This is a genomic window from Streptomyces sp. CB02980 (assembly GCF_014451325.2).
In the GTDB taxonomy this organism is placed as follows: Bacteria; Actinomycetota; Actinomycetes; order Streptomycetales; family Streptomycetaceae; genus Streptomyces.
Window position 1 is genome coordinate 1 of record NZ_JACSCH020000012.1, and the last position, 57,671, is coordinate 57,671.

General features: G+C 71.6%; 41 protein-coding genes. 14 read left to right on the plus strand and 27 right to left on the minus strand.

The window, feature by feature from the left end:
- The coding region (locus E0F75_RS24030; protein ID WP_187624643.1) for a DUF475 domain-containing protein at nucleotides 1-717 on the plus strand (717 nt) is incomplete at its 5' end.
- 58 nt (nucleotides 718-775) lie between these two features.
- Here the strand turns inward: E0F75_RS24030 and E0F75_RS24035 are convergent.
- Both E0F75_RS24035 and E0F75_RS24040 read right to left on the minus strand, forming a co-directional pair.
- Nucleotides 776-1,648 carry an aldo/keto reductase gene (locus tag E0F75_RS24035; protein WP_187624644.1) on the minus strand — a complete coding sequence of 291 codons (873 nt, stop codon included), beginning with the start codon at nucleotides 1,646-1,648 and terminating at the stop codon, nucleotides 776-778.
- A gap of 188 nt (nucleotides 1,649-1,836) precedes the next feature.
- Entirely contained in the window at nucleotides 1,837-3,072 is a 1,236-nt protein-coding gene (locus tag E0F75_RS24040) for a DUF2254 family protein (RefSeq protein ID WP_187624645.1), read from the minus strand.
- A 331-nt stretch (nucleotides 3,073-3,403) separates the two neighbouring features.
- On the opposite strand from E0F75_RS24040, the gene E0F75_RS24045 reads away from it, so the two are divergent.
- Nucleotides 3,404-3,832 carry a DUF5958 family protein gene (locus E0F75_RS24045; protein WP_229312810.1) on the plus strand — a complete coding sequence of 143 codons (429 nt, stop codon included), beginning with the start codon at nucleotides 3,404-3,406 and terminating at the stop codon, nucleotides 3,830-3,832.
- Between the two features lie 175 nt (nucleotides 3,833-4,007).
- On the opposite strand, the gene E0F75_RS24050 is transcribed toward E0F75_RS24045, so the two are convergent.
- The 6 genes from E0F75_RS24050 to E0F75_RS24075 form a co-directional block, all read right to left on the minus strand.
- Nucleotides 4,008-5,516: a DUF4246 domain-containing protein gene (locus E0F75_RS24050; protein ID WP_187624646.1), complete on the minus strand. Its 1,509-nt coding sequence runs from the start codon at nucleotides 5,514-5,516 to the stop codon at nucleotides 4,008-4,010.
- A gap of 117 nt (nucleotides 5,517-5,633) precedes the next feature.
- Entirely contained in the window at nucleotides 5,634-8,693 is a 3,060-nt protein-coding gene (locus E0F75_RS24055; protein WP_229312811.1) for a class I adenylate-forming enzyme family protein, read from the minus strand.
- Between the two features lie 211 nt (nucleotides 8,694-8,904).
- Nucleotides 8,905-12,210: a non-ribosomal peptide synthetase gene (locus tag E0F75_RS24060; RefSeq protein ID WP_187624647.1), complete on the minus strand. Its 3,306-nt coding sequence runs from the start codon at nucleotides 12,208-12,210 to the stop codon at nucleotides 8,905-8,907.
- Nucleotides 12,207-17,870 carry a non-ribosomal peptide synthetase/MFS transporter gene (locus tag E0F75_RS24065; protein ID WP_187624648.1) on the minus strand — a complete coding sequence of 1,888 codons (5,664 nt, stop codon included), beginning with the start codon at nucleotides 17,868-17,870 and terminating at the stop codon, nucleotides 12,207-12,209. The genes E0F75_RS24060 and E0F75_RS24065 overlap by 4 nt, the downstream gene beginning before the upstream one ends.
- A 101-nt stretch (nucleotides 17,871-17,971) precedes the next feature.
- Nucleotides 17,972-21,094: a non-ribosomal peptide synthetase gene (locus tag E0F75_RS24070; RefSeq protein ID WP_187624649.1), complete on the minus strand. Its 3,123-nt coding sequence runs from the start codon at nucleotides 21,092-21,094 to the stop codon at nucleotides 17,972-17,974.
- 558 nt (nucleotides 21,095-21,652) lie between these two features.
- Nucleotides 21,653-23,200, minus strand: a complete 1,548-nt coding sequence (locus tag E0F75_RS24075) for an MFS transporter (protein WP_187624650.1) — start codon at nucleotides 23,198-23,200, stop codon at nucleotides 21,653-21,655.
- A 187-nt stretch (nucleotides 23,201-23,387) separates the two neighbouring features.
- Between E0F75_RS24075 and E0F75_RS24080 the strand changes: the two genes are divergently transcribed.
- Both E0F75_RS24080 and E0F75_RS24085 read left to right on the plus strand, forming a co-directional pair.
- The gene (locus tag E0F75_RS24080; protein ID WP_187624651.1) at nucleotides 23,388-24,452 is read left to right on the plus strand and encodes a nitrous oxide reductase family maturation protein NosD; all 1,065 of its coding nucleotides are present in this window, start codon (nucleotides 23,388-23,390) and stop codon (nucleotides 24,450-24,452) included.
- Nucleotides 24,453-24,504: 52 nt separating this feature from the next.
- Complete coding sequence (locus E0F75_RS24085; RefSeq protein ID WP_187624652.1) at nucleotides 24,505-25,554, plus strand: methyltransferase; 1,050 nt, start codon at nucleotides 24,505-24,507, stop codon at nucleotides 25,552-25,554.
- Nucleotides 25,555-25,652: 98 nt separating this feature from the next.
- Here E0F75_RS24085 and E0F75_RS24090 read toward each other — a convergent pair whose 3' ends face one another.
- From E0F75_RS24090 to E0F75_RS24120, 7 genes are all read right to left on the minus strand, one after another.
- Nucleotides 25,653-25,985, minus strand: a complete 333-nt coding sequence (locus E0F75_RS24090) for a TcmI family type II polyketide cyclase (protein WP_187624653.1) — start codon at nucleotides 25,983-25,985, stop codon at nucleotides 25,653-25,655.
- Between the two features lie 52 nt (nucleotides 25,986-26,037).
- The gene (locus tag E0F75_RS24095) at nucleotides 26,038-26,517 is read right to left on the minus strand and encodes an SRPBCC family protein (RefSeq protein WP_187624654.1); all 480 of its coding nucleotides are present in this window, start codon (nucleotides 26,515-26,517) and stop codon (nucleotides 26,038-26,040) included.
- Nucleotides 26,518-26,519: 2 nt separating this feature from the next.
- Nucleotides 26,520-26,780, minus strand: coding sequence for an acyl carrier protein (locus tag E0F75_RS24100; RefSeq protein ID WP_187624655.1), 261 nt, complete (start codon nucleotides 26,778-26,780; stop codon nucleotides 26,520-26,522).
- A gap of 24 nt (nucleotides 26,781-26,804) precedes the next feature.
- A complete protein-coding gene (locus E0F75_RS24105) occupies nucleotides 26,805-28,052 on the minus strand; it encodes a ketosynthase chain-length factor (RefSeq protein ID WP_187624656.1) in 1,248 nt (415 codons plus the stop codon).
- Nucleotides 28,049-29,317, minus strand: coding sequence for a beta-ketoacyl synthase (locus tag E0F75_RS24110; RefSeq protein ID WP_187624657.1), 1,269 nt, complete (start codon nucleotides 29,315-29,317; stop codon nucleotides 28,049-28,051). Before E0F75_RS24110 ends, E0F75_RS24105 begins: the two co-directional genes overlap by 4 nt.
- The gene (locus E0F75_RS24115) at nucleotides 29,314-29,784 is read right to left on the minus strand and encodes a cupin domain-containing protein (protein WP_187624658.1); all 471 of its coding nucleotides are present in this window, start codon (nucleotides 29,782-29,784) and stop codon (nucleotides 29,314-29,316) included. The genes E0F75_RS24110 and E0F75_RS24115 overlap by 4 nt, the downstream gene beginning before the upstream one ends.
- A gap of 65 nt (nucleotides 29,785-29,849) precedes the next feature.
- Nucleotides 29,850-30,971, minus strand: coding sequence for a SchA/CurD-like domain-containing protein (locus E0F75_RS24120; RefSeq protein ID WP_187624659.1), 1,122 nt, complete (start codon nucleotides 30,969-30,971; stop codon nucleotides 29,850-29,852).
- 232 nt (nucleotides 30,972-31,203) lie between these two features.
- Between E0F75_RS24120 and E0F75_RS24125 the strand changes: the two genes are divergently transcribed.
- The 3 genes from E0F75_RS24125 to E0F75_RS24135 all read left to right on the plus strand — a co-directional run bounded on the left by E0F75_RS24125 (nucleotide 31,204) and on the right by E0F75_RS24135 (nucleotide 34,583).
- On the plus strand, nucleotides 31,204-32,865 hold the full coding sequence (locus tag E0F75_RS24125) for an FAD-dependent monooxygenase (RefSeq protein WP_187624660.1): 1,662 nt from the start codon (nucleotides 31,204-31,206) through the stop codon (nucleotides 32,863-32,865).
- Nucleotides 32,866-33,309: 444 nt separating this feature from the next.
- On the plus strand, nucleotides 33,310-33,816 hold the full coding sequence (locus E0F75_RS24130; RefSeq protein WP_187624661.1) for a sortase: 507 nt from the start codon (nucleotides 33,310-33,312) through the stop codon (nucleotides 33,814-33,816).
- 92 nt (nucleotides 33,817-33,908) lie between these two features.
- A complete protein-coding gene (locus E0F75_RS24135) occupies nucleotides 33,909-34,583 on the plus strand; it encodes a class F sortase (RefSeq protein ID WP_187624662.1) in 675 nt (224 codons plus the stop codon).
- Nucleotides 34,584-34,718: 135 nt separating this feature from the next.
- On the opposite strand, the gene E0F75_RS24140 is transcribed toward E0F75_RS24135, so the two are convergent.
- The 7 genes from E0F75_RS24140 to E0F75_RS24170 all read right to left on the minus strand — a co-directional run bounded on the left by E0F75_RS24140 (nucleotide 34,719) and on the right by E0F75_RS24170 (nucleotide 40,982).
- Nucleotides 34,719-35,834 (minus strand): AI-2E family transporter, encoded by a 1,116-nt coding sequence (locus tag E0F75_RS24140; protein WP_187624663.1) that lies wholly within the window; start codon nucleotides 35,832-35,834, stop codon nucleotides 34,719-34,721.
- A gap of 270 nt (nucleotides 35,835-36,104) precedes the next feature.
- On the minus strand, nucleotides 36,105-36,419 hold the full coding sequence (locus E0F75_RS24145; RefSeq protein ID WP_187624664.1) for a DUF3040 domain-containing protein: 315 nt from the start codon (nucleotides 36,417-36,419) through the stop codon (nucleotides 36,105-36,107).
- 184 nt (nucleotides 36,420-36,603) lie between these two features.
- Nucleotides 36,604-38,109: a SulP family inorganic anion transporter gene (locus E0F75_RS24150; RefSeq protein ID WP_187624665.1), complete on the minus strand. Its 1,506-nt coding sequence runs from the start codon at nucleotides 38,107-38,109 to the stop codon at nucleotides 36,604-36,606.
- 14 nt (nucleotides 38,110-38,123) lie between these two features.
- Nucleotides 38,124-38,360 (minus strand): hypothetical protein, encoded by a 237-nt coding sequence (locus E0F75_RS24155; protein WP_187624666.1) that lies wholly within the window; start codon nucleotides 38,358-38,360, stop codon nucleotides 38,124-38,126.
- A gap of 69 nt (nucleotides 38,361-38,429) precedes the next feature.
- A complete protein-coding gene (locus tag E0F75_RS24160) occupies nucleotides 38,430-38,810 on the minus strand; it encodes a hypothetical protein (RefSeq protein ID WP_187624667.1) in 381 nt (126 codons plus the stop codon).
- 231 nt (nucleotides 38,811-39,041) lie between these two features.
- The gene (locus E0F75_RS24165; RefSeq protein ID WP_187624668.1) at nucleotides 39,042-40,229 is read right to left on the minus strand and encodes a serine hydrolase; all 1,188 of its coding nucleotides are present in this window, start codon (nucleotides 40,227-40,229) and stop codon (nucleotides 39,042-39,044) included.
- A gap of 126 nt (nucleotides 40,230-40,355) precedes the next feature.
- The gene (locus tag E0F75_RS24170; protein ID WP_187624669.1) at nucleotides 40,356-40,982 is read right to left on the minus strand and encodes a TetR/AcrR family transcriptional regulator; all 627 of its coding nucleotides are present in this window, start codon (nucleotides 40,980-40,982) and stop codon (nucleotides 40,356-40,358) included.
- 113 nt (nucleotides 40,983-41,095) lie between these two features.
- Here E0F75_RS24170 and E0F75_RS24180 point away from each other — a divergent pair, with 113 nt between their 5' ends.
- The 3 genes from E0F75_RS24180 to E0F75_RS24190 all read left to right on the plus strand — a co-directional run bounded on the left by E0F75_RS24180 (nucleotide 41,096) and on the right by E0F75_RS24190 (nucleotide 45,265).
- A complete protein-coding gene (locus E0F75_RS24180) occupies nucleotides 41,096-42,652 on the plus strand; it encodes a long-chain fatty acid--CoA ligase (RefSeq protein WP_187624670.1) in 1,557 nt (518 codons plus the stop codon).
- A gap of 14 nt (nucleotides 42,653-42,666) precedes the next feature.
- The gene (locus E0F75_RS24185) at nucleotides 42,667-43,836 is read left to right on the plus strand and encodes an acyl-CoA dehydrogenase family protein (RefSeq protein ID WP_187624671.1); all 1,170 of its coding nucleotides are present in this window, start codon (nucleotides 42,667-42,669) and stop codon (nucleotides 43,834-43,836) included.
- A 124-nt stretch (nucleotides 43,837-43,960) separates the two neighbouring features.
- The gene (locus tag E0F75_RS24190; RefSeq protein ID WP_187624672.1) at nucleotides 43,961-45,265 is read left to right on the plus strand and encodes an MFS transporter; all 1,305 of its coding nucleotides are present in this window, start codon (nucleotides 43,961-43,963) and stop codon (nucleotides 45,263-45,265) included.
- 58 nt (nucleotides 45,266-45,323) lie between these two features.
- Here the strand turns inward: E0F75_RS24190 and E0F75_RS24195 are convergent, their stop codons facing one another.
- Nucleotides 45,324-46,775: a hypothetical protein gene (locus tag E0F75_RS24195; RefSeq protein WP_187624673.1), complete on the minus strand. Its 1,452-nt coding sequence runs from the start codon at nucleotides 46,773-46,775 to the stop codon at nucleotides 45,324-45,326.
- 385 nt (nucleotides 46,776-47,160) lie between these two features.
- Here E0F75_RS24195 and E0F75_RS24200 point away from each other — a divergent pair, with 385 nt between their 5' ends.
- Genes E0F75_RS24200 through mmsB form a run of 4 tightly spaced genes read left to right on the plus strand, consistent with a single transcriptional unit; the run spans nucleotide 47,161 to nucleotide 52,048 of the window.
- On the plus strand, nucleotides 47,161-48,144 hold the full coding sequence (locus E0F75_RS24200; RefSeq protein WP_187624674.1) for a hypothetical protein: 984 nt from the start codon (nucleotides 47,161-47,163) through the stop codon (nucleotides 48,142-48,144).
- Between the two features lie 5 nt (nucleotides 48,145-48,149).
- Nucleotides 48,150-49,259 (plus strand): multiple monosaccharide ABC transporter substrate-binding protein, encoded by a 1,110-nt coding sequence (gene chvE / locus E0F75_RS24205; protein WP_194481626.1) that lies wholly within the window; start codon nucleotides 48,150-48,152, stop codon nucleotides 49,257-49,259.
- Between the two features lie 16 nt (nucleotides 49,260-49,275).
- The gene (gene mmsA, locus E0F75_RS24210) at nucleotides 49,276-50,838 is read left to right on the plus strand and encodes a multiple monosaccharide ABC transporter ATP-binding protein (protein ID WP_187624676.1); all 1,563 of its coding nucleotides are present in this window, start codon (nucleotides 49,276-49,278) and stop codon (nucleotides 50,836-50,838) included.
- Nucleotides 50,828-52,048 carry a multiple monosaccharide ABC transporter permease gene (mmsB, locus tag E0F75_RS24215; protein ID WP_187624677.1) on the plus strand — a complete coding sequence of 407 codons (1,221 nt, stop codon included), beginning with the start codon at nucleotides 50,828-50,830 and terminating at the stop codon, nucleotides 52,046-52,048. The genes mmsA and mmsB overlap by 11 nt, the downstream gene beginning before the upstream one ends.
- A gap of 102 nt (nucleotides 52,049-52,150) precedes the next feature.
- Here the strand turns inward: mmsB and E0F75_RS24220 are convergent, their stop codons facing one another.
- The 4 genes from E0F75_RS24220 to E0F75_RS24235 form a co-directional block, all read right to left on the minus strand.
- The gene (locus E0F75_RS24220) at nucleotides 52,151-54,442 is read right to left on the minus strand and encodes a beta-glucosidase (RefSeq protein ID WP_187624857.1); all 2,292 of its coding nucleotides are present in this window, start codon (nucleotides 54,440-54,442) and stop codon (nucleotides 52,151-52,153) included.
- 95 nt (nucleotides 54,443-54,537) lie between these two features.
- On the minus strand, nucleotides 54,538-55,356 hold the full coding sequence (locus E0F75_RS24225) for a carbohydrate ABC transporter permease (protein WP_187624678.1): 819 nt from the start codon (nucleotides 55,354-55,356) through the stop codon (nucleotides 54,538-54,540).
- Nucleotides 55,356-56,303 (minus strand): carbohydrate ABC transporter permease, encoded by a 948-nt coding sequence (locus tag E0F75_RS24230; protein ID WP_187624679.1) that lies wholly within the window; start codon nucleotides 56,301-56,303, stop codon nucleotides 55,356-55,358. Before E0F75_RS24230 ends, E0F75_RS24225 begins: the two co-directional genes overlap by 1 nt.
- A gap of 17 nt (nucleotides 56,304-56,320) precedes the next feature.
- Complete coding sequence (locus E0F75_RS24235) at nucleotides 56,321-57,628, minus strand: ABC transporter substrate-binding protein (protein WP_187624680.1); 1,308 nt, start codon at nucleotides 57,626-57,628, stop codon at nucleotides 56,321-56,323.
- Nucleotides 57,629-57,671 lie beyond the last annotated feature (43 nt).

Below are 57,671 nucleotides of genomic sequence, written 5' to 3' on the forward strand. Positions count from 1 at the left end.
GGCTGGCTCGAGCGCCCGCTGGCCAAGCTCGGCAAGGTCGACATGCTGTCGGTCTGCATCGCCCTGGTCGTCCTGGCGATCAGTGCCATGACCTTCGCGACCCAGGCCCACCAGCACGGCGGCATGCACGTCGACAAGGCGGCGACCGTCCTGCTCTCGGGCGTCTTCGGCCTCATCACGTACCTCGTCGTCGGCGGTCTCTCCGGCTACTTCGAGAACAAGCTCGAGGAAGAGGAGGAGCGCGAGCACGAGGCCGAGGAAGAGGCCAGGAAGAGCGGCAAGAAGGTCCCGGCGGTCGTGATGGCCGGCAAGGCCGCGTTCTTCATGTTCCTCTACCTGGAGGTCCTGGACGCGTCCTTCTCCTTCGACGGTGTCATCGCCGCCTTCGCGATCACCAACGACATCGTCCTGATGTCGCTCGGCCTCGGCATCGGCGCGATGTACGTGCGTTCGCTGACGGTCTACCTGGTCCGCCAGGGCACCCTCGACGACTACGTCTACCTGGAGCACGGCGCGCACTACGCGATCGGCGCGCTGGCCGTGATCCTCATGGTCTCCATCCGCTACCAGATCCCCGAGGTGGTCACCGGTCTCATCGGTGTCATCCTGATCGCCTGGTCCTTCTGGTCCTCCGTCCGGCGCAACCGCAGGCTGGCGGCGGACGAAGGAGAGCAAGCGGGGCTCACCGAGAAGGCCGAGGTCCCCTCCGGCGTCTGAGCCGGACCGCCGGCGCGCGCCACGGGCGCGCGCCGGCCAGGACCACGCGGTGCGGCTGTCAGCCGGCGGCGGTGAGGGTCTCGAACTCCTCGTCGTCGAGTCGCACCAGCGCGGCGTTGACGTTCTCCTCCAGATGGGCGGTGCTCGACGTGCCCGGTATCGGGAGCATCACCGGGGAGCGGCGCAACAGCCAGGCGAGGGCGAGCTGCGCGGGGCTCGCGTCGTGCACCCGGGACGCGGCGTCCAGCGGGCCGCCGGGGCGGGCGAGTTCGCCCGTGGCGATCGGGAACCAGGGGATGAAGGCGATGTTCTCGGCCTCGGCGTAGTCGAGTACGTCCTCGGCCGACCGGTTCGCGAGGTTGTAGAGGTTCTGCACGGAGACGATGTCGACGTGCGTGCGGGCCTCCTTGAGCTGCTCGACCGTCACCTCGGACAGTCCGAGGTGACGGATCTTGCCCTCCTGCTGCAGCTGGGCCAGCGCGCCGAGCTGCTCGGCGAGCGGGACCTCGGGGTCGATCCGGTGCAGCTGGTACAGGTCGACGCGTTCGAGCCCGAGGTGCCGCAGGCTCAGCTCCAGCCGCTCACGCAGGAACTCGGGCCGGCCGTCGGGCCGCCAGTCGTCCGGACCCGGACGCGTCACCCCGCCCTTGGTGGCGATGACCAGGTCGTCGGCGTAGGGGTGCAGCGCCTTGCGTATCAGCTGCTCGTTGACGCTCGGGCCGTAGGCGTCCGCCGTGTCGATGAACGTGACGCCCAGCTCGACCGCGCGGCGTAAGACCCGGACGGCCTCGTCCGGATCGCGGGGTTCGCCCCAGACACCTGGACCGGTCAGTTGCATGGCGCCGTAACCGAGACGGTTCACGGGAAGGTCGCCGCCCAGGGCGAAGGTGCCGGAGGCGTCGGCCGGACGGGTGGTGGACTGCGTACGCACAATCAATCCTTGAAGGTCACATACCGAAAGGGACACTGGTCACAGGGGCCTCACTGGCACGCAGGTGCCCCAGCAACCTCACCGAGCATGCCCCATCACCCAGGCATCGGAAAGAGGGCGAATTCCGGTCCCGCACAAGCCCGTTGCTGGACAGACGTGTCCCCCTCTGGCCGCCCACCGGCATGGACCTACCCGGCCTCGTGCCGCATGAAGGGGGGTCGGGTCGTGAGGTGTTGCTCCGTCCACGCCAGTCGCTCCTCCAGCGGCGGGCGGAGATGGCCGGGGGCGACGGAGAGCACACCGGTCAGAAGCTTCCGGCAGCGTGCGAGCACCATCGGCATACCGGGGGCGATGACGAGGATGTCGTCCAGACCGACCCGGAGGAGTTCGTCCCACCCGGGCACGGGCAGGATCACCCGCACGGTGCCGGATGCGTCGGCGATCGCACGGGTCGTCTGCCCGATCGGTCCCGCGGCGGCATGGCGGAGCAGGTCCTCGACGGCGTCAAGGGCCTGTACGGCGGTGGCGGGGTCGTTGATCGCCGAGGACAGCGCGCGCAGACCGATGTCGGAAAGCAGCCGGAAGGCGAGGAGGGGGTCCTGGTGGAAGGTGCGCTCGGGACCGGCGACGACCGCCTTCAGAACCTCGGCATCCGGGACCGTGCCGTGGTAGATGTCCGCCACCGCGTCACCGTCGTAGAGGACGTCTCCCACCTTCACCCGCAGGACGACGGTCGCGCCCCCTCGTCGTGCCGCGGCCACCAGCGGAACCAGGTTGAACTGCTCGACGAGTACGGACGTACCCCGCCAGGGGACCGACGCGGTGGGGGACCCGGGCAGCGGAACCGCCCCCGAGGGGGAGTCCCGGGCGCCTTCCGCATCACCCGGTGGACAGTAGACGTCGAGTACGTGGAGGCCACGGTCGCGCAGCTCGTCGAGGACGTGGGAGAGCTGGATCGAGCGCAGCGCGACGAGCTGGAGGCGACGGACGAGCACGAACGCGACGGCGGCCATGAGCAGGGCGGCGACCGGTACGGCCACGGACACCGTGGCACGTGAGCCGATGGCCAGGACCGCGGTGACGGAATAGACCAGCACGCCGATGACGAAGGCGAACACTCGCCACACCAGCGGGTCGGAGCGGAACAGGGCGAGGCGATGGCTGAAGTTGCCCGCGGCCCACTGCACGACGAGGAACATCAACGAGAAGATCAGGGCGGTGACGCTGAGGACGCCCACACCGAGCACGTTGAGCACGGCCACGACGCGGTCCCCGGCGACCCGGGAGCCGCCGTCGATCGCCGGGAGCAGGATGCCGAGCGCCACCGCCACGCCGACGGCCACCGCATGCGTGATGCCGGCACGCAGGGCCCGCCGCGGACGGACGACACGTTCGGCCGAGTGCCCCGCGCCCACTGTGGTCATCGGCGGCTCAGACACGACGGGGCCCGATCACGTGGTCCCGCGAGCAGCAGCGGATCGTATGAGTCGGCATCGCCACCTCCCCGTCTCGGCGTCGTGACCCACTCTGCGCGGCTTCCCCCGGGCGTGCCCGTGCTGTCGTACGAACGGATGACCCGACGAGGACCGAGACGAAGGCGCGCCAGGAGCCGACCTGAAGCACCGAGAACCGATCCACAGACCGACGGCGGCCGCCCCACGGCAGGAGACGGCCGCCCACCGCTCGCCGTGGCGCCGGCGTCGACCCTTACGTCGACCCCGACCTCTGTCGGAGGCGATGTGGAATGATCGAGAGATGTCGGGGACCAACAGTGGGGACGGGCGAGTCATTCGGCGTGAAGCCGAGCGGGTCGTGAACGAGGTCGCACAAGGACTGCGTACGTTGGACGACGGGACCACCTGGTTCTCCGCCCTCTCCCCGGCAGGGCGGCGTGAGGTACTGCGGGAAGTCGCCGGTTACGCGATGCAAGCGCACATCACGTCGGCGGACGGCCACGCCGGCGTGGCCCGGTCCGGAGTGAAGCCCACGGCCAATCCTTCAGTGATGATCTGCATGGACCCACCTCGCTACGGATTCGCAGCCCTCCCAGCCGACGAGCACGTCAAAGCGTTCCGTGTCCTTGTGTCGGTGTTCTCCGTCGCCGACACCCGCCGCAGGAAGACCTACTGCAAAGGCACCTGCGGCCATGACTGGCACAACTTGCCCTCAGTTGAGGGGCCGTAGCGCAGGCGGCCACAGCGTTCCAAACGGCGGCCCGCGGTCCCCGCCAGGCGCGACCCGGCCCGGGGCCGACGCGGCGGTCGGCGGCGCGCACCGCCACCGCGTCCATCAGCAGCAGGAAGCAGAGCAGGAGTGGCAGCGCGCGCACCACCCGGCCGGCTGAGCGCCTTCCGTCAGGTCAGTGTTCGCAGAGTGAGAACTCTCGTTCGTAGAGCTGCTCGTTGTGTTCGTCGACGAAGAACTTGCGTTCCCGCATGAGCTGTTCGCGGAAGTCCTTGGCCTGGTCGAGCGTCATGGTCGAGGTGTCGGACCACGGTTGCTGCGGCGGTACGTCGGATGTCGAGACGATCTTCTCCGACGGGTCGACCAGGAAGAACGCGAGGATCTTGCGATGTCCCGCCCGAGTGGGATCCGTGAGGCGGAACGAGCCGACGCGGTGCTGCAGGATGTTCGGGAACGCCAGGCAGCGGCCCGCCGGGGTCGAGGCCGATCCGAGCATCTGGTTCAGCGCGTCCTCGTCCTCAAGGCCGTACACGTCACGCATGCCGTTGTCGTCGTTCTGCTCGTACTCCGGGTCGTCGAGCGCCGCCCTGAAACTCAGCCGGCTCTCGGTGATGTTCTCGCTGTCCCAGTAGTAGATGCCGGTCGAGACGATCCGCTCGTTCAGCATCCCTTCGACATGCCACGAACCGCCGGAGTACTCGGGCTTCTCCGGGGTGAGATGAATGGTGGCGAGCTTCACGATGACCTGGAGACCACGGCCGCGCAGGTCGACTCGGGCGGATGCGTCGGGCACCTCGGGCGCGGTGAAGGCCGGGGCGTCCGGGACGACCGGGCGGCGGTTCTCCCACCAGTCGTCCTGCGCCTTGTCGTATGCGGTGACGGCTTCCGCGTAGGCCGCGTCATCGCTGTAGGAGGCCTTGTCCGGATGCTGCGGCTCCGAGTCGTACCATCCCCACGGGTCGGTCGTGATCCGCGGGGGCCGGGGATGGCGCAGATCGGTGAGCACGTTCTCCAGCAGCGGACGCATGCGCGCGAAGAGGTCCGGCAGGACGGAGGCCAGTTCGCGATGGGCCTCCGGGTGCACGTTGTTGACGTACGAACGGAAGGTGACATCGCCGTCGTCATCGACGTCGACGTCCGTGGGCAGCCACTGGAACTTCTCCGAGAACTCGTACTTCGAGTAGTGGTTCGTCGGGTTCTGCCAGGCCCGCTCGGGCGCCCCGCTCACGTCCTTCACGAGGCAGAACAGCGAGGGATGGACCAGATCCAGTACCTGGCCGTCGGATCCGGGATGCCAGTCCCGATCCGCTTCGGGGACCTGCTCCAGAACCCGAACCGCCTCACGCAGCCGGGCCTCGAGCTTGTCGTCGACCAGTGTGTCCGACTGCCAGACCCCGTCGACGGTGGACACCTCGACACCGGTTCGCGGGTCCCGCAGCGCGGCGTAGTGCGCGAGTTCGGCAAGCACGTAGCGAACCTGCGCTTCGGTGAGCCCCTGGTCGATCGCCTCCCGCGTCCACCGGGCGACGATGTCGGCGTCGTGCATCTTGTCGAACCACTCCGGCTTCGCCCGGATGCTGGAGCTGCACCGCATCATCTCAAGTTCCCGCAGCGTTCGCGGTGTCGCGAACGGAAGGGAACGGGACGTGTGAAAGGGCAGCGGGAAAGCAGACGAGCCGGTCAATTCTCTGGGTCCTCCGAGTCGGTGTGCGGTGGCGGGAAGCCTACTTCAGCGGGCTGACAGCGCCGTCCTGGTCCCTCCCGGGTGGCGCCCAGGCGGTGTGCCGGAGCCGCCGCCGGGTCACCCGCAGGCGGTGGCCAGAGCGGCGGTGAACTCCTCGGCCAGTTCGGTGATCACGGGGAGGTCGAAGGCCAGCGCGTTGTACTGCAGCCAGCACCGCAGGCCGCCGTCCGGCTGCTCGACCACGGTCAGCTCGGGCACGCCCCGGTCGCCGCCCGGCAGCGGCCAGGGCACGGTGCTGCCGCGCGGCAGCTCCCAGGGCTCGCAGGCCAGGCCGGGCAGCTGCGCGGGCGCGGCCCACGCCTCGTAGCGGAGCCAGGCCGCGAACGGCACGGACGGACTGAACTCGGCGAACGGGTACAGCTGGTGGTCGAGCGCCTCGCTGTAGACCACCCGCAGCCGGTCCACCAGCTCGGCGAAACCGGGCTGCCCGCTCGCGTCCACCCGCAGGAGCAGCGACTGGACGAAGCAGCCCACCGTCCGCTCGGCGTCCGGGCGGGGGCGTCCGGGCACCGGGGTCATCACGACCAGATCGGGGTGGCCGCTGCGGCTCGCCAGCAATCCGGTCCAGACCGCGGCGACGACCAGGAAGGGCGTGGCGCCCAGTGCCGCCGCCCGGGCCCGCAGGGCATCGGCCAGCGACGCCGGCACCTCGAACTCGTGCGCCTTGATGAGCACTTCGTCCACCACCCGGCGGCCGTCGAACCGCTCGACGGCCTCCGGCGCCCCGGCCAGCGCGGTCCCGAAGTGGGCCCGGGAGACCGGCCAGTGCGCGTTCGCCCAGTCCACCAGCTCCTGGTAGCCCGGTCCGGAGCGGACAGGCGGTGCCGACCGGCCCCGCCGCAGCGCGGAGTAGCAGACGCCGAGGTCGGCGAGCACCACGCCGACCGACCAGCCGTCGGACACCATGTGGTGCGTCCCGACCAGCACCACGTGGTCGGTCTCCGACCTGCTGACCACCAGGAGGCGCGTCATCGGATCGCGGGCCAGGTCGGTGAGACGGTCTCGTTCGGCAAGGAGCAGGGCGTCCACCTCGGCGTCCGAGGCCCCCGGGGCCTCGGTCAGCGTGATCCGCACCCGTGGCTCCTCGTCGAGCACCGCCCGTACGACCCCGCCCGCCACCGTCTCGAACCGGGTCCGCAGCGCCGGGTGGCGCCGGACCACCTCGGTGAGTGCCCGGCCCAGGGTCTCCGGTTCGAGCCGGTCGGTCACCCGGAACAGCGCCGACACCGCGCCCGCGTCCCGCCCGGGGGCCTCGGCCATCCAACGGAAGAAGTTCTCCTGCTGCGAGGTGAGCGCGACGGCATGCGGCTGCGCGCGGAGCGCGGCCAGGTAGGGCGTCACGGTCTCGGTCCCGGCCGAAGCGCCGGCAGCGGCGTCCGACCGCCGGTCGGGGTCGTCCACCCACGCCGCCTGGGCCCGCAGCGAGGGCCGCTCGAAGACCACGGCGGTGCCCGCCCGTATCCCGAACTCGCCGCTGATGCCTGCGGCGAGCTGGACCGCCCGGAACGAGTCGCCGCCGAGCGCGAAGAACTCGGCGGCCACGTCGGTGACCGGTCGGCCGAGCAGGCGCCGCCACAGTGCGGCCAACCGCAGTTCCGTCGGAGTGGCGGGAGCGACCGCGGGACCGGTGGACTCCGCGGGCACGTCGAACAGCGGGCGGAGCCGGTGCTTGACCACCTTGCCGCTCGGGTTCCTGGGCAGGTCGTCCGCGAGCAGGATCCGGACCGGCAGCTCGGGCCTGCTCAGCCGGGCGCTCAGGAACAGCCGCAGCTCGTCCAGGTCGAGACCGCAGGGCCCGGCCACCACGACCGCCACCGGGACGGCGCCCATCACGGCGTGCGGCAGGCCGAGCGCGGCGGCGTCGGCGACCGCGGGGTGTTCGTGCAGCGCCTCCTCGATCCGTAGCGTGGAGACCTTCAGCGCACCGCTCTTGATGACGTCGCTCTCCCGGTCGACCAGGTACAGGTAGCCGTCCGGGTCGAGGCGTCCGACATCGCCCATCCGTACCCAGCCGTCCCGGAACACCTGGGCGCTCTGCCCGGCTGCGCCCAGGTAGCCGCGTGGCGGTCCGGGCTGGCGCAGCCAGACCTCGCCGACCTGCCCGGCGGGCAGGGGCAGACCGTCCGCGTCGAGGATCCGGAGGTCACGGGGGTCCGCCGGACGGCCCAGCGAACCGGGGCGGAGCGCATCGACCACGGTGGAGATCTGCGCGGGCGAGGCCTCGGCGGAGGTGTACGTGTTGACCAGCGTCGCGCCCGGCAGCGCCGCGGCCAGGGCGGCCGCCACCGGCACGGGAAGCGCGGCGGCGGAGGAGTTGACCAGGCGCAGACTGCCCAGGTCGTACCGCCCGGCGGTGCCCGCGTTGACCAGCTCGATCACCATGGAGGGCACCAGGAAGGCGGTGCCGACCCCGAACTTCTCGACCGCGATGCCGAACTGCTCCGCGTCGAAGCGCGGCAGGCTGAGGATGGTGGGCGCGGCGGTCAGCGCGGTGAGCAGCATCACCTGACCCGCGTTGGTCCCGATCGGGAAGGCGTGCAGGGCGTGCCGTGAGTGTGCGTAGGCGCGGCGGCGGGGGTACGCGGCCAGGCCGGCGGTCAGGTTTCCGTGCGCGGCGACGACGCCCTTGGGCGCGCCGGTGGTGCCGGAGGTGCCGATCACCTGGGCCGGGTCGGCCGGACCGACCCGGTGCGGGGGCTCGGTCGGCGGCTCGGGGTGTGCGGCCAGCAGGGCGTCCAGACGCAGCTCCACGAGGCCCGGTACGCCAGGCAGCCCGCCGTCCGACAGGACCGTGGCGGCTTCGGCCAGCGCGGCCAGTGCGGCGGCATCGGTCTCGGACAGGTCCTCACGGACCGGGACGGGCACCCCGCCCGCGTACTGGACGGCGAGGAACCCGACGGCGTACCGGTCCCAGCGCGTGTTGGAGAACCGCAGCACCACCCTGTCGTGAGGCTCGACCCCGGCGGCAGCCAGCCCGACGGCAGCGCGCAGCGCCTCCTCGCGCCAACGGCGGTAGCTGAGTTCCCCGCCGCCGACGACCTGCAGCGCCGTGTGGTCCGGGTGTTCGGTGGCCCGCGCGTCGAGGAGCTCAGGGACGGTCGTCGCGGCGGGCGGCACGGTGGTGGTGATGGCGTTCTCCGATGCGATGCGATGCGGTGCGGTGCGGTGCGTTGCGATGCGGTGCGATGCGGTGCAGTGCAGTGCGGTGCGGTGCGGTGCGATGCGGTGCGATGCAGTGCAGTGCGGTGCGGTGCGGTGCGGTGGGGGTCGCACCGCCGGGCGGGCCCTGCCGCCCGGCGGTGCTGCTGATCGTCCGTCGGAGCGACGGTCAGTCCAGCCGGTCGGCGGCCTCCTCCTCACTGAGGGCGTCGATCTCGGCGATCAGCAGTGCCTCGACCCGGGCCGCCAGGGCTGCCGGGGTGGGGCTCTCGAAGACGTCGCGGATCGACATGTCGAGGCCGACGTCCGCCCGGATGCGGGCGGCGACCCGGGTGACCAGGAGCGAGTCCCCGCCGAGCGCGAGGAAGTCGTCCAGTACGCCGACCTTCGGCACCCCGAGCACCTCCTGCCAGAGGTCGACCACCAGAGCCTCGGCCTCGGTGCGGGGCGCCAGGTACCCGTCGCCCGCGCCCGCCGGCTCGGGCTCGGGCAGGGCTGCGGTGTCGAGCTTGCCGTTGGCGGTGAGCGGGAGGGTGTCGAGCAGCACCACGGCGTCCGGCACCATGAAGGCCGGCAGCCGCAGCGCCAGGTGCTCGCGCAGTTCCCCCGCCTCCGGAACGGCCGCAGCCCCCTCCGCGGCGGCCGGCCGCAGGACGGCATAGGCGATCAGCCTGCGGCCGTCGCGGACCAGCACGGCCGCACGGCCGACAGCCGGGTGTGCGGTGAGGGCGGCCTCGATCTCGGCGGGCTCGATCCGGTACCCCCGGATCTTCACCTGGTCGTCGGCGCGGCCGAGGAACTCCAGCTGCCCGTCGGCGCGCCACCGCACGCGGTCGCCGGTGCGGTACATCCGGCCGTCCGGGGCAGCGGCGAACGGATCCGGCAGGAACGCCGCCGCCGTCAGCTCGGGCCGGGCCAGGTAGCCACGTGCGAGGCCGTGGCCGCCGATGTACAGCTCGCCCTCGGATCCGGCGGGCAGCAGGCTGCCGCGCTCGTCCAGGACGTAGAGCCGCACCCCCGGCAGCGGACGGCCGAGCGGCGGGCGCCGCTCGTCGGCGGGCCCGCCGACGGGGCGGCCGCCGAGCTCGCCCGCGGTGACGATGACGGTGGCCTCGGTCGGACCGTAGGTGTTGACCAGCCTGACGGTGTCGCCGTGCCGCTCCCGCCACTGGGCGAGGGTGACGGCGCGCGCCTCGGAACCGCCGAGGATCACCAGGCGCAGCGCCGGCGGCCACGGGGCCCGGTCTCCGAGCGAGACCAGTTCCTGCCAGTACGCGGTGGGCAGGTCGAGTACGGTGACCGACCGCCCGGCCTCACTGCGCAGCAGGTCGGGCAGGGTTCGGCCGCCGCCGGGCAGCAGGACGGCGCAGGCGCCCGCGGTCAGGGCGGGCCAGATCTCCTCGGCGTGGGTGTCGAAGCCGATGGAGGCGAACTGGACGATCCGGTCGCCCGGCCGGAGCCGGTAGCCCTCCGGTCCGGCCATCCACCGGACGCGCTCGGCCAGAGCCGCGTGCTCGACGGCGACGCCCTTGGGGAGACCGGTGGAGCCCGAGGTGTAGAGGACGTACGCGAGCCCGTCGGGTTCGGTCCCGGGAAGCGTCGCGGCCTCCGCGGGCTCCGTGCTCGCGGACTCGACGCCCGCGTCTCCCGCCCGCCCGGCTCCGGTGTCCGGATCGCCGAGCGCCGGCACCGGGACGCCCGACTCCGTGACAGCAAGCTCGGGGACACCCGGCTCCGAGAGCCCCGGCTCCGGACGCCCGCCCCCGGTGAGCAGGAGGGCGGCGTCCGCCTCGCCGAGCATCAGCCGCCGGCGCTCGGCCGGGTGTGCGGGGTCGAGCGGCAGATACCCGGCGCCGGCCTTCCAGACCGCGAGGAGGGCGATGACCAGTTCGAAGGAGGGGGCGATCCGGACGCCTACCGTACGGCCGGCCACCGCCGGACCCAGCCGCCGGGCCAACGCGTCCGAAGCGCGGTCGAGTTCCGCGTACGTGAGGACCCGTCCCGCGCATTCGAGAGCGGGAGCGTCGGGGCGGGCGGCGACTTGATCGGCGAACCCGCGCAGGATCGGCCGGGCGTCCCCGGTGACGGCGGATCCGGCGCCGAGGGCGAGCAGCGCGGCGCGCTCCTCCCCGGGCAGCAGCCAGTCACCGTGCAGCGGGACGTCCACGTCCACGACGGCTCGGGCGAGCAGGTCGCGGACCCGGCGCGCCAGACCCTCGACCGTGGCGCGCTCGAACAGCTCCCGGTCGAAGCAGAACGAGAGGGTCATCCCGCCGTCCGGGGTGCGCCAGCTGTCCAACAGCAGATCGGTCTTGGCCCGATCGAAACCGGAGTCCATGCTCGCCGTCCGGACGCCCGCGGGCAGTCCGGTCCGCTCGTCGGCACCGGCCAGGTCGTACTGGCTCTGGTGGACGAACACCGCCTGGTAGAGCGGGCCGACGCCGGGCAGCACGGGCAGCCCCAACTCGGCGGCCACCCGCTCGACCGGGACGTCCTGATGGGACAGCGCGGCCATCGTGGCGGAGCGCACCCGGCGCAGCACGGTGCGGAAGTCGGGCTCACCGGTCAGATCCGCTCGGATCACCCCGGTGCGCGAGAAGTAGCCGAGCAGGGCTTCGTGGGCGGTCTCGTTGCGACCGGCCAGCGGGGTGCCGACGGCGAAGTCGTAGGTGCCGCTCCAGCGGGCCAGTACGCACTGGTAGGCGGCGAGCAGCACCATGAACGGGGTGCAGCGCTGCTCACGGGCCAGGGCGTCGAGTCCGGCGACGAGTTCGGGCCCGAGGGCGAGCTCGGCGAAGCCGGCCGGATGGGCCGGATCGGCGGGTCTGGAGTGGTCCAGCGGCATCCGCAGGGCGCCGACGCCGGCCAGTCGTCCGCTCCAGTACCGGAACGCCTCCTCGGCCGCACCGCCGTCCAGCCTGGTCCGTTCGGCGAGCGCGAAGTCGCCGAACTGGAATTTGAGATGCGGCAGTTCGGCCGGCCCCTCGCCGAGCTCCTCGCGGTACAGCGCGAGCAGCTCACGCCACAGCACGGTGAACGACCAGCCGTCGGAGACGATGTGGTGGACCACCACGCTCAGGGCGTGCTCGTGCTCGCCGGCGCTGACAAGGACGGCCCGCAGCGGCGGACGCTCCCCCAGGTCGAAGGGCGTGTTGACGAACGGGGCGCAGGCCGCGGTGAAGGACTCCTCCGCGGAGTCCGGTATCGGGATCCGCGTGAGTTCGACGTCCCGTACGGGCTCAACGAGTTGGACGGGCTGCTCGCCGTCCATGGCGAACCGGGTGCGCAGCGCCCGGTGCCGAGCGGTGAGGCGGGTGAGCGCCGAGCTCAGCGCCCGCGGGTCGATCGGGCCGCTCCAGCGCCGGTTCAGGTACATGTTGAACCCGGCGTCCTGCGGGTTCAGTTGCTGGAGGAACCAGAGGCGACGCTGCTCATCGGTCAGCGGATGGCGGGTGATCGGGGTCGGGGAGGTCATGCGTTCGTCTCGCTTTTCGCGCGGGCCTGCAGGGTCTCCGGGCCGGCGCTCCGAGCGCGGGCCTGCAAGGTCTCCAGGCCGATCAGGTCGTCGGACTCGGCGTCCGGGACTTCGTGGTCGAAGCGGGCCAGGACGGGAATGCAGAAGCTGATGAGGACCAGTGCGGCCATGGCGAGGCCGAACACCAGGTAGAGCAGGCCGATGCCGCGCCCCTCGCCCGTGCCGATCAGGGCACCCACGCTGGAGGCCAGCGCGCCGCCCTCGTCCATCAGGGGCTGGAGCAGTTCGGGGCCCGCCGGGGCGACCAGGGCGAAGCCGATCGGCAGGGTGGACCAGGCGACCATGGTGTTCACCGCGATCACCCGGCCGTGGAAGCGCATCGGCACCTTGGTCTGGACGACCGTCGCGTAGATCCCGTTGAGCAGCGCGAGCCCGTAGGTCATGCCGAACGCGCCGACGGCGACCACGGTCACCGAGGGCCGCAGGCCGGTCACGACGCAGGCGGCGGCGAGGCCGAGGGCGGCGAACAGGACGCCGCGCAGGCGCATCCGGCGCGGGCCTCCCCAGACCAGCAGGGTGAGGCCGCCGAGGACGGCGCCCAGACCGGCCGCGGTGGAGACCCAGCCCGCAGCGGCGGTCGTGGAGAAGGAGAGCACCAGCGGGGTGACGAGCAGGAAGAGCGGGGAGAGGAAGATGTTCAGCACCGCGAACCAGAACAGCATGGCCCTGAAGGAGCGGCTCCCGAGAGCCCGTCGGAAGCCCGCTCGGATCTCGGCGCCGACGCTCTCGCGGCGGGTGGCGGCCATCGCGTCGGGGAAGCGCACCGCCAGGGTGACACCGGTCGCGAGCAGATAGCTGACGACGTCGAAGATCAGGATGCCGCCGAGACCGATCACGTGCAGGATGCCGACCGCGATCAGCGGAACGAGGAACTGGGCCAGGCCGAGGGCCATCTGGACCACACCGTTGGCACGGCCGAGGAAGCGCTTCGGCACCAGCTGCGGCACCGCCGAGCCCCAGGCGACGCGCTGGAAGGCGAGCGCGGCGGAGAGCAGGGAGATCGTCACGTAGGCGTGCCAGATCTCCAGCGCGTCGCTGAGGTAGAGAACCAGCAGGGCCGCCTGGGTCAGGCCGGCCGCGACGTCGCCCCAGAGCATCACCCGGCGGCGGTCTCCGCGGTCGACGATGGCGCCGGCCAGCGGGGCCACCACGATGCCCGGCACCAGGCCGAAGGCGGCGAGCAGACCGAGGTGGAACAACGAGCCGGACTGCAGATAGATCCAGATCGGCAGGGCGAACTCGGTGAGGGCCGAGCCGATCATCGAGAGCTGCTGGCCGGTGGCGATGGTCAGGAAACGGCCCATGGTCGGGCGGACGGGACGGCGCCGGCGGGCCTTCCCCGGGCGCCCGGGTTCCTGCTCGGGCGTCGGTACCTGCTCAGGGGTCGGTGCCGTCTCGGCGCTGTCGCGGGACAGACCGGCCAGCCACCAGGTGGCGCCGTCGGTGCGTTCGTGGCGCGCCTCCTCGCCGGCGGATATCGAGCGGTGCACCCCCGTCAGGATGTCGGCCAGCTCAGCGGCGCGGTACTTGAGGTAGAAGTGCCCGGCTTCGTCCAGGACCACCACGGCGGCGGTTCCGGTGATCCGGTGCCACTCGCGGAACCGCTCCTGGTAGAACTCGGTCGCCGGATCGCGGTCGCCGCAGACGGCGATCACCGGCGCCGTGAGGGTGCCGCCCTCGCTCTCGTACAGCTCGCCGAAGTAGCGCTCGGCGCCCTTGGTGCCGACCCGGCGGTTTCGCACGATCAGCCGCAGCTGCTCCTCGTCCACCTCGTCCACGTCCAGACCCGCCGCGGCGAGGGCGTTGATCATGCCCTGGTCGCTGCGCAGGCGGGCGGACAGCTCGGCGAAGCGCTCGGCCAGCGCGGCGCCGCGGCCCTTCGGGCGGGCGAACGGGAAGATGCCTCCGAGGTGGACGGCGTCGATCTCCCGGCCGGCCGCCTCCACCCGGCGGGCGATCTCCACGGTCAGCCGCACGCCGACCCCGCAGTGCCCGTAGAGCACCAGCGGTCCCGCGACGTTCGCGACGATCTCCTCGGCGCAGAGCCGGGCGACCTCGTCGATGTCCATCGCCTCCTCGCCCAGCTCGTGGCCGGGGACGGCGATGGAGTGCAGGGCCCAGTCCGCGGGCATGGCGTCGGCGAGCGGTTTGTAGATCAGCGCGCTGCCGCCGCCGTAGGGGGCGCAGACCACACTGGCGGCCACCTCGCGGCGCTCGGGGGTGAGCAGGTGCAGCAGCCGGCGCGGGGCGCGTTCGCCCTCGGGGGTGGCCACCAGTTCGGCCAGCCGACGGACCGTCGGGTACTTGAAGAGGTCCATCACACCGACGGGGGTGGCCAGGCCGGGGAAGGCCCGCCGCATCCGGGCGACCACCTGGGTGGCGAGCAGGGAGTGGCCCCCGAGTTCGAAGAAGTCGTCCAGCGCGCCGACCCGGGGGAGATCGAGGAGATCCGCCCACATGGCGGCGATCACCTGCTCGGTCTCGCCCTCGGGGTCGGCCTGTGCGCCGGTTGCCGGGCCGTCCGCGGGCGCGGGCAGCGCCTTCCGGTCGACCTTGCCGTGCGCGAGCAGCGGCAGCCGCTCGAGGAGCACGTAGCGGGCCGGGACCATGTAGTCCGGCAGGACCTCGCCCAGGGCGGCGCGCAGTTCGGCGGCGGCCGGCGGTTCGCCGCCGGCGGGGCGTTCCAGGTAGGCGACCAGGTTCTGCCTGACGCCCTCGCCGCGGGCCAGGACCACCGCCTGGGTGATGCCGGGCAGGGCGGTCAGCGCGGCCTCGATCTCGCCGGGCTCGACCCGGTAGCCGCGGACCTTGATCTGGTCGTCGCCGCGGCCGAGGTAGTCCAGTGTCCCGTCGGTCCGCCAGCGCGCCAGGTCGCCGGTACGGTACATCCGCGGGCCGCCGGTCCCCGTGGCGTCCCGGTCGGTGCCGGACGGATCCGTGCCCGCCGGGTCCGCAGCGGACGGTTCCGCGCCCGCCGGACCGGCGTACGGATCGGGCAGGAACCGCTCGGTCGTCAGGTCCGGCCGCCCGAGGTAGCCACGGGCCAGCCGGTCCCCGCCCAGGTACAACTCACCGGTGACACCCGGCGGAACGGGGTTGCGGGCCTCGTCGAGCACGTAGCAGCGGCCGCCGGCCAGCGGGCTGCCGATCGGGGTGCTGCCTTGTGCGTCCAGGCCGTCGGCGGTGACCTCGTGGACGGTGATCCCCACCGTCGCCTCGGTCGGCCCGTAGTGGTTGAACACCGCGCACCGGCCCAGCGCGGCGATGCCCGCCGCCCAGGACCTACTGCTGGCCTCGCCGCCGAGGACCAGGGCACGGCGCGGCAGCAGCCGCTCGATCGGCGCGTCGGCGGTCAGGGCGGCCAGGTGGGAGGGCGTCATCTTCAGGTAGTCGATGCCGGCCCGTTCGATCTCCGCGGCCAGTTCCACGCCCGCGATCCGGCGCGGCAGCAGGTGCACCCGACCGCCGGTCGTGAGCGCCAGGTAGAGCATGGTCATGCTGAAGTCGAAGGAGAGCGACTGCAACAGCCCGAAGGAGGCCCCGGGCTCGATCCGCAGCCGCTCGCCCGCACCCGCGAGGTAGTTGAGGAACTGGCGGTGCTGCACCGCGACACCCTTGGGCGTGCCGGTGGAGCCCGAGGTGTAGATCACGTACGCGAGGTGGTCGGCGCCCGAGACCTCCTCCAGGGGCGCCCCGTCCCCCTCCGTCGCGTCGGTACCGCCGTCGGTCAGCAGGTCGACCGCCGGGTGGTCGCCGAACCGCGCCCGCAGCACGGTGTCGGTGATCAGGACCTTGGCACCGGCGTCGGTGACCAGGTGGGCGAGGCGTGCCGGGGGCTGTTCGGGGTCGAGCGGCAGGTAGCCGCCGCCGGCCTTGAGGACGGCGACCAGGGCGACCGCCAGCTCGGGGGACTGCTCCAGGCAGACGGCCACCCGGTCGTCCGCACCCACACCCAGCGCCCGGAGGCGCCGGGCCAGAGAGCCGGCGCGGCGGTCGAGGTCGCCGTAGGTGAGCGTGCGGTCCTCGAAGACCAGGGCCGGCGCGTCGGGCGTCCGGGCCGCCGTCCGGGCCAGCGCCTGGGTGAGCGTGGCGGGGCCGCCGTCCGGCAGCGGGGGACCGGCGGCCCAGGTCTCGAGCACGGCCGTCCGCTCGGCCGTGCCGAGCATCGGGATCCGGTCGACCGGCAGCGCGGGGTCGGCGACGCCGGCCGCGGTCAGCAGCTCGAACCGCTCGGCGATGCGCTCGACGGTGTCGGCGTCGAAGAGGTCGGTGCGATAGGTGAACAGGCCGTAGAGGCCGCCGTCCGACTCCTCGCGCATGTAGAGGGCGAGGTCGGCGTGGGTGGTGGTGGCCTCGTAGCCGAAGCCCTCGGAGTCCAGGCCCGCGGGGCCTGCGGCGGGGACGGCGGTGCGGTCGCCGTAGTTCTGGAAGGCGAAGGTGGTCTGGAAGACGGCGGCGCGGCTGACGTCGCGTTCCACCGCGAGATCGTTGACCATCTGCTCGAACGGCACCTCCTGGTGCGCGTACGCGTCGAGCGTGGTCTCGCGGACCCGGCTGATCAGCTGCCCGAATTCGAGGTCGGCGGAGAGCCGGGCGCGGATCGGCAGCATGTTGACGAACGCCCCGACCACGTTCTCGAGTTCACGGTGGAGACGGCCGGCGGCGGCGGAGCCGACGGCGAAGTCGCGCTGGCCGGTGTGCCGGCCGAGCAGGGCCTGGAACGAGGCCATCAGCACCATGTACGGGGAGGCACCGTAGGCCCGCGCCACCTCGCCGATCCGGTGGGCGAGATCGGCGCTCCAGCGGAACTCGGTCGCGGCCCCGTCGAAGGTGAGCAGCGGCGGGCGGGGCCGGTCGGAGGGCAGCTCCAGGGCCGGGACGCCGTCGAGCTCGGTACGCCAGTACGCACGCGAGGCGGCGAGCTGCCCGTTCTCCAGACGGTCCCGCTGCCAGGCCGCATAGTCTCCGAACTGGACCTCCAGGGGTGCCAGTTCACCCGGGGCGCCGTCCGCGTGGTGGGCGAGGCGGAGGTCGAGCTCGCGGTTGAGGAGGTCGATCGACCAACCGTCGCTGATGATGTGGTGCATCACCAGGGCGAGGACGTGGTCGTCCTCGGCGATGCGGACCACCAGGGCGCGCAGCAGCGGGCCGGTCTGCAGGTCGAAGGGCTCCGCGATCACCGCGCCGAGTGCGGCGGCGGCACGCGCCTCCGGGTGCGGGTCCGCGCGGGCGTCCAGGTACTGGGCGGCGAACGGCGCGGGCTCGGCGACCTCCACCTCGGCGGTGCCGGCCTCGGTGGTGCGGAAGGTCATCCGCAGGCTCTCGTGCCGGGCCACCAGATCGGTCAGCGCGGCATCCAGCGCGGCGCGGTCCAGGCGTCCCCGGAGCCGGCGGGCCGGTGCCAGCGTGTAGGCCGTGGAACCGGGAGCGAACTGGTCCATGAACCAGAGCCGTTCCTGACCGCTGGAGAGGGGCGGTGCGGTGTCCGCCGGGCGGGGGTCCACGACCCGGGCGGGGGAAGCGGCGCCGCGCAGCCGCCGGCTGAGCAGGGCACGCTTGGCTGGGGACCAGCCGATGGGCAGGTCCTGGGTATCCGTCATCGGGTTCCTGTTCGGGCGTTCGGTGAGGAATCGAGGGGGTGCGGACGTGACGGGGTCCGGGTACGGCCGGGAGGGCCGTACCCGATGAACCGGGGGAGGGGCTACGGGCGTTCGCGGACGACGGCGGCGATGCCGGCCGGGGTCGGGGTGTCGAAGAAGACGTCGAAGTCGACCTCCACGCCGAGCGCGTCGCGGATCCGGGCGGCGATCTGGACCACGGTGAGCGAGTGGCCGCCGAGGTCGAAGAGGTCGTCTTCGGGGCCGACGTCGGGCAGACGCAGCACCTCGGCCCAGATCCGGCGGACCGTCGCGGTCGTCTCGTCGGTGTCGGTGTCGGTGTCGGCGGCGCGCGGCGCCGGGACCTCGCGTGGCGGTACGGGCAGGGCCCGCCGGTCCAGTTTGCCGTTCGGGGTGAGCGGCAGGCGCTCCAGGGTGAGCCAGCGCTGCGGCGCCATCGCGGCCGGCAGCGTGCGTGTCAGATGGTCGCGCAGTGCGGCGGGGGCGGGCGGCCTGGCGCCGGCGGCCGGGACCAGGTAGCCGGCCAGGAAGGGCTCACCGTCCTCCTCGGTACGGACGGCGACGGCGGCCTGGGCGAGGGCCGGGTGCTCCAGGAGGGCGGACTCGATCTCGCCGAGTTCGATCCGATGGCCGCGGATCTTGACCTGGTCGTCGATCCGGCCGAGGAAGTCGAGTTCGCCGTCGGGCGTCCGGACGGCCTGGTCTCCGGTGCGGTAGAGCCGGGTGCCGGGCGGGCCGAACGGGTTCGGCACGAAGCGGTCGGCCGTGAGTTCGGGTCGGCCGAGGTAGCCGTGGGCGACGCCGTCCCCGCCGATCACCAGCTCTCCGGGGACGCCGAGCGGGGTGGGACGCAGCTGCTCGTCGACGACGTAGGCCTGGGTGTTGGCGATCGGGCGGCCGATCCTGACCCGCTCGGGTACGGCGGGGAGCTCGGCGCAGGTGGACCAGACGGTGGTCTCGGTGGGCCCGTACACATTGAACAGCCGGGCGGTCCGCGCGCGCAGTTCGCGGGCGAGCGGGAGCGGAAGCGTCTCGCCGCCCGCCAGGCCGGTGACGGTGCCGAGCGCGTCGACGCCGGTTCCCGCCGTGAGCATGACCCGCCATCCGGACGGGGTGGCCTGGACGTGGGTGACGCCTTCGCCGCCGATCAGCGCGAGCAGCCCGGGGCCGTCCACGGCGAGGCCGTCCGGGGCCAGGACCAGCCGGCCACCGGTGATCAGCGGCAGGTAGAGCTCCAGCGCGGAGATGTCGAACGAGAGCGAGGTCAGGCCGAGCCAGGTGTGCCGAGGGCCGGAGTCGAGCCGGTCGGCGAAGGAGGTGAGGAGGTTGACCAGCGCCCGGTGGCCGACGGCGACGCCCTTGGGGCGGCCCGTGGAGCCGGAGGTGTAGAGGACGTACGCCACGTCGTCCGGACCGGGAGGGGCGTCAGGCGTGGCGTCGGGGGACGTGACGGGAGAGGTCTCGGCCGGGTCCTGGGCCGACGGCGCCGGGAGCCGGAGGACCGCGGGGGCGGCATCGGCGACCGCGGGCGCGGGCTCGCGGTCGGCGAGCACCAGAACGGCTCCGGAGTCGCGCAGGACGAGGGCGAGGCGTTCGGCCGGATAGCCGGGATCCAGCGGCAGGTACGCCGCGCCGGTGGCGAGCGTGGCGAGCAGCGCGGCGGGCAGGTCGGCGGTGCGGTCCAGGTGGAGGGCGACCAGGTCGCCGGGCCGGACGCCGCCGGTACGCAGTGCCGTGGCCAACTGCTCCGCACGGAGCAGCAGTTCGCGGTAGCTGAGCTGGCGGCCGGCGGTGCTGACCGCGACCGCGTCGGGGGTGGCGGCGGCCTGGGCGCGGACCAGGTCGAGCACGGTCCGGTCGGCCGGGTAGGGCCGGTCGGTGGCGTTCGCCGCGGTGGTGACGGCCCGGAGTTCGGCGGCGTCCAGGAGCGGCAGGTCGAGGAGCCGGGCGCCGGGGGAGGCGACCGCGCCGGCGAGCAGGGTGCGGTAGTGGCCGGCGATACGGCGGGCGGCGTCCGGCTCGATCACGGCCGGGTCGTACTGGAGGCTGCAGTCGAGGCCGCCGCCCGGGGTGCCGGGCGTCTCGGGGGCTTCGACGATCTGGAGGTGGAGGGTGTTGCGGGCGGTGCGGTTGTACACGGCCCACGAGACTCGGACACCGGTGTCGGCGAACTCCGCGTCAGGACCGCGTCGGCGGTAGCCGAGCGAGACGGCGGTCAGGCCGACACGGGGGACCAGCCCGGCGACGGCGGTGCCGAACGGCACGCTGCGGTACGGGTATCCGGCCCGCAGCTCGGCCCTGACGGCGGCGGCGAAGTCGGCGAAGGTCTGCGACGCATCGACGGCAGGTGCGTGGACGGGCAGCTCATTGACGAACATCCCTATCTCGTCCCGGAGTTCGGGCGTCCTGGTGGAGAGCGGCACGGACACCGGCACCGCTTCGCCGCCGTAGCGGCGCAGCAGCCCGTGCAGGGCCGCGAGCAGGAACTCGAAGACCGTGGTGCCGCCGAGTGCGGCCGCGGCGGCCAACTCCCCGGCCTCGACGCCGTCGAGACGCCATTCGACCGCCTCGCCGGCCCCGGCGGCCCCGGCGGCGGTCGGGGTGCGCGGCGAGCCGGGCAGTACCGGTTCGGTGGCGGTGGCCCAACGCGGCCCGTACCACTCGGCAGCCCGCCGTACGGTGTCCGGTTCCGCGGCCGGCGCGGCCTGCGGGGTGGCCACGTGCAGGGGCGCCGAGCCGTACGCGGCCGCGAGGTCCCGGATCAGGACGTCCTTGGAGTTGCCGTCGAAGACCGCGTGGTGGGCGGTGACCAGCAGTTCGGCGCTCCCGTCGGCGCGGCGGTGCAGGGTGAAGCGGCTGAGCGGACCGGTCTCCAGAGCGAACGGACGAGCGGCCTCCTCCTCCAGTCGCTTCTCCAGGTCGGCCTCGTCCTCCGGTGCTTCGAGCTGCTCCAGTTCGGGCCGGCAGGCCGCTGGTTCCTGCCAGACCTGGCCTTCGCGTTCCACCAGACGGGCGGCAAGGGCCGGGTGGCGCCTGGTCACGGCGGTCACGGCGCGGACCAGCGCCGCTGTGTCGACCCGTTCGAAGGAGATCCGCACAGGCATGTGGAACGCCTCGCGGGCCAGTCCCAGCCGATCGGTCAGCCAGACCCCCTGTTGAGCGGGGGAGGCCGGAATGCGGTCGGTCAAGGGCAGGACTTCGGACATCGGCGGCTCACTTAGGACGTCGGAGCAGAGCGGAGGAGCAGCGCGGGGGAACGTGCGGACGCCGGCGTGGGGCACGGGCTACCGCGACTCGGTGCTTCGGACGCCAACGGCAGTCCGAGGCGTCCGGGTTCGATGACGGATCCGGCCGCCGTGCGACCTGGGTCCACCCCCCGGGGACCGGTCGACGGCCGTGACTGGTCAGGACCGCCGGACACGCCAGGATGCCCCGAGGCGTCTGGTATCTACAGCCCCGTCCGATGCGGACCATTGGTCCAGACCTGTCGAGAGATTCGCACACCGTCAAAGCACCGTCAAGAGCCGTCCACTGCCCGGAATGAACCTCCATGTCCGCGCCGAGCTCAACCGACTTGCACCCAAACATCCGTGTGTATGATCTGCCCTGATGCAACGTCAACATCCGTACGCCCGGGGGAACATCAGTCGAATCTCACGTTCCGCCACCGGTCTCCCGAGAGTGCGGCCGAGATCGCGGAAGTCCGCCGGCGCGCGGCCGCGCCGCAGCGGCCGCGCGATGCCACACGTCGTGGGCGGCCGCCGCTACAGGGCGGCGTCCGCCGGCGTCTCCTGACCGTGCGGACTCACGCCCGCCTCCGGCTTCTGCTGCTCGGCGCCGCCCGCCGGGATGCGCACCGTCGCGACGACGAGCAGTGAGGCCATCGCACCCAGTGCCGCCGCCACGACCAGCACCGCGTTCAGGCCCGATGCGAACGCCTCACGCACCAGGTGCGTCATCTCGGCGCGTTCACCTTCCGGCCAGCCCGCGACGACCGACCGGGCCTGTCCGCCGCTCAGAGCTGCCGCCGTCCCGTGCGGGTCCGGGACACTGCCGTCGGCCTTGAGCACGCTCTCGATCCGCGACTGGAAGATCAGGCCGAACACGGCGATCCCCAAGGCGAAGCCCAGCTGGCGGAAGGTGTTGACCGCACCGCCCACCATGCCTCCGCGCTCCGGCGGCACCGTGGCCAGGGCCGCCGCCGCCAGGCTCGGTGTCACGAGCCCGACCCCCAGACCGGAGACGACGAGCCCCGCCACGATGCTGCTGCCCGAAGACCCCGCGTCGAGGGTGGCCTGCATTCCGGAACCCAGGGCGATGAGCGCCAGCCCTCCGCCGATGGACGCCCGGGGCGGCCAGGGACCGAATCGGCCCGCGAGGGCCGAGACGAGGAACGCCGCGGCGCACATGGGCAGGATGTACAGACCCGCTTCGACGGGCTCGTACCCCAGTACGGACTGCATCCACAGCGACTCGAACAACAGAGCGGCGAACGCAGCGCCCTGCAGGAACAGGGCGCTGATCATGATGCCGGTGAACGACGGCCTGCGGAACAGCGACAGATCGAGGACGGGATGCTCGTGCCTCGTCTCGACCACGACGAAGAGGGTGAGGGCGACGGCCGCCGCCGCGAACAGGCCGAGCGTGAAGGGTGCCGTCCAGCCCTCGGAGTGGGCTCGGATCAGCCCGAACGTGAGGGCCCCGCTCGCCACCGTGAAGGTGACCACGCCGAGGACGTCCGCACGCTGCCGGCCCCGGCCCTTGACCTCGCGCACCGAGCGCAGCGTCAACACGACGGCGACCAGACAGACCGGCAGGTTGACGAAGAAGATCCACCGCCAGTCCAGGTACTGGGTGAGGAGTCCGCCGACCATCGGCCCGGCCGCCGCGGCGACCGAGTTGGTGGCGCCCCACACGGCGAAGGCCACCCCCCGCTCCCGGCCGCTGTAGTGCATGCCGAGCAGGGCGATCGTCGTCCCGAACATCCCGGCGGCGCCCAGTCCCTGCACCGCCCGGGCGCCGATCAGCACACCCGCGTTCGGCGCGATCGCGCACACCACCGACGCCGCGGTGAAGACGATCAGTCCGACGAGGTACACCTTCCTGCGGCCGATCCGGTCGGCGCGGGAACCGACGCCGAGCAGCAGCGACGCCAGTGCCAGAGCGTAGACGTCGACCACCCACTCCAGATCGGAGAGCGTGGTGTCGAGGTCCGCCGCCATCGCGGGCAGCGCCACGGTCACGATCGTGACGTCCACCAGAAGCATGAAGGTGCCCAGACAGATCGCCACCAGAGGCCACCACTTGCGCATCCGAACCCCTTCCCTGCCCGCTGCACCGAAGAGGTGCCCCCGGCGGCCCCCATGATCCACGGCGGAGCGGTGTTTCCACCCAGGACCCGCGCGCCACGCCCATCGCATGGACCGCAGGGAGGTATGCCTAGGTCCGCCTGGACGATCAGCGGTGGCGGGGCCGAAGGCCCGCTCATAGCTTCGCCGTATGACCAAACGACAGATCGCCTACCTGGCGTGCACCGTGACCCTCGTGGTCTCGGGGATGGGAGCCGCCGCTCCGGCGGCCGGCCACCGGACGGTGCACCGCGTCAAGCCCGGCGAATCGATCCAGAAAGCAGTGGACGCCGCGAAGCCCGGGGACACGATCGTCCTCTCCCCGGGCACCTACCGTGAGAGCGTCCGCATCACCACGTCGAACCTGACCCTGCGGGGCTCGACCGTCTTCCCCACCGTCCTCGTGCCCGGCAAGGCCGCCGCCGACGACACCTGCGCCACGGCCGGTCACGGCGTCTGTGTGACGGGCACGGCCGACCGGCCCGTCGAGGGTGTCACCGTGCGCTCGCTGACGCTTCAGGGCTTCACCAAGAACGGCCTGTGGGCGTCGCGGACCGACCGGCTGAAGATCCACCGGGTCACCGCCGAGAAGAACGGCAACTGGGGCATCGCCCTGGAGCGGTCCGTACGCACCGCGCTGACGCACAACGTCGCCCGGAACAACGCCGACGCCGGACTGTTCGTCTCCAACACCACCGACACGGAGGCGGGCGCCGTCGACGCCCAGGGGACGGTGATCAGCCACAACCGGGTCTCCGGCAACCGGATCGGCCTCACCGTGCGCCGCCTGCGGAACCTGACCGTCGAGCGCAACGAGGCGACCGGGAACTGTGCGGCCGTGTTCGTGGTGGGCGACGAGTCCACCCCGCGCGCAGGGGCGATGACCCTGCGCCGCAACAACATCCACGACAACAACAAGCACTGCCCCAAGACCCCCCGCCTGCCCTTCCTGCAGGGCTCGGGAATCGTCCTCACCGGCGCCGAGGAGACGCTGGTGGCGGAGAACAGGATCGTGGACAACGTCGGCGCCTCGCCGCTTTCGGGCGGCATCGTGCTCTTCAAGAGCTTCGTGGGCGCCCTCAACGAGCGCAACGAGATCCGCGACAACGTCGTACTCCGCAACGGCTCGGCCGACCTCGCCAACCGCGACACCGGCCAGGGCAACACCTTCCGTGGCAACACCTGCGGGGTCTCGGAGCCCGCGGGCATGTGCTGACGGTCGGCTCCGCTTCCCCACCCACGGCACCACAGCACAGACAAGGCGACAGATGACGACTGTTGATCCGGTTTCCCCGACTGTCGATCCGGCTCCTCCGCCGCCCATGCGGCTCAGGGAGCTCGTGTTCGGGGCGGCATGCGCCGCCGCCGTACGCGCGGCCGTCCGCCTCGGTGTGGCGGACGCCCTGGACGACACACCCATGACCGTGGAGGACCTGGCGGCCGCGGTGCGGACCCAGCCGCGGACACTGCGACGCCTGCTGCGCGCGCTGTCCTGCCAGGGCGTCTTCACGGAGAACCCCGACGGCACGTTCGCCCACACGGAGATGTCCCGACTGCTGCGCGAGGACGACCCGCACAGCCTGCGGTACATCGCCCTGTGGTGCACGGAGCCGTGGACGTGGGAGGTGTGGCCGAAGCTCGACGAGGCGGTGCGCTCCGGCCGTAACGCCTTCGAGGACGTGTACGGGAAGGAGTTCTTCACGTACCTCAACGAGGAGGCGCCCGAGTCCGCGTACGTGTTCAACCGGGCCATGACCACGTCGAGCCAGCAGTCCGCCCGGGACGTCGCCGACCTGCTCGATCTGCAGGGGGCCGCCTCCGTCGCCGACATCGGAGGCGGTCAGGGACACGTCCTGGCGAGTCTGCTGGAGCGGCACCCCGCCCTGAACGGCACGCTGCTCGACCTTCCCGGAGTGGTGGAGAACGCCGACCCGCGGCTGCGGGACGGCGGCGCGCTGAGCTCCCGGGTCCGTGTCGTGGCCGGCGACTGCCGGGAGGACATCCCGGTCCAGGCAGACGTGTACATCATCAAGAACATCCTGGAGTGGGACGACGACAGCACCCGCAGGGCCCTCGCCAACGTCCGCGGGGCGGCGCGCCCCGGCGCCCGGGTCGTCGTGATCGAGAACCTCGTGGACGACACGCCTTCGATGAGGTTCACGACCGCGATGGACCTGCTCCTGCTCCTCAACGTCGGCGGTGCGAAGCACACCCGGCAGAGCATGGTCGACCGGCTCACGGACGCGGGCCTCGTGATCGGCGAGATCCGGCCGGTCAACGCGTATCTCCACGCCTTCGAGTGCACCGTTCCCGGCTGACAACGGCGCACGAGGGAAACCCGAGGCCGCCCGCTCCGCGTCGATCGCGGGGCGGGCGGCCTCGGGTTTCCCTGTCGTGCGTGCTCTCGGGAGGGAGATCAGGAGCCTGCGTCCCGCTCCCAGCGGTAGAAGCACTGCGCCATGGCGTCCTTGGGGCTCCGCCACGTCTTCGGGTCGTACGCGCTGACGTACGCCGACAGCTTCTCGCTCGCGTCCCGGAACTCGGGGTGTCCGGTCAGCTTCGCGATGGCCGGCGCCGGGTCCTGCTCCGACTCGATGAGGTGCAGGTACACGTCGCCGAACTGGAACAGGCGGCGCCGGGTGACGCCGACCAGGTGCGGGAGTTCGCCACGGTCGGAGGCGGCGAACACGTCGGCGATCGCCGGCGCCGAATCGGGCGCCATGCGGGCGACGATCAGGGCGTGGTGCATTGAGCTTCCTTCCTGGGAGTGCGGACGCGCCGGTGTGCGCGGCCGCGTGCGGTCAGCCCGGCAGGACCGAGGCGCCCCGGCGGTCGCGCGCGACCTGCTCGATGCGGTCCCGGATGAGGGCCATCTGCGTGCGCGAGTTGCGGTTGATGTTGTCGGTCATCCAGGCGTCGTCGACCGGAGCCTCGGGCTTCATCGCGAAGTCCTGCACCCAGCGCATGTGGACGCCGGCCGGTGTCTCCTCGTACTCCCACCGGATGTCCATGTGGTCGAACGGACCGGTCTCGACGCGGCGGGCCCGGACGGTCCGCCCGCGGCGGTCGACGGTGCGCTCCGACACCCAGCTCCAGACCTTCCCGGACTCGTCCGGGTGCATGGTCAGGCGGAAGGTCGTGGAGTCGCCCTCGCGGGAGAGCACCTCGAGGGAGGCGTACTCGCTGAAGAGGTTCGGCCAGTTCTCGATGTCGTTGGTGATGTCCCAGACGAGGTCGAGCGGGGCATCGATGGTGATGCTGTTGTCAGTGTGACCGGACAACGTCAGACTCCCGTCTTGAGGGCGCTGTTGACCAGGCCGAGGAACTCGGCGGGCGTCTTGCAGCGCTCGGCGTCCGTCGGCAGCGCCACGCTGTACCGGTTCTCCAGTTCGCCGACGATCCCGAGCAGGCCGAGCGAGTCGACGCCGAGGGTGGCGAACGGCGCGTCCGGCGCCTTCTCCAGCTCCCGGACGTCCACGGTGACACCGGCCGCCTGCTTCATCAGCGCGGCGAGCTCGTCGAAGGTCAGTGTGGTGGTGATCATCTGTACTCTCCTTCCCGCCCGGTCCTACCGGGCGGTGTCGTCGCCGCGGCGCACGACCAGCGCCGCGTTGGATCCCATGAGTCCCCGGCTGAGGACCAGGGCCGTGCGCAGCTCGGCGGGGCGAGCGCGGGACACCACCAGATCGAGGTCGTGGCAGATGTCGAACACGTTGGGGGTGGGGGGGACCACGCCGTGCTCCATCGCGAAGACCGCGGCGGCGGTGTCCAGGACGGGCGCCCCGCAGTAGGCACGGCCGATGCCCGTCTTGGGCGCCGTGACGGGTACGCGGGTGGCGTGCGCTCCGAGGGCGTCGGCGATCGCCAGCGCCTCGGCGCGGTCCGCCTCCGGTACGCCCAGGGCGTCGGCGAAGACGACGTCGATCTCCTCGGGGGCGCACGCGGCCTCCTCGAGGGCGACCCGGATGGCGCGGGCGAGTCCCTCCCGGGACTCCTGCCATCGGGAGGCGCCGGTGAACGTGGCGCCGTGGCCGGCCACGACGGCCCGGACGGCGGCTCCCCGGTCGCGGGCGCGGGACTCGTCCTCCACGACGAGCATCGCGCCGCCCTCCGCCGGGACGAAGCCGCAGGCTCCCGCGGTGAAGGGCCGGTAGGCGCGGTCAGGGTCCTCGACGGTGCTGAGCTCCGGGTATCCGAGCTGGCACACCATCGAGTACGGGGCGAGGGGGGCCTCCGCCGCTCCGACGATCACCGCACCGGTCCCACGCCGTACGGCCCGGGCCGCGTGGGCGATGCCGTCCAGGCCTCCCGCCTCGTCACTCGCGACCACACCGCACGGCCCCTTGAAGCCGCTCCGGATGGAGATCTGGCCGGTGCTCGCGGCGTAGAACCAGGCGATGGACTGGTACGGGCCGACGAACTTGGATCCCTGGCCCCAGAGCTTCTGGAGCTCGCGTTGGCCGAACTCGCCGCCGCCGGAACCGGCCGCGGTGACCACGCCGATCTCGAACGGCTCCTCGGGGTTCTCCCGGGCGAGGCCGGCGTCGTCGAGGGCGAGCTGGGCCGCGGCCATCGCGTAGTGGCTGAAGCGGTCGGTCTGGACGAGGAAACGCTCCTCGATCAGGGCGGTGGCGTCGAAGCCCCGGACCTCGCCCGCGACCTTGAGGGGCAGGTCCTGGCACCCCTCGCGGGTGATCCGGTCCAGTACGCCGAGCCCTTCGCGGACGGACTTCCAGTACGCGTCGGCACGCAGTCCGTTGGGGGCGATCACACCGATGCCGGTGACGACCGCGCGCCGTGGGCGTTCAGTGCTCATCGTGTCCTCCCGCCCGGCCCCGTCAGGAGGACCGCGGACTGGAAGCCGCCGAATCCGCTGCCCACCGAGAGCACGTTCCTGAGCTTCCGGGGGCGGGCGGTGCGCGGCACGTAGTCCAGGTCGCACTCGGGGTCGGGGGTCTCGTAGTTCGCCGTCGGAGGTACCACCTGGTGCTTCAGAGCGAGGACGCAGGCGGCCACCTCGATCGCGCCGATCGCGCCCAGCGAGTGCCCCACCATGGATTTGATGGAGCTCATGGGCGTGTCGTAGGCGTGCGCCCCCAGGGACCGCTTCACGGCGGCCGTCTCGTGCCGGTCGTTCTGCCGGGTGCCCGAGCCGTGCGCGTTGACGTAGTCGATCAGCGTGGGGTCGAGCCGGGCCTGGTCGAGCGTGGAGTCGATCGCCCGGGACATCTCAAGCCCCTCGCCGGTCAGGCCGGTCATGTGGTACGCGTTGCCGAAGGTGGCGTAACCACCGATCTCGCAGTAGATGTGCGCACCGCGGGCCCTGGCGTGCTCGTACTCCTCCAGGACGAGGACGGCCGCGCCCTCGCCCATGACGAAACCGTTGCGGTTGTTGTCGAAGGGCCTGGAGGCGTGCTCCGGGTCGTCGTTGTCGGGCGACGTGGCCTTGATGGCGTCGAAGCAGGCCATGGTGATCGGGGATATCGGGGAGTCCGACGCGCCCGCGATGCAGACGTCCGCCCGCCCTTCCTGGATGGTGTGGAAGGCGTAGCCGACGGCGTCGAGGCCGGAGGTGCATCCGGTGGAGACGGTCTGCACCGGGCCGCGGGCGCCGAACTGCTCGGCCACGACGGAGGCGAGCGTGCTCGGCGAGAACGCCATGTGCAGCTTGGGGTCGGCCGCGCGGTGGTCCACGTCCCACCGTCGCCCGCCCTCACTGACCAGGACGTAGTCGTGTTCGAGCCGGGTGGTGCCGCCGACGGCGCTGCCCAGGGAGACGGCGACGCGCCAGGGGTCTTCGGTGTCGGTGTCGAGTCCGGAGTCGCGGACGGCTTCTCCGGCGGCGACGACGGCGAACTGGATGTACCGGTCGGCGTGGCGGCTCAGGTCCGGGTCCAGTCCGTGGTCCGCCGGGTCGAAGTCGCACTCGGCGGCTATGCGGGAGCGCAGCCCGACCGGGTCGAACAGGGTGATGCCGCGGGTCGCGGTACGGCCGGCGGCGAGGAGGTCCCAGAACGCCTTCGCTCCGGTGCCGCCCGGAGCGACCACACCGATGCCGGTGACGGCCACTCGCCGGGTCACTCGATGGCCCCGCTTCGCTCGGACACCTGACCCGGGTCGCCCACGGTCAGGTGCGGGCCCGCGGCGGCGAGCTCGGCCTCGTCGGTGTCCTCCGTGTCGACGTGGCCGAGGCTCGGCCGCGGGGCGAGCGGGCCCAGGTGGAAGACCATGCGGGCCTCCACGTCGCCCACGTTGCGGAAGCGGTGCCGCACGTCGATCGGGATCAGGAGTCCCTGATCGGGCCGGAGCGCGTACGTGTCGCCGTCCAGATCCACCTCCAGCGCGCCCGAGACGACGTACACGAACTCCTCGGAGTACGGGTGGTAGTGCTCGCCGATGCGCTCGCCCGGTTGAACGATGGCCAGGCCCATGAAGCCGCTGGTGGAACCCACCGTGGCCGGAGTGAGCATGGCCCGCAGGTCACCTCCTCGCCTGCGGTTGGGTTCCGTCTCGCTCAGGTTCACGATGCGTGGACGCTGCTTGAGCATGGTTGATACCTCCGGATGTGGCAGTGACGTGCTGGAGACGACTGCGGTGGGGCCGCGACCGGCCGTCAGGAATCCGCCGAGCGGTCGGTGACGGGCAGCATGTCGGCGTGCGACAGAAGCCGGTTGATGTTGCGCTCCGTCTTCAGGGAGCCCTCGACGCCGATCGCGGCGCCGTCGAGGAGGAGTTCCAGCTCCGCGGCCTTCCGGGTGTCCTTGAGCCCGAGGGAGGCGACGGGGTCGAGGTCGAGTTCGCCCGTGATGTCGATGAGGCGCACCACGATGTCGTCGCGCTGGAACACGGTGCTGCCGTACACCGGGCTGTCCGGGTCGTCCGAGGCGGCCCGGTCCTGATCGGCGAGCAGCCGGGCCAGCTCCATCCCGCAGCCCTCCTTGGCCGGGTAGTACAGCGCGTGCCGCCGCAGGTCGGCCGGTGTCGGCCGGCTGGACACCACGTGCTGGACGGCCGGGAGCGCGGCCCGGGTGAAGAACACCCGTGCCGACTCGGGGTCGGTCAGGTCGCGGTCCTGCTCCAGGTACGGGTTGATGGCCTCCTCGACCGCTCGTACCTCGGGCTGACGGGCGACGTGCCGCAGCGCCACGAGGAGGTCGCCCTCCACCTCCACGGCCCGCACGACGCGGTTGCCGTGCATGAAGAGGGAGGTACGGCGCAGCCGTGTGGTCTCGTCGACCTGGGCGCGGGGCGACTGGTACCCGGCCAGGATCTCCGCCACCTTCGACTCGGAGCCCGGCTTGACGGTGAAGGTGAGGGCATGGCGTGCCACACCGTCGCCCACGCGGGCGGCCACCTGCATGCCCGTCGGGGCTCCGGCCCGCGAGGCGGACTGCGCGGGACCGGTCTCCCGGAGGATGCTGTAGCGCATCGAACGGGTGTCCCGGACACAGCTGTGCATGGGCTTGACGGTCTCGACGTGCTCCTCGCTGTTCACCCATGCGAGGAACGGCGGCGCGCTCTCCCACTCGCTGGTGATGAGCCACTGCGAGGGGTTCTCGATGGACTGGCAGAGCTGGTCGCTGATGTGGCCGGGAACGGAGGCGACCTGCTTGCACATGAGTTCGTACGCGTCCAGGAACTGCTGCTGAGCTCCTTCGTACAGGTCGAGCAGGAGGATCACCCGGAGCCTGGAGCCGTCGAAGGCCGACTGTGAGATGCGTCCCGAGGGGGCCATCCGGCACACCTCTTCTCTTCTCGTGGGGGGGCGGGAACGACCTGCGTGACCGAAGCGCCGCGGTCGTGATGTGTCGATCGTTGACAGGAGCGCCTACAGCGCGCGAGCCCGAACGAGCGGACGAGTGAACCGCGTGTCATCCGGGTGCCTCCGGCACGCGGACCCTTCCCCGAAGGGCATGAATCTGCATCCCATCCCCGACCCGCGTCGCACGTGACGCCGGAGACGAACAATGAACCGATTCGACGTGACCGGCGAAGAAGCCGGTCACCGCACACCCGTACTCATCGTCGGCGGCTCGTTGGTGGGCCTGTCCACGTCGCTGTTCCTGGGGCGTCTCGGAGTGCCGCACACCCTGGTCGAGCGCCATGCGGGCACCTCGATCCACCCGCGCGGCCGCGGCAACAACCTGCGCACGATGGAGCTGTTCCGCGGAGCCGGGATCGCGCAGGCCATCCAGGAGGCCGCGTCGGTCCTGGCCCGCAACAACGGCATCCTGCAGACCCCGAGCCTGGTGGGTGATGTCGGCGAGTGGCTGTTCAAGGAGATCGACCCCGGCGGCGGCGTCGCCCGCTTCAGCCCCTCCGGGTGGTGCCTGTGCAGCCAGAACGATCTCGAACCCGTGCTGCTCGAGCGTGCCGGCGAGCTGGGCGGAGATCTGCGGTTCTCGACGGAACTGATGTCCTTCGAGCAGGACGCCGAAGGGGTGACCGCACAGGTCAAGAGCCGCGATTCCGGTGAGCACACCACGATCCGCGCGGACTACCTCGTCGCGGCGGACGGCCCGCGCAGCCCGGTTCGCGAGCGGCTCGGCATCGGGCAGAGCGGTCAGGGCGACCTGTTCCACAACGTGAGCATCACCTTCGTCTCACGCGGCCTCGCGGACGTCGTCGGCGACCGGCGCTTCATCGTCTGCTACCTGACGAACCCGGAGGCCGACGGGGCCCTGCTGCCGGTCGACAACCGGGAGCGCTGGGTGTTCCACGCTCCCTGGCACCCCGAACACGGCGAGACGCTGGAGGAGTTCACCGACGAGCGGTGCAGGGAACACATCCGGCGGGCCGTGGGCGTGCCGGACCTCGATGTGGAGATCACGGGCAGGGCTCCCTGGCACGCGGCCGAGAGGATCGCCGAACGGTACGCGGACGGCCGGGTGTTCCTCGTCGGCGACTCCGCCCACGAGATGCCGCCCACCGGGGCGTTCGGCTCCAACACCGGTATCCAGGACGCGCACAACCTCGCCTGGAAGCTCTCCGCCGTACTGGGCGGCTGGGCCGGCCCCGGCCTGCTCGCGTCCTACGACGCGGAGCGCCGGCCGGTCGCGGAGGTGACGAGCGCCCGGGCTTCGGCGCGGTCGGTCGAGCACAGCCACCCCGGATACGTCCCCGGCCCCGGATCCGGCGGCCCCAAGGGAAAGAAGGGCGGCATCCTCAACGAGGTGCTCGGTTACCGCTACCCGCAGGGCGCCGTCGTGGGCGCCGACCGGACGATTCCGGTCGTGTCCGACGGCCTGCGCCTGACGGGCGAACCCGGGAGCCGGGCACCCCACGTGTGGCTGAACCGCGCCGGTACCCGGGTCTCCACGCTCGACCTCTACGAGCGCTCCCTGGTGCTCCTGAGTTCCGAGGACGGCGCCGGCGGGTGGCACGCCGCGGCGACACGCGCCGGGCAGCAGCTGTCGGTGCCGCTCGACTCGTACCGGATCGGCGACGGGCCCGACGCGGAGCTCTCTCCCGCGAGCGACACGGACTGGGCGGAGGCCCACGGCGTCACCCCGGACGGCGCGGTCCTCGTCCGCCCCGACGGGTTCGTCGCGTGGCGCTCCGAAGGGGCGTCGGCGGACCCCGGAGCGGCGCTGCAGCAAGCCCTCACGGCGATCCTGGGCCGGGGCTGACCGCTCTCCCGTCGCCTGCACGGCAGGGAAGTCCCGGGGCGCCCCGGTCATCGGTCGGTGTCATCGGCCGGTGTCATCGGCCGGTGAGCCACTCCGGCGACCGCGCCCCCGGACTCCCTGCCCGGCAGCCGCCGTGGCCCACGGCCTTGCCGTCGGCCCCGGCAGCCGCCGTGGCCCACGGCCTTGCCGTCGGACCGGGGCGGGCAGGCGGGTGCCTAACCCATTCGCGCGCAGGACGCAATTCGTTCCCGAGCGCCGCGCGGGCCGCCGTGACCTGCGGTGATGATCACCGGCAAGGACGATCAAGCCTCCGACCGGGGGACATCGAGCGCGATCCTCCCGTTGCGGTGATCAGCGGTCGGGGATCTTCTCGTGCACGGAGCACAGCACAGGCGCCGCGCGGCCCAGCCGGCCAGGAAAGCTCCGCCGAAGGAGAGAAGAAGCATGCGTCTCGCACGTACGGGAATCCAGCTCGCCCTGGTCCTGAGCGCCCTTGCCCTGTCCGCACCCTCTGCCGTCGCGGCGCCCGCCGGCGACGTCCGGGTCAATCCGGGGAAGGCGGCCCCCGGCACCACCGTCACCGTCAGCACCACCGCCTGCGGCACGGAGACGTACGGCAAGGGTGAGTCGGTGGCGGCCGGGAAGTTCCACCTCCTCCCGGGTGACCGGAAGGGCGTCCTGGTGGGTCGGTTCACGCTCCCGCTGGACGCCGCCTCCGGCACGGACACCGTGACCCTCAAGTGCCCGCCCCGCATCCAGCAGACCGTCACCTACCAGATCTCCGGCCGGCCGAACGGCGCCGTGGAAGCGGGCTTCGGATGGGCGGCCGGCGCGGACGAGGGCGGCGGCAGCAGCCCGTACGCCCTCGGCGCGCTGCTCCTCGGCGGCGCCGCCGCGGGTGCCGTGGTCAGGACGCGCCGCCGCGCCATCGCCGCGCGCAACTCCGGCTGAGTCCACGTCTCCACGCCCCACGTCGCACGGTCAGGGCCCCGGATCCGCGAAGAGGATCCGGGGCCCCGCCATTCAGCGGAGGCACGATCCGTATGAAGAACGGCTCCGGTCCGAAGCCCGACGGAGCGCCGCCCCGGCGGGTTCCCTCGGTCAGGGCACTCGCCTGCACGACGCTCCTCGGCATCGTCCTGCTCGCCCACGTACCGGACGGCGACGGCTCGCGGCCGCCGACGACGACGGCGCAGGCCTCGACGCTGCTCGCCCGGCCCGCCGCCGGAGCCGAGCGGGACCGCCCCGTACCCCGGCCGCTGCCCGCGTCCGACGCGGCGCGGATCAGGATTCCGGCCATCGGGATCGACGTCTCCCTCGTCCCCCTGGAACTGGACGGCGCCGGAGCACTGCGCCCCCCGCCCGCGACGGCCCCGACCGTGGCCGGTTGGTACGCCGACGGCACCGCCCCCGGGGCGCCGGGCACGGCCGTCGTGGCGGGACACGTGGACACCCCGCTCGGCCCCGCCGTCTTCCACCGGCTCGACTCCCTCTCCCGGGGCGCCGGCATCGAGATCGACCGTGTCGACGGCCGTACGGCCCTCTTCACCGTCGACGCGGTGGAGCTCCATCCCAAGGACCGCTTCCCCGACGACAAGGTCTACGGCGGTTCGGGCCGCCCCGAGCTGCGACTGATCACCTGCGGCGGCGAGTGGTCCAGCGACACCGGCTACCGGGCCAACACGGTGGTCTACGCGACCCTGACGGGAACGAGATAGCGCCCAGGGGCAACGGCGCCACGGTCCGAGGCGGGCCGGTCGGCGCGGAACCGTGAGCAGGCCTGCGACGCGGGCGGGTCGGTCGTCGGTGATCCCGACCGTTGGTGACGCCTCTCCGGTCGGCCCGTCGTCGGCTCAGGACACGACGGGGACGGGGGTGTCTGCCTCGCCCACATCCTGTTCCGGCCTCTCGTCGCTCAGCTGCTCCCGCAGGTAGTTCCAGAAGACCGCGATCAGCGCGGCCACCGGGACGGCGAGCAGACTGCCCACGATGCCGGCCAGGCTGCCGCCGAGCGTCACCGCGAGCAGGACGACGGCCGCGTGCAGGCCGAGTCCGCGACTCTGGATCATGGGCTGGAAGACGTTCCCCTCCAACTGCTGTACCACGACGATGATCGCCAGGACGATCAGCGCGTCGGTGACGCCGTTCGAGACGAGCGCGATGAGCACCGCGACCAGGCCGGCGAACAGGGCGCCCACGATCGGCACGAACGCGGAGACGAAGGTCAGCACCGCGAGGGGGAGGACCAGGGGGACGTCGAGCATCCACAGACCCAGGCCGATGAGCACGGCGTCGAGGAGGCCGACGAACGCCTGGCTGCGCACGAACGCTCCCAGGGTGTCCCAGCTCCGCTCCGCCACGATCGGGACGTCGACGGCGAGCCGCCCGGGGAGCTGGCGGCTGAGCCACGGGACGAACCGGGGGCCGTCCTTGAGGAAGAAGAACATCAGGAAGAGGGCGAGGAAGGCCGTGACCACACCGTTGAACACCGTGCCCACGCCGGTCGCGATCGCGGTGACCATGCTGCCGATGCTGTTCTGGACGCGGGCCATCGCCGTGTCGAGAGCGCCGGAGATCTCGTCGTCGCCGATGTTCAGCGGCGGCCCGGCCGCCCACTCGCGCAGTCGCCCGATTCCCTCGACCACGCCGTCGGAGAGCTCCCCGGACTGGGAGGCGACCGGCACCGAGATGAGCGCGACGATGCCGGCGACGGCCAGGATGAACGAGACCGTGACGGCCGCCGCCGCCAAGGCGGGAGGCCAGCCGTGCCGCCGGAGGAAACGGGCCGGCGGCCAGGTGAGGGTCGTGAGGATCAGCCCGACGACGAGAGGCCAGACGACCGACCACATGCGACCGAGGACCCACAGGGCCACCCCGGCCATCAGCAGGACCAACAACGACTCGGCGGACACACGAGCCGCCGTGCGCAGAGCGGCGGCGGCTTTCGTGGGACTCAACGTGGCAGACATGGGCTCACCCTATGGACACGCCGGTCCGGACTCCGGGCCCGCCCCCGCTGCTTGGGCCGCGCCCGCCTGAACGTCACATGAGGCGGCTCCCTTTCAGGCCGAGGTGGACTGCGGGGCGAGAGACCCTGGCCGATCTCGCGATCGACGGCACCACACGTCACCCCGTCTCGCTCTTCGACGCGTCCCGCTCGACGACGCCGGGGTCGCTCAAGGCCTGACCCCTCCCGGAGCACCCCCGGCGAGCCGACGGAGTCGATCCGGCACGCAGGGTCACCGCGCTGGAGGAGTCAGGAGGGACCCGGAGTGGGTGCCCGGTTGGCTGTCCTCTCCGGGGGGCGGGGACGACGGGGCACTCAGGAGGGCGGTGAGGAGCAGGCCGAGCACCGCGATCAGCGCGAAGAGGATCACGGCCGGCTTGCGGCGCATACGTCTTCGCTCCGTACGGGCTGCCGGGCGGGGCTCTTCCGGTACGGGCGGGAACTGCTGGATCAGCGTGGCGAAGAGAGCGAAGAGTTCGGGATCATCGCGTGCGAGGCGCCGCTCGATCTCGGCGAGCACGCGCCGGTCGTCCGTGGAGTGACTCATGGCGACCTCCTCGGTACCACGCGGAGGCGGATGGGAGGTTCGGACATCTCCTCAACCGCGCCCGACGTCTCATTGTGACGGCTTGAGCCCCGGAGGGCCTCCGCAGACGACGAGGCGCGGTCCCACCGGCGGGTCCGCGAACGGGGGCGACGCGTCGCGCGTCGCCCTCCGTCGCGTCCGGCTTTCAGCGCGGGGTGCCCACCGGGCCCGCGGCGGAGCCCTCGTGGCGGTCCGGGGCGGTGTCGGCGCGGACCGCCTCGGCGTCGGCGCCGCTGTGGCGTTCGGCCCACGTCTCGAGTGCCGCCCGGCAGGCGTGGTCGAGGTGGTGGACCCCGGTGAGGTCCAGGACCACCCGGCGGTCGCTGGGAAGGGCCTCCAGGCTGTCGAGTATCTGGGGCAGCCGCAGAAAGGTGATCGTCCCCTGGAGCCGCACGCGGACCGCGTCGCGTCCGTCGTCACTGTGCTCGATCCGGAGGTGCGACGCCTCCCAGGCGGCTTTCGCGACCGAAAGGACGAGGCCGATCAGGACACCCTCGAACATGCCGACCGCGACGATGGCCGTCGCGGTCGTCACCAGGACGAGGGCCTCGCCCCGGTGACGGCGCCAGAGCGTCACGACGCCCTTGAACGGGATGAGCTTCCAGCCGGCGTGCACGAGGATCCCGGCCAGCGCGGCCAGCGGGATGTACGCGAGGACGGCGGGCAGCAGGGCGACGAAGAGCACCAGCCAGACACCGTGGAGGACCCGGGACGCCTTCGTCCGGGCGCCCGCCTCGAGGTTGGCCGAGCTGCGCACGATGACCGCGGTGAGCGGCAGGGCGCCGAGCAGACCGCACAGGGTGTTGCCCGCGCCTTGTGCGACGAGTTCCTTGTCGTAGTCCGTGCGCGCTCCCGTGTGAAGCCGGTCGATCGCCGCCGCGCTGAACAGCGACTCGGCGGAGGCGATCAGGGCGAACGCCAGGACCGTGCCGAGGAGAGCCGGGTCGGCGAGGGAGGAGAGGGCTTCGGAGCCCGGCAGGTGGACGGCCTCCAGTACGCCGCTCACCCGCACGGTCTGCACCGGAAGGTCGAACACGGCGGTCGAGAGGGCGGCCAGGAGGACCGCCACCAGGGCGCCGGGTACCGCGCGGGCCCGGCGCGGCATCCACCGCCAGCCGACGATGAGGACGACGGTGCCGGCCCCGACGGCGAGCGACACGAGGGCCGTACGGCTGCCCAGGGCGTCGACGAGGGCGCCCGGCAGGCCGGTGAGCTTGTCGAGACCGGAATCGGGGGCGGGGATTCCCGCCGCGGCGTAGAGCTGCCCGGCGATGATGACCAGGCCGATGCCCGCGAGCATGCCCTCGACCACGGAGAGGGAGATCGCGCGGAACCAGCGGCCCCAGCGGAGGAGGCCCATGGCGATCTGCAGCAGGCCGGCCGCCAGCACGATGACCCCGAGCGCGGGGAGGCCGAAGGCGCGGACCGCTTCGAGGACGAGCACGGTGAGGCCGGCGGCCGGGCCGGAGACCTGGAGGCTGCTGCCCCGCATCAGGCCGGTCACGATGCCGCCGACGATGCCGGTGATGAGGCCCAGTTCGGCGGGGACGCCGGAGGCGACGGCGACGCCGATGCAGAGCGGGAGGGCGACGAGGAAGACGACGAGGGAGGCGGCGAAGTCCTGCCGCAGGAAGGGGAAGGAGCGTGGCATCCGGACGTCCCCTGTCACAGCGCCTCGAAGGCGTCGGCCCCGGGGCGGTACTCCCGGACGGCGCCGGTGCGCACCTCGTGGTACCGGCCGTGCAGGCGGAGGAGGCCGTCCGCAGGCCTCCGTCCGACGCACGGACAGGAGCGCGGGCGGAGCGGTGGGGCGGGGACGTGGACGACGACGTCCTCGGCGGCGAGGACCTCGACGACAGGGCGCTGTCCGAATCGGCGGGCGTGGTCGATGAGGGGCTGCATGAAGGTTTCCTCCTGGCGCGCCGTGGGGGCGCGTCGGGCTGACAGGTCGGCACGGGGCGGTGCCGCCTGTCAGCAGAGGAACACCTGGAGGGCGGAGGAGTCGTGGGCGGCGAGCGGTCTCGGCCGGGTGTCCGGGCCGCCGGTGCGGCCGGTCGGCGGGTCCGTGAGCGGTGCGGTGCGGGTGACGAGCGGTGGCGGGCCGGGAGGGCCCGCGGCCGCGGTGCCGGCCCGCCGCCGGTCACGGTGGAGGACGGAGCCTCTGGGAGCATCGGCCTCGCCGCCCCCGGCGTGCACGGACTCGTACGCCGCGGCCGGCGCGGCCTGCTGGACGCGGGGCCGTTCGAGCTGGGGCAGGGGGCCGGCGGGGGTGGGCAGGACGAACGTGCCGCAGACGAGGGCGAGGACGAGGAGGAGGGCCGCGCGCAGGGCCGCGGAGGTGCGGACTGACATCGACAAGAACGCTCCTCCCGCTGGTCGCACCATCATCAGAATTCGCCAAAGCAAGCCCAAGGTTGAGTCAACGAAGGGTAATGCGCCCATGTGAACAGTGCTCCGCGACACCCGTGGTGTGCGAACGTTTTCGAATGGAATCAGCCTGATGTTGACGCGAACGGCAGTGTCGGAACGGTCGGCGCTCACGGAGTCCGTCAGGTCGGCCACCACGGTCACGCGTTCTTCCCTCTAACCGCGGAGGTGCGTGCCGATCTTCAGGAACGCCTGGACCAGAGGGACCTGGGGGACGGCCGGGGAGACGATCTGGGAGGCGTAGTGGACGACCACCAGGTCCAGGGCGGGGGAGACGAAGAGGCGCTGGCCGTGGATGCCGCTGGCCATGAAGGAGCCGTAGGGGTCGTTGGGGATCCACCACAGGTCGTGGTACGAGAGCGTGGCGGGCGCCTCGGGAGGTGCGGCCGGGAAGCGGACGCGGCGGGGGTATCCGTCCGGCACGCCGGAGACGATGGTGGAGGCGACGGCCTCCGGCACGATCTGGCTGTCGCCGATCGCGCCACCACGGCGGATCATCTCGCCGAGCCGGGCCAGGTCACGGGCGGTGGCGCTGAATCCGCCGCAGGCGGCCTCGGCGCCTTCGGAGTCGAGGAGGTAGTACGCGTCCTCCTCCGCGCCGATGCGGGACCAGATCATCTCGGACAGCAGGGCCGAGGTGGTGGTGCCGGTGGCACGGCGCAGGACCTCGGCGAGGGCCTCGACGTTGCCGTTCTCGTAGCGGAAGTCGATGCCCGGCTCGCCGGTGGCGCGGGCGGTGGCGAGGTGTTCGCGGATCGTGGCCGGCCCGGTGTAGCCGTAGGGGCGCAACTGGGGGGCGAGGACGGCGAAGTAGCGCTGCGCTTCGAGCGCCTTGTCGTACGGGCGGCCCGCGTAGCTCATCTGCGTGCCCATGTGGAGGAGGTGGTCGACCTCGGCGTCTCCGAAGGCGGTGCCGGCGAGCTCGGGGACGATCTTGGCGACCTGCATGCCGCGGTCGAGCTGCCCCTCGTGGGCGAGGACCGCGGCGACGAGGCCGAGGTAGGACTTGGCGGCCGAGGCGTTGAAGTGCGGGACGTGGGGCTCGTATCCGTGGAGGTACTCCTCGTGCACGAGCAGGCCGCGGTGCATGACGAGCAGGGCGTCGGTCTCGGCCCGGGAGAGCAGCTCCGTGAGCGTGAGGGACCCACCGTGCGGTCCTGTGAACGCGAGGCCGTCGAGGGCGCCGGGCGGCGCGGTCGGCAGCGGTGACGCGCCGCCGGAGCCCCGCCAGACACGGCGGCTCGGAACGAGTTCCCGACCCGAGGTCGTGTGCCGTCGAGCCCAGGCCGGATCCGTGTATCCCCGCGCCCACACGAGATCAGCCAATGAGGGAATGCCTGTCATGCGTCCGCTCCACTCCGCAGTCGTGCGCCTATGAGGCTCGATACCGTACACGGTGTCTGGTATCTCGACCAGGTGTCTCGGGCGGGGCGAGGGAGTCGCGTGGTTCGGGTGTGGTCCGGCCGCGGTTCAGGGGGTGAGGTCGAGGGCTCCGGGGGCGTCGGACGGGGCGAGTCCGGTGGCCCACACGCGGCCGTAGACCGAGAGGTCCCGCAGATGCGCCGTGATCTCGGCGGCGCTGTAGCCGGTGTCGTTCTCCACCCACCAGGTGAGCAGGCCGATGAGTTCGCCGGTCCAGGCCCGGGCGACGACGTCGAGGGGGATGCGCGGTGTCACCCCGAGCTGCTCGGTCCGCGTGCGGAAGGCGGCCTCGGCGTGGGCGCAGATGAGGTCCGTGAATTCCCGTAGGGCGCGGCCGTCGCCCTCGCCCCGCAGGACGACCCGGTAGACGGGCTTCTCCTGCTCGGCGTGTTCGAAGATGTACTTCACCGGCAGTCCGGTGAACCCCTCCGCGTGCGCCTGCCTCACCGCCGGCAGGAGGCGCTCGCGGTCCTCGGCGAGGTCGCGGACGATGCCCACCAGCAGGTCCTCCTTGTCGCGGTAGTGCGCGTAGAAGGTGGCCCGGCCGACGTCGGCGTGCTCGGTGATCTCCTCGACCGTGATCGCGTGGAACCCCTTCTCCAGGACCAGTTCGACCAGGGCCTGGCGCAGTGCGGCCCGGGTCCTGCGGACGCGGCGATCTCCCGCGGGCTTCATGTCCACTTCGTTTCCTTCTCGTCCGGACCGTTGACCTGACCCTAACGCTGCCTTTACGTTGCCGCACACCAAGCTTGCTACTGAACAGATTGTTCGGAAACTCTGGAGGTGCGATGAACTTCGGGCGGTACGTACGCCGGACTGCCGGCCACCAACCCGATGCCGAGGCGGTGGTCTGCGGACCCGTGCGGCTGACGTACGCGGAACTCGACGACCACAGCGACCGGCTCGCGACGGCCCTGCGCGCCCTCGGCCTGAACCGGGGAGACCGCGTGGCGACCCTCGCCGGGAACCGCGCGGAACTGGTCGTCACGGAAGTGGCCCTGTACAAGGCGGGCCTGGCCCGCGCCCCGATCAACGCCAGGCTCGGCACCGCCGAGGTGGCCCACCTGCTCGCGGAGTCCGACGCGCGGGTGCTGCTGACGGACGCGGCCCACCTGGACATCGCCCGCGCCGCTCTGCCCGGCACGGGGGTGAAGACCGTCCTCGGCTACGACGGCCCGAGCGGTCTCGGCCCGGGCTATGCCGAGACCCTCGCGGGCACCGCGCCGGAACCCGTCGAGACGGAGTGCGACGAGGGCGACATCGCCGTGCTGCACTTCACCTCGGGCTCCACCGGCAAACTCAAGGCGGCGGTCCAGACCTACGGCAACAGGCTCGCCCTGATGCGCAAGTGCGTGATGAGCGCCGACACCCGGGTGGGCCCCGGTGACCGGCAGATCCTGGCCGGGCCGGTCACCCACGCCTCGGGCATGCCGCTGATGGGGATCTTCTTCGCCGGCGGCTGCGCGCTCGTGCTGCCCCGCTGGGACGCCGAGGAGTTCCTCGCCACCGTCCAGCGCGAGCGCGCCACCCACGCCTTCGTCGTGCCGACGATGGTCAACACCGTCCTCGCGCTGCCGAACGCCCGCGACTACGACCTCTCCACCCTGCGCCGGCTGATCTACGGCGCCGCGCCGATGTCACCGGCCCGGATCAGGGCAGCCTGGGACCTCTTCGGCCCCGTCCTCTCCCAGGGATACGGCTGCGGCGAGACCACATCGGGCGTCCTCTTCCTGTCCGCGGAGGACCACCGGCGGGCGATCGAGGGGGAGGATGAGGAGCTGCTCCTGTCCTGCGGCCGGCCGCTCGCCGAGGCCGAGGTCGCCATCGTCGACGACGGCGGACAGCCCGTCGCCGACGGAGAGATCGGGGAGATCGCCGTCCGCGGCCCCGATGTCGTCCCCGGCTACCACAACGAGCCGAACCTCACGGCGGAGACCTTCCGCGACGGCTGGTTCCTCACCGGCGACCTCGCCCGCCGACGTACCGACGGCTACGTCTTCATCGTCGACCGCAAGAAGGACATGATCGTCTCCGGCGGGTTCAACATCTACGCCGTCGAGGTCGAAGCGATCCTGCACCAGCACCCCGACGTCTATGAGGCCGCCGTCGTCGGCGTCCCCGACGAGCAGTGGGGCGAGGCCGTCAAGGCGGTCGTCGTGACGCGCGACGGCGCCGCCCTCACGGAGACCGGCCTCGTCGACTTCTGCGCCGAGCACCTGGCCCGCATGAAGAAGCCCCGCTCGGTCGACTTCGTCGCCGCCCTGCCCCACAACCCCAACGGCAAGATCGACCGCCGCGCCATCCGCGACCGCTACTGGGCGGGCGCCGAGCGCCGCGTCAACTGAACAGGACCCCTGGCATGCCCTTCACCCTCGAACCCTCCTACGACGACAACCCGCAGCTCCAGGACCTCGTCGTACGCCTGCGCGCCTACCTGGCCGACGAGCTCATCCCGTACGAGCGCGCGCACGGCATCACCGCGGAGACCAAGCTCGACCGCACCACCCTCGAACACGTCTGGAAGCGCAGCGCGGAACTCGGCTTCTACGGCATCAGCCTGCCCCCCGAGCTCGGCGGCCAGGGCCTGAGCTTCTCCGAACTGTGCGCCCTCAAGGAGGAGCTGACCGCCTCGGGTGCCGCTCTCTCCCACTCGGTGCTCGGCGACATGGGCGGTCCGCTGCGTGTCGGCGCGATCGTCAAGTACGCCACCGAGGAACAGCGGGAGCGCTACCTGATGCCCGTCGTCAGGGGCGAGCGGGCCTGCTGCTTCTCCATCACGGAGGAGGACGCGGGCTCCGACGTACGCCGCATGACGACCACCGCCACCCCGGACGGGGACACCTACGTGCTCACCGGCAAGAAGGTGTTCAGCTCCGCCGCCCCCTTCGCGGACTTCGCGATCGTCGTCGCCCGCATGGCCGGCACCGAGGAGGCCTACAGCGCGTTCCTCGTCGACCTGGACACCCCTGGCTGCCACGTCCTCGACGGCGAAGTCCCCATGTCCGGCCAGCAGATGGAGGGCGACCTCGTCTTCGAGAATTGCCGGATCCCCGCCGCGAACCTCCTCGGCGAGATCGGCCAGGGCCTGCGCATCGGCATCGGCCGGATCACCCTCAACCGCCTGCTGCACTGCCCGTCCCTCATCGGCGCCGCCCGCCGCGCCTGGGACCTGTCGGTGGAGTACGCCACGAACCGCGTCGTCTTCGGACAACCGCTCCTCGCCCATCAGGCCGTCCACCACAAGATCGCCGAGATGGCCACCGAGATCTACGCCGCCCGCGCGATGGTGATGGCCACCGCGGCGAAGGCCGACCGGGGGGACAACGTCTCGGTCGAGGCCAACATGTGCAAGCTCTTCACCTCCGAGGCGTCCTTCCGCGTCGCCGACCAGGCGGTCCAGATCCACGGCAAGGCCGGTCTGACCCGGGGCAACGAGGTCGAGCAGATCTTCCGCAGCCTGCGGATGTTCCGGATCGTCACCGGAACCACCGAGATCCACAAGAACGCCATCGCCAAGGGCCTGATCTGACCGACCCCTTGGCGCCCAGGGCGGTGCCGCGGGCCCCCGCTTCGGCGAGCGGGCCCGCGGCGACGGGGGACGACCGCCCACCCGTACGACCCCCTGCTCCACCCGCACCCGCAGGAGTCGCCCCATGGCACCCCGTACCGCCACGCCGCCCCGGCACATCGCCGCCCCGGCACCCGACCGTCGCAGAGCCTGGCTGATCATGGCGATGATCGTGGCCTTCATGGTCATCAACTTCGCCGACAAGTCGGTCCTCGGCCTCGCCGCCGTTCCGATCATGGAGGAACTCGACCTCAGCAACAGCACCTACGGCCTCATATCCAGCTCCTTCTCCTTCCTGTTCAGCGTCTCGGGACTCCTCGTCGGATTCCTCTCCACCCGGATCTCCAGCCGGGTCCTGCTGTTCGTCATGACCGTGGTGTGGGCCGTGGCCCAGCTCCCGGTCCTCGTGGTGGCCTCGGTCCCGACCCTGATGGCCGGCCGCATTCTGCTCGGTGCCGCCGAGGGACCGGCGGCCTCCATGTCGATGCACGCCCTCTACAAGTGGTTCCCGCCGGAACGCCGCGCCCTGCCCTCGGCCCTCCAGATCGGCGGCGCGGCCCTGGGCACGCTCATCGCGGCCCCCCTGGTCACCTGGCTGATCGACGGCTTCGGCTGGCGCTCGGCCTACGCCGTCCTCGCGGTCGTCAGCGCCTGCTGGGCGCTGCTGTGGTGGCGCGTCGGCCACGACGGACCGTACGACCACAAGCACTCGGCCACCGGATCCAGCGGGCTTCGGCTGCCGTACCGCAGGATCCTGCTGACCGGCACCGTGCTCGGCAGCATCGCCAGCGCCTTCGGAGCGGCGTGGGCGCTGTCCCTCAGCCATGCCTGGCTGCCCGCGTACCTCAGGACGCAGCTGGACATGTCGGCGGCGGCCTCCGCGACCGCCATCAGCGTCATCTCCGGCTTCGGTCTCGTGCTGCTGCTCGCGGTCTCCCCGTTCGTGGACGCGCTGAAGTTCCGTGGCGTGAGCAGCCGTTGGTCCAGCGGGGCGGCGCAGAGCATCGCCGTGTGCGTGGCCGGGTGCGCGATGGCGGCGTTCCCGTTCGTCGAGGCGTCCGGTCCGCGGCTCGGGCTGATCGCGCTGGCCTTCGGCGGCACCGCGATCGCCATCCCCCTCCACTACATGACGACCGCGCAGGTCGTCCCCCCTGCCCAGCGCGGTGCCGTCTTCGGCATCGTCGCCGGTGTCGGCACCCTGCCGGGCCTCGTGGCGCCCTTCCTGACCGGCCACCTCATCGACACGGCCGACACGCCGGCCGCCGGGTACACCGCCGCCTTCCTCGTCGCCGGCGCGGTGATGCTCGTGGCCGGCGCCTGCGCCCTCACGGCCATCCGCCCGGAGCGGGACGCGCGAGGGCTGGGGCTCGACGCCGTGCCCCAGCCCTGAACCGCGCTGCGGAAGGCCGTGTCCGGGCCGGTCGGGACGGCTCCGGCGGCGTACTGTCCTACTTCTTCAGGTGGAGGGCGATCAGACGCATGGTGTCCGTGCCGGCGTACGTCACGAACAGGCCTGCGCCGGAGGCCATGGCGGCGGGCAGGGCGGTCGCCTCCGGCAGGGGAGTGGCGGCGCCGGTGGTGGCGGAGACGGAGACCGGAGTCAGGGGAGGTCGCTCACCCGCGGTCCCGTAGGCGGTGCCGTCGTCTCCGACGGTACTGAGGGTGATCTCCTTGGCGTCCTGGCCCCGGTCGGCGCAGGTGCCCTTGCCGGTCCGCAGGTCGAAGACAGTGCCGCCCGTGACCAGGAAGCGGTCGTCGGGGGACAGGGCCGGCTTCACCCCGGCGCCGGACCCCGGGCCCGGGATGCGGATCGCGTACTCGGTGTCATCGGTCCGGCAGGGGGCGGTGGCCCGGACGGCTCCCGTCGACAGGTCGTGGACGGCGGAGACGCCGTCGCCCGCGGTGAGCCAGTTGGCGATCACGTAGCTGCCGGCGGCACCGGCGATGCGGCCGTTGGGCGTCTCCGTCATGCCCGAGCCCACGCTCTCCTTCTTGAGGACGGCTTCCACGCCGGGCGGAGCCACGCGCGTGCTCTGCCAGCCGCCGTCGGCGCCGAAACCGCCGTCACCCCCGAAACGATCGTCGCCGTTCGTCACAAGACCCTTGGCGCTCGGGAACGACATCAGGAAGTCGGGGTCCGTCGACTTGCCGTTCAGGCTGACCTTCGCGTCGCTGGTGTCGTGGACCTTGCCGTCGACGGACACCAGAATGCTGTCGCCGCCGTACGAGGTGACGACCAGGCCCCCGGGCCCCGGCAGCACGCCGGGCCGGTCGAACTCGCCGTCAGGGGCCTCCGCGTTGCCCGCGCCGACCGGGGTCATGTCCTTGCCCGAGGCATCGGCCGGGTAGAACGCGACGGCGACGACCTCCTTGTACTCGTGGAGCTCGTCGCTGCGGGCCTCGCCCCGCGCCCACACCGCGAAGTACTCGCGGTCCAGGCCGGAGACCAGGGCGATCTGCGGGACGGCCAGGGCGCCGGACGTCTCGTCCGCCTGCTTCTCGGTGGGCTTGGGTCCCTGCCATGGTCTGCTCGTCGACAGCACCTTGCCGGAAGCCGCTTCACGCACCTTCAGGACGTAGCCCTGCCCGGTCTTGTCGAGATGGGCGACGGTGCCGGCCTTCTGCGAGACCGCGTAGGGCAGGGGCTGCCCCTGGGGGAGCCACTCGGCCTCGACCTCCCAGCCCTTGGCCGTGTCGAACGCGGAGGGGGCGGCGATCTTGCTCGAAAGCGGAGCGCCGTCCGCACTTCCGGCGTCACCGCCGTTCGCCGCACCGCCACCGCTCGCACCGCGAGTGCTCGCGCCGCCACCGTTCGCACCGCTGTCCGATGAGCAAGCGGAAAGGCCGCACAGCAGCGCACCCGCAAGCAGTATGGACGTCCCCGTCGTGCCGATTCTCATGCGTGGGCCCCCGAATTCCCCGCGTCATCAGGGGGGTTGCGTGTCGTACCCCCCGACAGACGATCTGTAAACGATCAAGCAAAGAGGGGAGCTTAGCAGCGCGGTGCGGGGGATCGGCCTGCGCGATTCGGGGCAGGCGGCCGCCCGATGATCTGAGTGCGGCTCCGAGGAAGGGCCCGAACTCGACGAGTTCGGGCCCTCACCCATGCCCTCGGCCGGGCGCTGCGCAGGACTGCGCGACCCCTTGACGCGCCTCGTGCGGCCTCCCTACTGTCACGCCAGAATTTCGAACGCCTGACGAAATACCGAACGTACAGCCCGATTGAGGAGGCTCGTACTCGGCACTTCGAACCATGTCCGATATCTCGAACGTGAAGGACGGTCCGTGACCGACGATCCGACCCCGACCTCCCGCCGGCCCGCCGAGCGTGCGCTCGCCGTGCTCGGCCTCGGGGCGCCCGCCCCGGCGCCCGCCGACGCATCGCCGCACTCCTTCCCCGGCGGGGGCCGCTGGCGCACCGAGATTCCGTCCTGCGAGGGCCCCGAGGCACTGGCCGTGGTCCTGGCGGAGGCCGAGCGGCTCGACGTGCCGGTGCACCGGATCAGCCAGGGCAGCGGCGTGTGGATGCTGACCGACGCGGAGATCGCCGACATGGTCGCCGCGACCACCGAACGTGCCGTCGAGCTCTGCCTGTTCACCGGCCCGCGCGGCACCTGGGACATCGGCGGCTCGGTGCGCACCGACTCGCGGGGGGCCGGTCCGCGTGCGCGTGGCCACGACGCCGTCGCCGGGTGCGTCGAGGACGCCGTCCGCGCCACCGAACTCGGCGTGAGGTGCCTGCTCGTCGCCGACGAGGGCGTGCTGTGGACGCTGCACCGGGCGCGGCTCAAGGGCCTCATCCCGGCGGACACCACGCTCAAGGTCTCCGCGCTGATCGGCCCGGTCAACCCCGCCTCGTACGCGGTGTACGAACGCCTCGGCGCCGACTCGATCAACGTGCCGAGCGACCTGACGCCGGATCACCTCACCGCCATTCGGCGGGTTTCCGCGGCCCCCATGGATCTGTACATCGAGGCCCCCGACGACCTCGGCGGCTTCGTGCGGATGTACGAGGTCGCCGAGCTGATCCGGCGCGGCGCACCGCTCTATCTGAAGTTCGGCCTGTCCAAGGCTCCCGGGATCTACCCGTACGGCCACCATCTGCGGACCCTCGCCCTGGACACCGCCAGGGAGCGGGTGCGGCGCGGCCGCCTCGCCCTGGACCTGCTCGCCCGGCACGGCGCGGACGGCGCGATGGCGCCGCTCGGCTCCCGGCTGCCGGGGCTCCTGAATCGCTTCGATCTCAACGACGAGAAGAACGAGGACTGATGACCATGCGCAACCGCAGTGCCGCCGTGACCGGCGCCCTGGCCGTGACCGCCTCCCTCGTGCTCGCCGCCTGCGGGCAGAACGCCGAGGGCGGCGGCAAGGGTGGCTCGGGTGGTGCCGAGGGCGCCACCATCGGCATCGCGATGCCGACCCAGTCCTCCGAGCGGTGGATCGCGGACGGCAAGAACGTCGTGAAGAACCTGGAGGCGAAGGGGTACAAGACCAGGCTGGTCTTCGGCGAGGACGACCCGGACCAGCAGGTCGCCCAGATCGAGAACCTGATCACGCAGGGAGTGAAGGCACTCGTCGTCGCCGCGATCGACAACAAGTCCCTGAACAACGTGCTCCAGCAGGCCGCCGACGCGGACATCCCGGTCATCGCCTACGACCGGCTGATCCTCGGCTCGAAGAACGTCGACTACTACGCCTCCTTCGACAACACGAAGGTCGGAGAGCTCCAGGCCACGTACATCGTCGAGAAGCTCGGCCTGAAGGACGGCTCGAAGAAGGGCCCGTTCCGCATCGAGCTGTTCGCCGGCTCCAACGACGACAACAACACCAAGTACTTCTTCGACGGCGCCATGAGCGTGCTGAGGCCGTACATCGACAAGAAGCAGCTGCTCGTCGGATCCGGCCAGACCGCCCTCAACCAGGTGACCACCCTGCGGTGGGACGGCGGCCAGGCGCAGCGGCGGATGGACGACATCCTGACCTCCACGTACAAGACCGAGCGGGTCGACGCGGTGCTCTCGCCCTACGACGGCATCTCGATCGGCATCCTGTCCGCGCTCAAGTCCGACGACTACGGCTCGAAGTCCAAGCCGCTCCCGGTGGTCACCGGCCAGGACGCCGAGCTCGCCTCGGTGAAGTCGATCATCGCGGGCGAGCAGACCCAGACCGTCTACAAGGACACCCGGGAGCTCGCGAAGATCGCCGCGAACATGGTCGACGCGGTGCTGCACGACAAGAAGCCGGAGGTCAACGACGAGAAGACGTACGACAACGGCGGCAAGGTCGTCCCCGCCTACCTGCTCCAGCCGGTGAGCGTCGACAGGACCAACTACGAGCAGGTCCTCGTTGGCGGTGGCTACTACACCGCCGCGGACCTGAAGTAGCCGGGAGGAGGCGACCATGACGGGACCCGTCCTGGAGATGCGTGCGATCGGCAAGACCTTCCCCGGAGTCCGGGCGCTTTCGGACGTCACGCTGACGGTCCGGCGGGGCGAGGTCCACGCCCTCTGCGGGGAGAACGGCGCCGGCAAGTCGACCTTGATGAAGGTCCTCTCCGGTGTCCACCCGCACGGCAGTTACGAGGGGGAGATCCTCTTCGAGGGGGCGGCCTGCCGCTTCCGGGACATCCGGGCGAGCGAGCGGCTCGGCGTCGTGATCATCCATCAGGAACTGGCGCTCGTACCGTACCTGTCCATCGCCGAGAACATCTTCCTCGGCAATGAGCGGGCGGCGCGCGGAATCGTCAGCTGGAGCGAGACGCTGAAGGAGGCGGCCCGGCTGATGCGCCGGGTCGGCCTCGACGAGCATCCGCAGACCCGCGTCGCGGACATCGGCGTCGGCAAGCAGCAGCTGGTGGAGATCGCCAAGGCGCTTTCGAAGGAGGTGAAGCTGCTCGTCCTGGACGAGCCCACCGCCGCTCTCAACGACGAGGACAGCACCCAACTCCTGGATCTCATAGCAGAGTTGAAGGAGCAAGGAATCACCTCGATCATCATCTCGCACAAGCTGGGCGAGATCCGGCGGGTCGCCGACACGGTGACGATCCTGCGCGACGGCCGGACCATCGAGACGCTCGACGTGGCCGATCCGGCCACCACCGAGGACCGCATCATCAGCGGCATGATCGGCCGGGACCTCGACCACCGCTTCCCCGACCGCACGCCGTACGCGGGCGAGCCGGGCACCGCCCCGGCCCTGGAGATCCGCGACTGGACCGTGTTCCACCCGATCGACCGGCGGCGCAAGGTCGTCGACGGGGTCTCGCTGTCGGTCCGGCGCGGCGAGATCGTCGGCATCGCGGGCCTCATGGGCGCGGGCCGCACCGAGCTCGCGATGAGCGTCTTCGGCCGCTCGTACGGGCGGTACGGGGGTGGCACGGTCCTCAAGGGCGGTGCGGCGATCCGCACCCGCAGCGTCCCCGAGGCGGTCGCGCACGGCATCGCGTACGTCACCGAGGACCGCAAGCACTACGGGCTGAACCTCATCGACACCATCGGGCGGAACATCTCGCTCAGCGCGCTCGGCAGGGTCGCCCGGCGGGGCGTGGTCGACGCCCACGAGGAGCGCAGGGTCGCCGAGGGGTTCCGCACCTCCATGAACATCAAGGCGCCCACCGTCTTCGAGCCGGTGGGCCGACTGTCCGGCGGCAACCAGCAGAAGGTCGTCCTCAGCAAGTGGATCTTCGCCGGACCGGACGTGCTGATCCTCGACGAGCCGACACGGGGCATCGACGTCGGCGCCAAGTACGAGATCTACACGGTGATCGACCGGCTGGCCGCCGAGGGCAAGGCGGTGATCGTCATCTCCTCCGAACTGCCCGAACTGCTCGGCATGTGCGACCGGATCTACACCATGGCCGCGGGCCGGCTCACCGGCGAGGTGCCCCGCTCGGAGGCGACGCAGGACGTGCTGATGCGCCACATGACCAAGGAAGACACGAGGGAGAACGACGATGAGCGCTGACGTCACGGCCGAGAAGCCGGTGGCCCGCCCGGCCGGGGGCACCGCCCGGCCGCTGCTCGACGGCATGCGCCGCAACATGCGCCAGTACGGCATGCTGATCGCGCTCGGCGTCATCGTGGCGCTGTTCGCGGTGTGGACCGGCGGCGACCTGCTGCTGCCGCGCAACGTGTCCAACCTGGTGCTGCAGAACAGCTACATCCTGATCCTCGCGATCGGCATGATGATCGTCATCGTGGCCGGGCACATCGACCTGTCGGTCGGCTCGATCACCGCGTTCGTCGGCGGTGTGGCGGCCGTGCTGATGGTCCAGCACGATCTGCCATGGCCGGTCGCGGCGCTGCTGTGCCTGGCCATCGGCGCCGTCGCGGGCGCTGCGCAGGGCCTGCTCATCGCCTACGCCGGGATGCCGTCGTTCATCGTCACGCTCGCCGGAATGCTGGTCTTCCGGGGCCTGACCGAGGTGTTCCTGGAAGGCCAGACCCTCGGCCCGTTCCCCGAAGGCCTGCAGAAGCTCGCCAACGGCTTCCTGCCCGAGGTCGGCCCCACCACGAACTACCACAACCTGACACTCGTGCTCGGTCTCGTGCTGATCGCGGTGGTGATCCGCCAGGAGGTCCGTGACCGGCGCCGGCAGAGCGCGTACGCGCTGGAGATGCTGCCGGCCAAGCTGTTCGCGGTGAAGCTCGCCGCGCTGACCGCCTCGGTCCTCATCTTCACGCTGCTGCTCGCCAGCTACAAGGGCGCGCCGGTGGTGCTGCTCATCCTGGCGGCGCTCCTGGTGGGCTTCGGCTATCTGATGCGCAACGCGGTCATCGGCCGCCATGTGTACGCCATCGGAGGCAACCTGCCGGCGGCGAAGCTGTCCGGCGTACGGGACCGGAAGGTCACCTTCCTGGTCTTCCTCAACATGGGCATGCTGGCGGCGCTGGCCGGTCTGGTCTTCGCGGCCCGCTTCAACGCCGCCTCCCCGAAGGCCGGTCTCAACTTCGAACTGGAGGCCATCGCCGCCTCGTTCATCGGCGGCGCGTCGATGAGCGGCGGCGTCGGCACGGTGCTCGGCGCCATCATCGGCGGTCTCGTGCTCGGTGTGCTGAACAACGGCATGAACCTCGTCGGCATCGGCACCGACTGGCAGCAGGTCATCAAGGGACTCGTCCTGCTGGCAGCGGTCGGTTTCGACGTGTGGAACAAGCGGAGGGTCGGCGCGTAGCCGGTTCCCTGCCGAGCCCGGGGGCGGATCAGCGGGACGGAGACCGACAGGGCGGCGCCCACCCGGCCGGTGCGGTCGGGTGGGCGCGGCACGACCGTCCGGTCAGCGGCAGGTGTCCGGGAGGACCTCGAAGCCGGCGTGCAGGCGCCGATGGTGGTCGACCTGCCGCACCGGACCCGTCAGTGTCACTCGGGCGGTCAGCCGCGGCTCCGTACTGGACGCGCTGAGCCGCAGCTCCAGTTCTCCCGGTTCCACGACGCGCTTCCCGGCCCTGCCGGTGAACGAGGCGAGGTCCGCGGGGACGACCGAGCGGATCCGAACCCGCCGGCCGGGGGCCAGGTCGAGACGTACGTACCCGATGAGCCTCTGTACGGGCTGGACCACGGAGGCCACCGGGTCGTGCAGATACAGCTGTACGAGTTCGGTTCCGGCGCGGTCGCCGGTGTTCGCCACGGTGAGGGCGAGCCGCACTTCGCCGTCCGTGCGGACCTCGGTGTCCTCGACGACCAGATCGCTCCATGCGAAGGCGGTGTAGGTGAGGCCGTGTCCGAAGCCGAAGGCCGGGGTCGGGTCGATGCTGGAGACCTCGCTGCCGTGGCCGAGGCGGGAGGCCAGGTAGGTGGACGGCTGGGCGCCGGGGTGGCGCGGCACGCTGACGGGCAGCCGGCCGCTCGGGCCGGTCCGTCCGCTGAGGACGGAGGCGATGGCGGCCGTTCCCGCCTCGCCGGGGAAGAAGGACTGCACGACGGCGGCGGACTCGTCGGCCGCCCGGCCGAGCGCGTAGGGCCGGCCGGCCAGCAGGGTCGTCACGACCGGTGTCCCGGTGTCGAGGAGGGCGTCGAGCAGCCGGCCCTGCGCGCCGGGAAGGACGAGGGACTCGGCGTCGCAGCCCTCGCCGCTGGTGCCGCGCCCGAACAGCCCCGCGCGGTCTCCGAGGGCCGCCACGACGACGTCGGCGCCGCGGGCGATGCCGAGGGCCTCGGCGAAGCCCTCGGTACCGCCGTCGTCGATGCCGGTTCCCCGCGCCACGAGGACCTCGGCGTCGGGGAACTCGGCCACGAGGGCCTCGCGCAGGGTGGGCAGCGCGATGCCGACGGGGATGTCGGGGTGCTGTGCGCCGACGTGGACGGGGAAGGAGTAGCAGCCGAGGGCGGCCGTGGGAGCCTCGGAGTTGGGGCCGATCAGGGCGATCCGCCGGGGAGTGAGCGGGTCCAGCGGCAGGGTCCCGTCGTTGCGGAGCAGCACGACGGCCTGCTCGGCGATGCGGCCGGCCAGCTCCCGGTTGGCGGCCGGGTCCAGGTCGATCGTGCCCCGGAGGGCGTCGGGTCCGGCCGTGGTGTCGGCATCGCGCAGTGCCGGAGGGACCGGGCTCCAGTCGGGGTCGAGCAGCCCGAGCCGGGTCTTCTGCAGGAGCACCCGCCGGACCGCGCGGTCCACGAGTTCCTCGGGCACGTGTCCCTGCCGGACCGCGGCCAGGAGCGGGGCGCCGAAGGTCTTGACCGTGGGCAGTTCCACGTCGACGCCGGCCGCGAGGGCCGCCCCGGCCGCCTCGCCGAACGTGCCGGCGACGCCGTGCAGGGTCTTCAGGAACGCGATCCCGAAGTAGTCGGCCACGACGGTTCCGGTGAAGCCCCAGGTGTCCCGGAGGAGTCCGGTGAGCAGCCGGTCGTCGGCCGCCGAGGGAACGCCGTCGGTGTCGGTGTAGGCGTGCATCACCGACCGTACGCCGCTCTCCCGGACCGCCATCTCGAACGGGGGCAGGATCACGTCGGCCAGCTCCCTGGCGCCCATGCCGACCGGGGCGAGGTTGCGGCCGGCCCGGGAGGCGGAGTAGCCGGCGAAGTGCTTGAGGGTGGCGACGACCCCGGCGGACTCGAGTCCCTGGACATAGGCGGTGGCGATCGTCCCGACGAGGTACGGGTCCTCGCCGATGGTCTCCTCGACGCGCCCCCAGCGTGCGTCGCGGACGACGTCGAGGACGGGGGCGAGCCCCTGGTGCACGCCGACGGCCCGCATGTCGCGGCCGATGGCGGCAGCCATCTCCCGTACGAGCGCCGGGTCGAAGGTGGCTCCCCACGAGAGGGGGACGGGGTAGGCGGTGGCGCCCCAGGCCGCGAAGCCCGCGAGGCACTCCTCGTGGGCGACGGCCGGGATGCCGAAGCGGTTCGCGGCGGTGATCCGGGCCTGCGTCCGCATCAGTGAGAGGGCGCCGACGGCGGGGTCGACGGGCACGGTTCCGAAGGGCCGGGTGAGCTGGCCGAGGCCGTCGGGCAACAGGTCGTCGAGGTCGACCGGCGCCTCCATGTCGTGCTGGTGCGGCGCGACCTCGGCGCCCTCGTCGGAGGCACCGACCCATACGCCGAAGAGCTGGGCGACCTTCTCCTCCAGGGTCATCTCGTGGATCAGCGCGTCGACTCGGGCTTCGGCGCTCAGCGCGGGGTCGCGCCAGGCGCGGTACGGGGCTTGGGGCTGGATGGCCACGGTGCCGGTCACTTTCCTCCGACCCCCATCAGGCCCTGGACCAGGGCGCGACGGGCGAACAGATACACGAGCAGGATGGGGAGCATGGACAGGACGACGGCCGAGAGGAGACCGGGGATGTCGACGCCGTGTTCCGTCTGGAAGTCGTAGAGGCCCATGGTGATGACCTTGTTCTCCGAGGACTGCGTGAGGACGAGCGGGAACAGGAAGCCGTTCCAGGCCTGGAGCGACGAGAAGACGACGATCGTCGAGAGACCGCTCTTCGACAGGGGTAGCACCAGCTGCACGAAGATCCTCCAGGGGGAGGCCCCGTCGACGGTCATGGCCTCGTACAGCTCGGGAGTGATGTCCCGCATGACGCCGGAGAGGATCAGGGCACAGACGGGCATGGCGAAGGCGGCGGTCGGCAGGATGACGCCGAGGAGGTTGTCGTAGAGGCCCGCCTCGTTGATGAGGTAGAACATCGGGACGATGACCGCCTGGGACGGGATGGCGAGCCCGAGCAGGAAGAGCCGGAAGATCCGGCCGGTGGCCTTGCCGTCGCTGCGCACGATGGCGTACGCGAGGGGCGGTACGAGGAGCAGGACGATCCCGACGACCGCGACCGTGACGACGACCGTGTTGAGGAAGTACTGCGCGAAGCCGTCGTCGAGGTCGTTGACGTAGTTGTCGAGCGTGAATCGCTCGGGGAGGGCCAGAGGGCCGTTCGCCGCGTAGTCCGCACGGGACTGGAAGGTGGCGATCAGCATGACGTACAGCGGCAGGCCGACCACGAACAGCCAGACCAGCGAGCCGAGTCCGGCCAGGTGGTTGGGGCGGCTCCTCATCACACGCCCTCCATGGTGCTGCGCATCCTGTCGTATCCGGTGAGACGCACCATGACCAGGGAGACGAGAGTGGCGACGAGGACGAGGAGGAGCGCGATCGCGGAGGCGCCGCCGAAGTCGAAGCTCTTGAAGGCCTTCTGGTACATGTAATAGGCGCTGTTCGTGGTGTCGGTGCCCGGCCCGCCCTGGGTGAGGATCAGTACGGTGTCGAAGGTCGTGAGCCCGCCGACCACCATCAGGATCATCGAGGTGACGACGGTGTTGCGCAGCTGCGGCAGGGTGATGTGGAAGAACTGGCGTACCGTGCCCGCGCCGTCGATCCGGGCGGCCTCGTAGAGGACCCCGGGGACGGCCCGAGCGGCGCCCTGGTAGATCAGGGTGTGCAGGGGGGTGAACTGCCAGGTGCTGACGAAGACGAGGACACCGATGGCGCCGACCTGCGTGCCGAACAGGTTGCCGTCGCCGAAGATCCATCTGGCCTGTGAGGGGACCCCGAAGTTGGGGTCGAGCACGGCGCGCCACAGGACGGAGACCGCGGTGATGGAGAGCAGGAGCGGGACGAAGTAGACAGCGGAGAGCACGGCCCGGTTGCGCTGCGGGCCGGCGGCCCAGACGCCGAGCAGGATGCTGAGCGGCGTCTGGACGACGACGCCGAGAACGGTGAACACCAGGCTCAGCCAGAGGCTCTTCACCATCACGGGGTCGTCGAGCAGCCGGCTCCAGTTGTCCAGGCCGGCGAACTCCGGAGAACCGAGGCCGTTCCAGCGGGTGAAGGACAGGACGACGACCAGGAGGAGCGGTACGAGGGCGAACAGGCCGAAGAAGACGGCGGCGGGCGCCGCCCAGGCGATGCCCGGGCGGCCCACACCGGTCACGGGGCGGCTGGGCCGTCCGAGCCGGCTCGTCTTCTCGGTGCTGTCCACGGTGGGGACTGCGGTAGTGGTCATGTCAGGCGTTCCGGAGGTCAGGCCGCGGGCAGGGTCTGCATGGCGGCGATGAAGGCGTCAGGACCGGTCTGTCCGCTGAAGAACTGCTGGACGGCCTGGTGGATGGTGGTCGTGGCCGCCGGGGGGAAGGCCTGGTCCCAGGAGAGCTGGAAGGCGGGGGCCTTCTTCACCAGGTCGTACTGGTACGTCGAGTAGGCGGGGCTGGCGGAGCCGTCCAGGAACTTCGGGGTGTTGGCGGTGGTGGGCAGGTTGCCGATGCCCAGCTGGCTCTTGACGAACTCGTCGGAGTACATGAGCTTCAGGAACTCGGCGACGGCCTCGGGGTGCTCGGTGGTCTTCAGGACCGAGTAGAAGTTGTTGGTGTTGCCGGCGAGGTTGGCCGGGTCCCCCTTGCCGCCCTCGACGGTCGGGAAGGTGCCGTAGCCGAGGTCGCTCTTCACGAAGTCCGGGTAGGCGTCCTGCAGGGTGGAGTACTCCCAGGAGCCCATGAGTTCGAAGGCGGCCTTGCCGCTGGCGAGGAGGGCGGGGGAGCCGCCGTCGGTGAACTTGACCGAGTCGTAGTTGGTGCCGAAGGCGCCGGCGTCGATCAGCTCCTTGAGCATGCCGAGGGCCTTCTTGCTGTCGGCGCTCGCCCAGACGCTCTTGTCCCCGTTCACCGCCTTCTGGAAGTGGTCGGGGCCGGCCACCCGGTCGTAGACGTACTGGAACCACATCTGGGTCGGCCACTTGTCGCCGCCGCCGAGAGCGATGGGGGTGACGCCCTTGGCCTTGAGCGCCTTGACGGCGGCCAGGAGCTCGTCCCAGGTGCGCGGCGCGGTGACACCGGCCTCCGCAAGGACCTTCTTGTTGCTGAACAGCAGGACGGGCTGTGTGCCGCGCATGGGTATGCCGTAGGGCTTCCCGTCGACGACGGCGGTGTTGAAGACCGACGGCAGGAACTGGGACTTCAGGCCGGGGTCCTTGGCGATGAAGTCGTCGAGCGGCATGAGCAGGCCGGCGTCGACGTAGGGCTTGATGCTGCCGCCGCCCCAGTTGAAGAAGACGTCGGGCGCCTGCTTGCCGCTGATGATCGTCTGCAGCTTGGACTGGTAGTCGGCGCCGGGGATGGTGTCGAGGACCGCTTTGACCTTCGACGTCTTGTTGAAGGTGGCGACGAGCTGCTTCTCCACCTTGTTGGCGGCATCGCCGTACACCAGGACGTGGATCTCGGCCGAGCCGCCTCCGGCGGAGTCCCCCGAGCCGCCGCAGGCCGCCAGGGACAGTGTCATGGCCAGCGACGCTCCACCGACGACAGCAGTTCTGAGGAGCCGTACGTGACGCTTCATCGCCTCACCTTTCGAAAGAGTTTCGCTCTGAGTGTCGAAACTT

Bases quoted from the DNA above. Each gene is read 5' to 3' on its own strand.
- E0F75_RS24040 (WP_187624645.1), bottom strand. From the start codon at position 3,072: ATGACCACAGTGGGCGCGGGGCACTCGGCCGAACGTGTCGTCCGTCCG.
- E0F75_RS24045 (WP_229312810.1), top strand. From the start codon at position 3,404: ATGTCGGGGACCAACAGTGGGGACGGGCGAGTCATTCGGCGTGAAGCC.
- E0F75_RS24060 (WP_187624647.1), bottom strand. From the start codon at position 12,210: ATGACCTCCCCGACCCCGATCACCCGCCATCCGCTGACCGATGAGCAG.
- E0F75_RS24065 (WP_187624648.1), bottom strand. From the start codon at position 17,870: ATGACGGATACCCAGGACCTGCCCATCGGCTGGTCCCCAGCCAAGCGT.
- E0F75_RS24070 (WP_187624649.1), bottom strand. From the start codon at position 21,094: ATGTCCGAAGTCCTGCCCTTGACCGACCGCATTCCGGCCTCCCCCGCT.
- E0F75_RS24075 (WP_187624650.1), bottom strand. From the start codon at position 23,200: ATGCGCAAGTGGTGGCCTCTGGTGGCGATCTGTCTGGGCACCTTCATG.
- E0F75_RS24080 (WP_187624651.1), top strand. From the start codon at position 23,388: ATGACCAAACGACAGATCGCCTACCTGGCGTGCACCGTGACCCTCGTG.
- E0F75_RS24085 (WP_187624652.1), top strand. From the start codon at position 24,505: ATGACGACTGTTGATCCGGTTTCCCCGACTGTCGATCCGGCTCCTCCG.
- E0F75_RS24090 (WP_187624653.1), bottom strand. From the start codon at position 25,985: ATGCACCACGCCCTGATCGTCGCCCGCATGGCGCCCGATTCGGCGCCG.
- E0F75_RS24100 (WP_187624655.1), bottom strand. From the start codon at position 26,780: ATGATCACCACCACACTGACCTTCGACGAGCTCGCCGCGCTGATGAAG.
- E0F75_RS24105 (WP_187624656.1), bottom strand. From the start codon at position 28,052: ATGAGCACTGAACGCCCACGGCGCGCGGTCGTCACCGGCATCGGTGTG.
- E0F75_RS24115 (WP_187624658.1), bottom strand. From the start codon at position 29,784: ATGCTCAAGCAGCGTCCACGCATCGTGAACCTGAGCGAGACGGAACCC.
- E0F75_RS24120 (WP_187624659.1), bottom strand. From the start codon at position 30,971: ATGGCCCCCTCGGGACGCATCTCACAGTCGGCCTTCGACGGCTCCAGG.
- E0F75_RS24125 (WP_187624660.1), top strand. From the start codon at position 31,204: ATGAACCGATTCGACGTGACCGGCGAAGAAGCCGGTCACCGCACACCC.
- E0F75_RS24130 (WP_187624661.1), top strand. From the start codon at position 33,310: ATGCGTCTCGCACGTACGGGAATCCAGCTCGCCCTGGTCCTGAGCGCC.
- E0F75_RS24135 (WP_187624662.1), top strand. From the start codon at position 33,909: ATGAAGAACGGCTCCGGTCCGAAGCCCGACGGAGCGCCGCCCCGGCGG.
- E0F75_RS24140 (WP_187624663.1), bottom strand. From the start codon at position 35,834: ATGTCTGCCACGTTGAGTCCCACGAAAGCCGCCGCCGCTCTGCGCACG.
- E0F75_RS24145 (WP_187624664.1), bottom strand. From the start codon at position 36,419: ATGAGTCACTCCACGGACGACCGGCGCGTGCTCGCCGAGATCGAGCGG.
- E0F75_RS24150 (WP_187624665.1), bottom strand. From the start codon at position 38,109: ATGCCACGCTCCTTCCCCTTCCTGCGGCAGGACTTCGCCGCCTCCCTC.
- E0F75_RS24155 (WP_187624666.1), bottom strand. From the start codon at position 38,360: ATGCAGCCCCTCATCGACCACGCCCGCCGATTCGGACAGCGCCCTGTC.
- E0F75_RS24160 (WP_187624667.1), bottom strand. From the start codon at position 38,810: ATGTCAGTCCGCACCTCCGCGGCCCTGCGCGCGGCCCTCCTCCTCGTC.
- E0F75_RS24165 (WP_187624668.1), bottom strand. From the start codon at position 40,229: ATGACAGGCATTCCCTCATTGGCTGATCTCGTGTGGGCGCGGGGATAC.
- E0F75_RS24170 (WP_187624669.1), bottom strand. From the start codon at position 40,982: ATGAAGCCCGCGGGAGATCGCCGCGTCCGCAGGACCCGGGCCGCACTG.
- E0F75_RS24180 (WP_187624670.1), top strand. From the start codon at position 41,096: ATGAACTTCGGGCGGTACGTACGCCGGACTGCCGGCCACCAACCCGAT.
- E0F75_RS24185 (WP_187624671.1), top strand. From the start codon at position 42,667: ATGCCCTTCACCCTCGAACCCTCCTACGACGACAACCCGCAGCTCCAG.
- E0F75_RS24190 (WP_187624672.1), top strand. From the start codon at position 43,961: ATGGCACCCCGTACCGCCACGCCGCCCCGGCACATCGCCGCCCCGGCA.
- E0F75_RS24195 (WP_187624673.1), bottom strand. From the start codon at position 46,775: ATGAGAATCGGCACGACGGGGACGTCCATACTGCTTGCGGGTGCGCTG.
- chvE (WP_194481626.1), top strand. From the start codon at position 48,150: ATGCGCAACCGCAGTGCCGCCGTGACCGGCGCCCTGGCCGTGACCGCC.
- mmsA (WP_187624676.1), top strand. From the start codon at position 49,276: ATGACGGGACCCGTCCTGGAGATGCGTGCGATCGGCAAGACCTTCCCC.
- mmsB (WP_187624677.1), top strand. From the start codon at position 50,828: ATGAGCGCTGACGTCACGGCCGAGAAGCCGGTGGCCCGCCCGGCCGGG.
- E0F75_RS24220 (WP_187624857.1), bottom strand. From the start codon at position 54,442: ATGACCCTGGAGGAGAAGGTCGCCCAGCTCTTCGGCGTATGGGTCGGT.
- E0F75_RS24225 (WP_187624678.1), bottom strand. From the start codon at position 55,356: ATGAGGAGCCGCCCCAACCACCTGGCCGGACTCGGCTCGCTGGTCTGG.
- E0F75_RS24230 (WP_187624679.1), bottom strand. From the start codon at position 56,303: ATGACCACTACCGCAGTCCCCACCGTGGACAGCACCGAGAAGACGAGC.
- E0F75_RS24235 (WP_187624680.1), bottom strand. From the start codon at position 57,628: ATGAAGCGTCACGTACGGCTCCTCAGAACTGCTGTCGTCGGTGGAGCG.